Annotated in this window: 64 protein-coding genes and 2 pseudogenes (1 of these 66 running past the window's edge); 47 read left to right on the top strand and 19 right to left on the bottom strand. The window is 49.4% G+C overall.

Going from position 1 to position 55,050, the window contains the following annotated elements:
• On the bottom strand, positions 1–300 hold the 5' portion of the coding sequence (locus QQZ12_RS06435) for a hypothetical protein (protein WP_102993134.1). It extends 66 nt beyond the left edge of the window; the window shows 300 of its 366 coding nt (coding positions 1–300); it begins with the start codon at positions 298–300; its stop codon lies beyond the left edge, outside the window.
• Between the two features lie 306 nt (positions 301–606).
• Here QQZ12_RS06435 and QQZ12_RS06430 point away from each other — a divergent pair, with 306 nt between their 5' ends.
• Positions 607–888 carry an Fpa/YlaN family protein gene (locus tag QQZ12_RS06430; RefSeq protein WP_022736846.1) on the top strand — a complete coding sequence of 94 codons (282 nt, stop codon included), beginning with the start codon at positions 607–609 and terminating at the stop codon, positions 886–888.
• A gap of 101 nt (positions 889–989) precedes the next feature.
• Here QQZ12_RS06430 and cax read toward each other — a convergent pair whose 3' ends face one another.
• A complete protein-coding gene (gene cax / locus QQZ12_RS06425; protein ID WP_102993133.1) occupies positions 990–2,051 on the bottom strand; it encodes a calcium/proton exchanger in 1,062 nt (353 codons plus the stop codon).
• A 227-nt stretch (positions 2,052–2,278) separates the two neighbouring features.
• Here cax and QQZ12_RS06420 point away from each other — a divergent pair, with 227 nt between their 5' ends.
• Together QQZ12_RS06420 and QQZ12_RS06415 are read left to right on the top strand one after the other, a co-directional pair.
• The gene (locus tag QQZ12_RS06420; protein ID WP_022736844.1) at positions 2,279–3,097 is read left to right on the top strand and encodes an NYN domain-containing protein; all 819 of its coding nucleotides are present in this window, start codon (positions 2,279–2,281) and stop codon (positions 3,095–3,097) included.
• A gap of 122 nt (positions 3,098–3,219) precedes the next feature.
• Positions 3,220–3,591, top strand: coding sequence for an Asp23/Gls24 family envelope stress response protein (locus QQZ12_RS06415; RefSeq protein ID WP_284724126.1), 372 nt, complete (start codon positions 3,220–3,222; stop codon positions 3,589–3,591).
• Between the two features lie 53 nt (positions 3,592–3,644).
• Here the strand turns inward: QQZ12_RS06415 and QQZ12_RS06410 are convergent, their stop codons facing one another.
• Positions 3,645–3,989: a YugN family protein gene (locus QQZ12_RS06410; protein WP_102993131.1), complete on the bottom strand. Its 345-nt coding sequence runs from the start codon at positions 3,987–3,989 to the stop codon at positions 3,645–3,647.
• A 185-nt stretch (positions 3,990–4,174) separates the two neighbouring features.
• Here QQZ12_RS06410 and QQZ12_RS06405 point away from each other — a divergent pair, with 185 nt between their 5' ends.
• From QQZ12_RS06405 to QQZ12_RS06370, 8 genes are all read left to right on the top strand, one after another.
• On the top strand, positions 4,175–5,338 hold the full coding sequence (locus QQZ12_RS06405) for a M20 metallopeptidase family protein (RefSeq protein ID WP_284724125.1): 1,164 nt from the start codon (positions 4,175–4,177) through the stop codon (positions 5,336–5,338).
• Between the two features lie 58 nt (positions 5,339–5,396).
• Positions 5,397–5,846, top strand: coding sequence for a CBS domain-containing protein (locus QQZ12_RS06400; protein ID WP_321195584.1), 450 nt, complete (start codon positions 5,397–5,399; stop codon positions 5,844–5,846).
• Between the two features lie 215 nt (positions 5,847–6,061).
• Positions 6,062–6,409 carry a cupin domain-containing protein gene (locus QQZ12_RS06395; protein ID WP_284724124.1) on the top strand — a complete coding sequence of 116 codons (348 nt, stop codon included), beginning with the start codon at positions 6,062–6,064 and terminating at the stop codon, positions 6,407–6,409.
• A 225-nt stretch (positions 6,410–6,634) separates the two neighbouring features.
• Positions 6,635–7,678, top strand: a complete 1,044-nt coding sequence (gene spoVAD / locus QQZ12_RS06390; protein ID WP_102993128.1) for a stage V sporulation protein AD — start codon at positions 6,635–6,637, stop codon at positions 7,676–7,678.
• Positions 7,662–8,312 (top strand): SGNH/GDSL hydrolase family protein, encoded by a 651-nt coding sequence (locus QQZ12_RS06385; protein ID WP_189318876.1) that lies wholly within the window; start codon positions 7,662–7,664, stop codon positions 8,310–8,312. Before spoVAD ends, QQZ12_RS06385 begins: the two co-directional genes overlap by 17 nt.
• 113 nt (positions 8,313–8,425) lie before the next feature.
• Complete coding sequence (locus QQZ12_RS06380; protein WP_189318875.1) at positions 8,426–9,283, top strand: SPFH domain-containing protein; 858 nt, start codon at positions 8,426–8,428, stop codon at positions 9,281–9,283.
• On the top strand, positions 9,280–9,465 hold the full coding sequence (locus tag QQZ12_RS06375; RefSeq protein WP_284724123.1) for a type II toxin-antitoxin system antitoxin: 186 nt from the start codon (positions 9,280–9,282) through the stop codon (positions 9,463–9,465). The genes QQZ12_RS06380 and QQZ12_RS06375 overlap by 4 nt, the downstream gene beginning before the upstream one ends.
• Positions 9,466–9,540: 75 nt before the next feature.
• Positions 9,541–10,587: a S8 family peptidase gene (locus tag QQZ12_RS06370; protein ID WP_102993126.1), complete on the top strand. Its 1,047-nt coding sequence runs from the start codon at positions 9,541–9,543 to the stop codon at positions 10,585–10,587.
• Here QQZ12_RS06370 and QQZ12_RS06365 read toward each other — a convergent pair.
• The gene (locus tag QQZ12_RS06365; RefSeq protein WP_284724164.1) at positions 10,584–11,900 is read right to left on the bottom strand and encodes a hemolysin family protein; all 1,317 of its coding nucleotides are present in this window, start codon (positions 11,898–11,900) and stop codon (positions 10,584–10,586) included. The two genes, QQZ12_RS06370 and QQZ12_RS06365, sit on opposite strands and share 4 nt — an antisense overlap.
• Positions 11,901–11,933: 33 nt before the next feature.
• Positions 11,934–13,292, bottom strand: a complete 1,359-nt coding sequence (gene mgtE / locus QQZ12_RS06360) for a magnesium transporter (protein WP_189318874.1) — start codon at positions 13,290–13,292, stop codon at positions 11,934–11,936.
• An 89-nt stretch (positions 13,293–13,381) separates the two neighbouring features.
• Between mgtE and QQZ12_RS06355 the strand changes: the two genes are divergently transcribed.
• Positions 13,382–13,744 (top strand): hypothetical protein, encoded by a 363-nt coding sequence (locus QQZ12_RS06355; protein WP_189318873.1) that lies wholly within the window; start codon positions 13,382–13,384, stop codon positions 13,742–13,744.
• 125 nt (positions 13,745–13,869) lie between these two features.
• Positions 13,870–14,007 carry a hypothetical protein gene (locus tag QQZ12_RS06350; protein ID WP_022736828.1) on the top strand — a complete coding sequence of 46 codons (138 nt, stop codon included), beginning with the start codon at positions 13,870–13,872 and terminating at the stop codon, positions 14,005–14,007.
• A 46-nt stretch (positions 14,008–14,053) separates the two neighbouring features.
• Here the strand turns inward: QQZ12_RS06350 and QQZ12_RS06345 are convergent, their stop codons facing one another.
• The gene (locus tag QQZ12_RS06345; protein ID WP_189318872.1) at positions 14,054–14,395 is read right to left on the bottom strand and encodes a protease complex subunit PrcB family protein; all 342 of its coding nucleotides are present in this window, start codon (positions 14,393–14,395) and stop codon (positions 14,054–14,056) included.
• A 238-nt stretch (positions 14,396–14,633) separates the two neighbouring features.
• On the opposite strand from QQZ12_RS06345, the gene QQZ12_RS06340 reads away from it, so the two are divergent.
• The 3 genes from QQZ12_RS06340 (at position 14,634) to QQZ12_RS06330 (ending at position 18,489) form a co-directional block, all read left to right on the top strand.
• Entirely contained in the window at positions 14,634–16,121 is a 1,488-nt protein-coding gene (locus tag QQZ12_RS06340; RefSeq protein ID WP_102993123.1) for a DEAD/DEAH box helicase family protein, read from the top strand.
• On the top strand, positions 16,105–17,967 hold the full coding sequence (locus QQZ12_RS06335; protein ID WP_102993122.1) for a helicase-associated domain-containing protein: 1,863 nt from the start codon (positions 16,105–16,107) through the stop codon (positions 17,965–17,967). Before QQZ12_RS06340 ends, QQZ12_RS06335 begins: the two co-directional genes overlap by 17 nt.
• Positions 17,968–18,066: 99 nt before the next feature.
• Positions 18,067–18,489, top strand: coding sequence for a YlbF/YmcA family competence regulator (locus QQZ12_RS06330; RefSeq protein ID WP_102993121.1), 423 nt, complete (start codon positions 18,067–18,069; stop codon positions 18,487–18,489).
• On the opposite strand, the gene QQZ12_RS06325 is transcribed toward QQZ12_RS06330, so the two are convergent.
• A complete protein-coding gene (locus QQZ12_RS06325) occupies positions 18,486–18,812 on the bottom strand; it encodes a hypothetical protein (protein ID WP_102993120.1) in 327 nt (108 codons plus the stop codon). The two genes, QQZ12_RS06330 and QQZ12_RS06325, sit on opposite strands and share 4 nt — an antisense overlap.
• 222 nt (positions 18,813–19,034) lie before the next feature.
• On the opposite strand from QQZ12_RS06325, the gene QQZ12_RS06320 reads away from it, so the two are divergent.
• The 6 genes from QQZ12_RS06320 to QQZ12_RS06295 all read left to right on the top strand — a co-directional run bounded on the left by QQZ12_RS06320 (position 19,035) and on the right by QQZ12_RS06295 (position 23,194).
• Positions 19,035–19,289, top strand: coding sequence for a YlbG family protein (locus QQZ12_RS06320; protein WP_022736822.1), 255 nt, complete (start codon positions 19,035–19,037; stop codon positions 19,287–19,289).
• A gap of 224 nt (positions 19,290–19,513) precedes the next feature.
• A complete protein-coding gene (locus QQZ12_RS06315) occupies positions 19,514–20,728 on the top strand; it encodes an MFS transporter (RefSeq protein ID WP_102993119.1) in 1,215 nt (404 codons plus the stop codon).
• A 235-nt stretch (positions 20,729–20,963) separates the two neighbouring features.
• Positions 20,964–21,482, top strand: coding sequence for a hypothetical protein (locus QQZ12_RS06310; protein WP_022736820.1), 519 nt, complete (start codon positions 20,964–20,966; stop codon positions 21,480–21,482).
• Between the two features lie 56 nt (positions 21,483–21,538).
• Complete coding sequence (locus tag QQZ12_RS06305; RefSeq protein WP_102993118.1) at positions 21,539–21,898, top strand: YkvA family protein; 360 nt, start codon at positions 21,539–21,541, stop codon at positions 21,896–21,898.
• A 212-nt stretch (positions 21,899–22,110) separates the two neighbouring features.
• Entirely contained in the window at positions 22,111–22,911 is an 801-nt protein-coding gene (gene minD, locus QQZ12_RS06300; RefSeq protein ID WP_022736818.1) for a septum site-determining protein MinD, read from the top strand.
• A gap of 22 nt (positions 22,912–22,933) precedes the next feature.
• Positions 22,934–23,194, top strand: a complete 261-nt coding sequence (locus QQZ12_RS06295; protein ID WP_054095945.1) for a cell division topological specificity factor MinE — start codon at positions 22,934–22,936, stop codon at positions 23,192–23,194.
• A gap of 53 nt (positions 23,195–23,247) precedes the next feature.
• Here the strand turns inward: QQZ12_RS06295 and QQZ12_RS06290 are convergent, their stop codons facing one another.
• Positions 23,248–24,096: a hypothetical protein gene (locus QQZ12_RS06290; RefSeq protein WP_102993117.1), complete on the bottom strand. Its 849-nt coding sequence runs from the start codon at positions 24,094–24,096 to the stop codon at positions 23,248–23,250.
• Positions 24,097–24,397: 301 nt separating this feature from the next.
• Here QQZ12_RS06290 and QQZ12_RS06285 point away from each other — a divergent pair, with 301 nt between their 5' ends.
• The gene (locus QQZ12_RS06285; RefSeq protein ID WP_102993116.1) at positions 24,398–24,820 is read left to right on the top strand and encodes a hypothetical protein; all 423 of its coding nucleotides are present in this window, start codon (positions 24,398–24,400) and stop codon (positions 24,818–24,820) included.
• A gap of 37 nt (positions 24,821–24,857) precedes the next feature.
• Here QQZ12_RS06285 and QQZ12_RS06280 read toward each other — a convergent pair whose 3' ends face one another.
• Positions 24,858–25,076: a hypothetical protein gene (locus QQZ12_RS06280; RefSeq protein ID WP_022736814.1), complete on the bottom strand. Its 219-nt coding sequence runs from the start codon at positions 25,074–25,076 to the stop codon at positions 24,858–24,860.
• 425 nt (positions 25,077–25,501) lie between these two features.
• On the opposite strand from QQZ12_RS06280, the gene QQZ12_RS06275 reads away from it, so the two are divergent.
• Positions 25,502–25,669: a hypothetical protein gene (locus QQZ12_RS06275; RefSeq protein WP_022736812.1), complete on the top strand. Its 168-nt coding sequence runs from the start codon at positions 25,502–25,504 to the stop codon at positions 25,667–25,669.
• 278 nt (positions 25,670–25,947) lie between these two features.
• Positions 25,948–29,532, top strand: a complete 3,585-nt coding sequence (locus QQZ12_RS06270) for a bifunctional 2',3'-cyclic-nucleotide 2'-phosphodiesterase/3'-nucleotidase (RefSeq protein ID WP_284724122.1) — start codon at positions 25,948–25,950, stop codon at positions 29,530–29,532.
• A gap of 75 nt (positions 29,533–29,607) precedes the next feature.
• Here the strand turns inward: QQZ12_RS06270 and QQZ12_RS06265 are convergent, their stop codons facing one another.
• Positions 29,608–30,273 (bottom strand): SOS response-associated peptidase, encoded by a 666-nt coding sequence (locus tag QQZ12_RS06265; protein WP_284724121.1) that lies wholly within the window; start codon positions 30,271–30,273, stop codon positions 29,608–29,610.
• A gap of 190 nt (positions 30,274–30,463) precedes the next feature.
• Here QQZ12_RS06265 and QQZ12_RS06260 point away from each other — a divergent pair, with 190 nt between their 5' ends.
• A complete protein-coding gene (locus tag QQZ12_RS06260) occupies positions 30,464–30,793 on the top strand; it encodes a hypothetical protein (protein WP_284724120.1) in 330 nt (109 codons plus the stop codon).
• A 143-nt stretch (positions 30,794–30,936) separates the two neighbouring features.
• Here QQZ12_RS06260 and QQZ12_RS06255 read toward each other — a convergent pair.
• Together QQZ12_RS06255 and QQZ12_RS06250 are read right to left on the bottom strand one after the other, a co-directional pair.
• Positions 30,937–31,287 (bottom strand): annotated as a pseudogene (locus QQZ12_RS06255) (manganese catalase family protein); the annotation flags it as partial.
• A gap of 27 nt (positions 31,288–31,314) precedes the next feature.
• Positions 31,315–32,292 carry a 3'-5' exoribonuclease YhaM family protein gene (locus tag QQZ12_RS06250; RefSeq protein ID WP_284724119.1) on the bottom strand — a complete coding sequence of 326 codons (978 nt, stop codon included), beginning with the start codon at positions 32,290–32,292 and terminating at the stop codon, positions 31,315–31,317.
• A gap of 296 nt (positions 32,293–32,588) precedes the next feature.
• On the opposite strand from QQZ12_RS06250, the gene QQZ12_RS06245 reads away from it, so the two are divergent.
• The gene (locus QQZ12_RS06245; RefSeq protein ID WP_284724118.1) at positions 32,589–32,876 is read left to right on the top strand and encodes a hypothetical protein; all 288 of its coding nucleotides are present in this window, start codon (positions 32,589–32,591) and stop codon (positions 32,874–32,876) included.
• Positions 32,877–32,972: 96 nt separating this feature from the next.
• Here the strand turns inward: QQZ12_RS06245 and QQZ12_RS06240 are convergent, their stop codons facing one another.
• Positions 32,973–34,526, bottom strand: a complete 1,554-nt coding sequence (locus tag QQZ12_RS06240; protein ID WP_284724117.1) for a recombinase family protein — start codon at positions 34,524–34,526, stop codon at positions 32,973–32,975.
• Between the two features lie 273 nt (positions 34,527–34,799).
• Between QQZ12_RS06240 and QQZ12_RS06235 the strand changes: the two genes are divergently transcribed.
• Positions 34,800–34,943 carry a hypothetical protein gene (locus tag QQZ12_RS06235; protein ID WP_189318871.1) on the top strand — a complete coding sequence of 48 codons (144 nt, stop codon included), beginning with the start codon at positions 34,800–34,802 and terminating at the stop codon, positions 34,941–34,943.
• 34 nt (positions 34,944–34,977) lie between these two features.
• Here the strand turns inward: QQZ12_RS06235 and QQZ12_RS06230 are convergent, their stop codons facing one another.
• The gene (locus QQZ12_RS06230) at positions 34,978–35,925 is read right to left on the bottom strand and encodes an alpha/beta hydrolase (RefSeq protein ID WP_284724116.1); all 948 of its coding nucleotides are present in this window, start codon (positions 35,923–35,925) and stop codon (positions 34,978–34,980) included.
• Between the two features lie 216 nt (positions 35,926–36,141).
• On the opposite strand from QQZ12_RS06230, the gene QQZ12_RS06225 reads away from it, so the two are divergent.
• From QQZ12_RS06225 to QQZ12_RS06210, 4 genes are all read left to right on the top strand, one after another.
• Positions 36,142–36,567, top strand: a complete 426-nt coding sequence (locus QQZ12_RS06225; RefSeq protein ID WP_022736803.1) for an RrF2 family transcriptional regulator — start codon at positions 36,142–36,144, stop codon at positions 36,565–36,567.
• A 535-nt stretch (positions 36,568–37,102) separates the two neighbouring features.
• Positions 37,103–37,687, top strand: coding sequence for a hypothetical protein (locus QQZ12_RS06220; protein WP_284724115.1), 585 nt, complete (start codon positions 37,103–37,105; stop codon positions 37,685–37,687).
• Positions 37,688–37,702: 15 nt separating this feature from the next.
• Complete coding sequence (locus QQZ12_RS06215) at positions 37,703–38,581, top strand: nucleotidyl transferase AbiEii/AbiGii toxin family protein (protein ID WP_284724114.1); 879 nt, start codon at positions 37,703–37,705, stop codon at positions 38,579–38,581.
• A 30-nt stretch (positions 38,582–38,611) separates the two neighbouring features.
• Positions 38,612–39,226, top strand: a complete 615-nt coding sequence (locus tag QQZ12_RS06210; protein ID WP_284724113.1) for a CHAT domain-containing protein — start codon at positions 38,612–38,614, stop codon at positions 39,224–39,226.
• Between the two features lie 188 nt (positions 39,227–39,414).
• On the opposite strand, the pseudogene cotJC reads toward QQZ12_RS06210, so the two are convergent.
• The 3 genes and pseudogenes from cotJC to QQZ12_RS06195 all read right to left on the bottom strand — a co-directional run.
• A pseudogene (gene cotJC, locus QQZ12_RS06205) lies at positions 39,415–39,645 on the bottom strand (spore coat protein CotJC); the annotation flags it as partial.
• A 12-nt stretch (positions 39,646–39,657) separates the two neighbouring features.
• Complete coding sequence (locus QQZ12_RS06200; protein ID WP_102993105.1) at positions 39,658–39,912, bottom strand: spore coat protein CotJB; 255 nt, start codon at positions 39,910–39,912, stop codon at positions 39,658–39,660.
• A complete protein-coding gene (locus QQZ12_RS06195; protein ID WP_022736797.1) occupies positions 39,912–40,169 on the bottom strand; it encodes a spore coat associated protein CotJA in 258 nt (85 codons plus the stop codon). Before QQZ12_RS06195 ends, QQZ12_RS06200 begins: the two co-directional genes overlap by 1 nt.
• 218 nt (positions 40,170–40,387) lie before the next feature.
• Between QQZ12_RS06195 and QQZ12_RS06190 the strand changes: the two genes are divergently transcribed.
• The 10 genes from QQZ12_RS06190 (at position 40,388) to QQZ12_RS06145 (ending at position 48,792) form a co-directional block, all read left to right on the top strand.
• Positions 40,388–40,552: a hypothetical protein gene (locus QQZ12_RS06190; RefSeq protein ID WP_189318870.1), complete on the top strand. Its 165-nt coding sequence runs from the start codon at positions 40,388–40,390 to the stop codon at positions 40,550–40,552.
• On the top strand, positions 40,552–41,493 hold the full coding sequence (gene deoR, locus QQZ12_RS06185) for a DNA-binding transcriptional repressor DeoR (protein WP_154986835.1): 942 nt from the start codon (positions 40,552–40,554) through the stop codon (positions 41,491–41,493). Before QQZ12_RS06190 ends, deoR begins: the two co-directional genes overlap by 1 nt.
• A gap of 310 nt (positions 41,494–41,803) precedes the next feature.
• Positions 41,804–42,469, top strand: coding sequence for a deoxyribose-phosphate aldolase (gene deoC, locus QQZ12_RS06180; protein ID WP_284724112.1), 666 nt, complete (start codon positions 41,804–41,806; stop codon positions 42,467–42,469).
• Positions 42,470–42,498: 29 nt separating this feature from the next.
• The gene (locus tag QQZ12_RS06175) at positions 42,499–42,894 is read left to right on the top strand and encodes a cytidine deaminase (protein WP_181352792.1); all 396 of its coding nucleotides are present in this window, start codon (positions 42,499–42,501) and stop codon (positions 42,892–42,894) included.
• 78 nt (positions 42,895–42,972) lie between these two features.
• A complete protein-coding gene (locus QQZ12_RS06170; RefSeq protein ID WP_284724111.1) occupies positions 42,973–44,151 on the top strand; it encodes a NupC/NupG family nucleoside CNT transporter in 1,179 nt (392 codons plus the stop codon).
• Between the two features lie 189 nt (positions 44,152–44,340).
• Entirely contained in the window at positions 44,341–45,642 is a 1,302-nt protein-coding gene (locus QQZ12_RS06165; protein WP_102993100.1) for a pyrimidine-nucleoside phosphorylase, read from the top strand.
• 177 nt (positions 45,643–45,819) lie between these two features.
• Complete coding sequence (locus QQZ12_RS06160; protein WP_022736790.1) at positions 45,820–46,035, top strand: alpha/beta-type small acid-soluble spore protein; 216 nt, start codon at positions 45,820–45,822, stop codon at positions 46,033–46,035.
• Positions 46,036–46,171: 136 nt separating this feature from the next.
• Positions 46,172–47,737: an acetate--CoA ligase gene (locus QQZ12_RS06155; RefSeq protein WP_102993099.1), complete on the top strand. Its 1,566-nt coding sequence runs from the start codon at positions 46,172–46,174 to the stop codon at positions 47,735–47,737.
• Between the two features lie 65 nt (positions 47,738–47,802).
• Positions 47,803–48,339, top strand: a complete 537-nt coding sequence (locus QQZ12_RS06150) for a hypothetical protein (RefSeq protein ID WP_102993098.1) — start codon at positions 47,803–47,805, stop codon at positions 48,337–48,339.
• A gap of 126 nt (positions 48,340–48,465) precedes the next feature.
• Positions 48,466–48,792, top strand: a complete 327-nt coding sequence (locus QQZ12_RS06145; protein ID WP_102993097.1) for a hypothetical protein — start codon at positions 48,466–48,468, stop codon at positions 48,790–48,792.
• Here QQZ12_RS06145 and QQZ12_RS06140 read toward each other — a convergent pair whose 3' ends face one another.
• The gene (locus QQZ12_RS06140; protein ID WP_123827469.1) at positions 48,793–49,167 is read right to left on the bottom strand and encodes a hypothetical protein; all 375 of its coding nucleotides are present in this window, start codon (positions 49,165–49,167) and stop codon (positions 48,793–48,795) included.
• A 77-nt stretch (positions 49,168–49,244) separates the two neighbouring features.
• Between QQZ12_RS06140 and QQZ12_RS06135 the strand changes: the two genes are divergently transcribed.
• The 3 genes from QQZ12_RS06135 to QQZ12_RS06125 all read left to right on the top strand — a co-directional run bounded on the left by QQZ12_RS06135 (position 49,245) and on the right by QQZ12_RS06125 (position 53,156).
• Positions 49,245–50,372, top strand: coding sequence for a S8 family peptidase (locus QQZ12_RS06135; RefSeq protein WP_284724110.1), 1,128 nt, complete (start codon positions 49,245–49,247; stop codon positions 50,370–50,372).
• A 187-nt stretch (positions 50,373–50,559) separates the two neighbouring features.
• Positions 50,560–52,545, top strand: a complete 1,986-nt coding sequence (locus QQZ12_RS06130) for a peptidoglycan D,D-transpeptidase FtsI family protein (RefSeq protein ID WP_284724109.1) — start codon at positions 50,560–50,562, stop codon at positions 52,543–52,545.
• 11 nt (positions 52,546–52,556) lie between these two features.
• Positions 52,557–53,156, top strand: coding sequence for a DUF502 domain-containing protein (locus QQZ12_RS06125; protein WP_022736783.1), 600 nt, complete (start codon positions 52,557–52,559; stop codon positions 53,154–53,156).
• Positions 53,157–53,199: 43 nt separating this feature from the next.
• Here the strand turns inward: QQZ12_RS06125 and QQZ12_RS06120 are convergent, their stop codons facing one another.
• Positions 53,200–53,490: a gamma-type small acid-soluble spore protein gene (locus QQZ12_RS06120; protein WP_102993092.1), complete on the bottom strand. Its 291-nt coding sequence runs from the start codon at positions 53,488–53,490 to the stop codon at positions 53,200–53,202.
• 82 nt (positions 53,491–53,572) lie between these two features.
• On the opposite strand from QQZ12_RS06120, the gene asd reads away from it, so the two are divergent.
• Both asd and QQZ12_RS06110 read left to right on the top strand, forming a co-directional pair.
• Positions 53,573–54,451, top strand: a complete 879-nt coding sequence (gene asd, locus QQZ12_RS06115) for an archaetidylserine decarboxylase (RefSeq protein WP_102993091.1) — start codon at positions 53,573–53,575, stop codon at positions 54,449–54,451.
• On the top strand, positions 54,433–55,047 hold the full coding sequence (locus QQZ12_RS06110; protein WP_106341546.1) for a rhomboid family intramembrane serine protease: 615 nt from the start codon (positions 54,433–54,435) through the stop codon (positions 55,045–55,047). Before asd ends, QQZ12_RS06110 begins: the two co-directional genes overlap by 19 nt.
• The last annotated feature ends 3 nt before the right edge of the window (positions 55,048–55,050 follow it).

Raw genomic sequence — 55,050 nt, 5'->3', positions numbered from 1 at the left:
GAGCAAGGCCGGCCCTCCCTCGCGAATCGGGCGACCGTCCTTGGCAAAACAGAGGATGGCGGTGCGCGCCTGATCTAGCGTCAGGGTGACCGCCTCTTTTTGTTCACGGTGGCAGATGACTTTGGTCACTGACGCATCCGGTTCAGCCTTGTCCAGATAGGGACCCAATTCCATTGCTAATCCTTCCGTCCCTGCAATGCGGTCTTCCAGTGGAAAGCGGCGGTCATCCAAGATCCAAATGGAGGGGTCAAGATTGATGCGAAATGCGACATTGCCGGTGATAAGGATGATCGGACTCATGATATGCGATGCTCCTTTGAAAAATCACGTAATTTGTCGGTAAGGTTGAAGCTGTTTCTACTTTAACTCACGATAACAGCTTCAGTTACCTCATTATAGCAGATGTCCACCGACTCACGCGTCAGAAAGGAGATGCGCGAGCGGCGGGTGAAATTATTGGAAAAGTGGTTGGTGCTTGCGGCGTGCGGTTTCTCGCATGTTCTGTTTTTTTTGCAAAGAAATGTTGATCATGATACACTGTGTTTAGTGTAAAGTATGGGCCGTTACTTATAGACCGATCAGAACGGTCGCTGGGGGGGGGTTACTTTGACCACGCCAACACAGACCGATTTAAATCTAAAAGCCTTACAACTCTTGCAAGAGGATGCGGAAAAAATCGCTCAGCTGATTTCGGTGCAATTGCAAAACCTGATGTTACCGAAATGTCCTCTTTATGAAGAAGTGTTAGACACACAGATGTTCGGTTTGTCACGCGAAATCGACTTTGCCGTTCGAGCTGGGCTCATCACTCGCGACCAAGGTCAACAGATTATTCATGATCTGGAACGGAAGTTAGCAGATTTATATTCCAAAATTCTCCCGTCTTGATGGGAGTGTGAACGTATGACTCCAATCGCGGAGTCTTTTTTTGTGCTAAAACAAATCGGTCAGAAAAAAACGGACTTCCCTGTTGGAAGTCCGTTTGCTCATTACACCACGAAAAAAACGGTGCCCAAAATCGTATATACGATCAACAGCAGAACCCCTTCATACCAGTTGGTCGATCCATCGCGAGAGATGGAGCTGGCGATAAAGGCGGACACGGCGATGGCCGCGATTTCGTATGTGCTGAAAATGATGTTCATGGGATTGCCGAACAGCCAGCTGATAAACACCAACATGGGTGCCACGAACAAGGAGATTTGCAAGCTACTACCAATAGCGATCTCCACAGCCGCCCCGATGCGGTTTTTCAGGGCCAAGAAGATAGCCGCGCTGTGTTCGGCGGCGTTGCCGATGATGGCGATCAAAAAGGCGCCGACAAACAATTCAGACCAGCCCAGCGCTTGGGCTACGGCTTCTACGCTATGTACGAGCCATTCACTCTGCAAGGCAACAAATGCGGTGGACACGACGAGTAGCAAGATGGAGACTCCTTTGCTCCATTCCGGCTCTTCCCCCTCGACATGATCCGGCATGCCGTCAATTTTTTCACCCAACTCTTCTTTATGGGTAACCAGAGAGAAATACAGCCACAAGAAGTAACCCAGGATGAGGGCACCGGAAATGATTAAGCTCACATTGTTGATCTTGGCCGAGGGCAATTGTTGCAGAAACACCGCGGGCACAAACAGGGCGATGACGGAAAGCATCATCAAAGATGCGTTGTGGCCGGCCAGTATGGGATTGAATTGCTGCGTTTTGAATTTCAAACCGCCGGCAAACAAGCTAAGTCCAAGCACCAAGAGCAAGTTCCCGATGATGGACCCGGTTACGCTCGCTTTCACCATGTCAAAGAATCCTTCTTTGACCAGGAAGATGGCGATAATCAGTTCTGCGGCATTGCCGAATGTCGCATTGAGCAGGCCGCCCAACCGCTCACCAGCGTAGTGGGCCACGTTTTCGGTCGCTTTTCCAAGCATGGCTGCCCAGAATAAAAGGGACAAACAGGCTGTCGCGAATTGCAATGGTTGGTTGTGAACGGTAAAATGAACAACGGTACTGATGAGAGTGGATAAGATCAAAATTGGATAAAACCATTTTTTGTTCAAGGTATTCACCCCTTTAGTATATTGGTTGATCGACCTATTTGTTCGTCCCTCGACAAGAATAGAGAATGAATGATAAATACTACACCCAATCTAGCATACGAATTAGCGGAAAAATGTCAAATTCGATCAAAGAACGTTTGAGACGATTTTGGGCTGTTTTGGCAGGAAAACACTCGGAAAGATCGAAATAGTTCAACATGCTTGATTGATGGGAAAGGGGGGGGACGATGAGCGCAAAGGTTAAGGATACGGCGATATTTATTGATTTGGAAAATGTCTATTACGGTTTAAAAAAATATCATATGGATCCCGATCATCCCGATGAAACGCACAACCTTTTCCTGAGATTGCAGGAGTATTACGGCCGGGAAGCGATCCGGATGGTTGAAGCGTATGCCGACTTTGAACAACTGGAGATATCGATGATGAGCTTGCAGAAAAAGCGCGTTCATGTGCATCAGGTATACGGAAACGGGCGGGACGGCAAAGAGCGCAAAAACGCGGCGGACATCCAGCTATGTTTGGATGCGATGGAAGTGCTTCACCAAATCCCGGAAATCCACACGTTTGTCATTGTCAGTGCGGATCAGGACATGATTCCGCTACTCGATCGGCTGTGGTCCAAAGGGAAGCGGGTGGAACTTTTTTGTTTATATGACGAAAGTTTGTCCAGATCAGCGCAATTACATGAGTTTTGTGATAATACCCACAATTTATTCGAATTTTTGAATATTCGGGAATTCCAGACGCTATCCCGGGTGGATCGGCTGATTCACAATGCTGTGGTTCAAATCTATGAATGGTACCACGATCCGAACAACATTGGCAAAAGTTACGGAAGCACGTGGATCAAGAATGATTTCATGAGGAAGTTTCATGTGACTGATTTGGAAGCCAACGAGCTGTTCACCAAGTTGCTCAAGGGCAAGTACATTGTCCCAGTGGAGATCGAAATGGATGATAAAACGTATTATGGCTATAAAGTGAATTTGTCACACCCGCAAGTGCAGTTGATGGTCAAAATCGCTGGTTACAAAGTGAGTTGACAAGCAAAAAAGCAGGCGGGGCTTTTTTTCCCGTACAGCAGGAAAGCAGGCCGCGGCAAGCTATTTCATGTTACACTACAGGTGGGGATGCTTTGGAGCGCTTCACGAAAAGGAGGCTTCACATGGTTGAATCCAATGGAGGTTCCATACGGATCACCGATGGCGTGGTTGCGGTTATCGCCGGACTTGCGGCCGCGCAAACACAGGGGATCAGCAGCATGTCCAGTGGCATGACGGAAGGGATTAAAAAACGCGTCAGCGGCAAAGGGAACATGCGCGGGGTGCAGGTGGTTGTCCAGGACACCCAAGCCTCTATCGACCTGCGGGTGATCGTGCAATACGGATGCAGGATCAACGAGGTTTGCCACCGACTGCAACGCGATGTCAAGCAGGCCGTCGAGAACATGACGGGGCTGGAAGTGACACGGGTCAACGTGCGGGTGGATGGGGTGGATTGGACAAGGGAAAAGCGGGGTTCGCAAACGGAGAAGTGAGAAGAGGGGGAATGGGTTCCGCCCTCTTTTTGTGCGTCTGAACGGAAGGTAGGTCACGCCGTAAGCGCTTTTTCCAATTCAGCCAATTTTACGTCCACTTCTTCTTTCAACGCGGCCGGGACCTCTGCGTTGTGATCCAGACCGTGTGGGAAAAAGTGGCGAACAAACGAAGGATGATCCAACTCTACCAACGCTTTGGGGTTTTCCAACATGTAGTTGTTGACGACTGTTCCCCGCAGGCGCAAGTAATAGTCCACGCCGTCCACTGTGTATTTTATTTCATAGGTCACTTTTTCAAAATCCCAGGTCCAGCGGATAAATTGAAGTTGTTTCATCAATTTTTCCAGTTCACGAAACTCTTTTCGAATACCTTTGGTTTTGATCTCTTGAAATATCATGGGAAATGTGCGCCTCCTTTGACTGGCACCATAGTAAGTCCTTATTAATGATAGTATGAACTTCCAGATCGCGCAACTGCAACACGCGTGACAGAAGTCCGACAACTGGCGAAAAGAAGCGTGGGATAAGCGTATTGGCGAGAGGTAGAACCAACCATTTCCATGGAGAAGGAAGGGACGGGAAAATGGAAGGATTAAAAAAGCGGGTGGCTGACCTGTTCCCGCAAATGGTTGAGTGGCGTAGGGATTTTCACCAGCATCCCGAGCTTTCGTTTCAGGAACAACAGACGCAGCGCAAGTTGATCGACTTCATGGAGTCGTGTGGACTGGAAGTAAAAACGGGTTGGGGCGGTTATGGGGTGACCGGATTGTTGCAGGGTGCCGCGCCTGGTCCCACCATCGCGCTTAGAGCCGATATGGATGCGTTGCCCATCCAGGACGAGAAAACGGCCTCTTATCGCTCGCAAGTGACTGGGGTGATGCATGCCTGTGGGCATGACGGGCACATGACGATGCTGATGGGAGCGGCCCGCTTGTTGACCGAAATGCGGGATAGATTGGCGGGGAATGTATTGTTTTTGTTCCAGCATGCCGAGGAGCTGTTGCCGGGCGGTGCTAGGCAAATGATCGAAGCGGGGGTGTTGGAGGGAGTGGATGCCATTTTCGGCATTCACTTGTGGACGCCGCACCCCGTCGGAACGATCAGCCTTTGTAGCGGCGAGCTCATGGCGGCGGCTGATTCGTTTGAAGTGGAAATCATCGGCAAGGGCGGGCATGGCGGCTTGCCGCATGAAGCGACGGATGCGGTAGTAATCGCCGCGCACGTGATCACCCATTTACAAACCATCATTTCGCGGCAAGTAGACCCATTGGATTCGGGGGTCATCTCCGTCGGGGCGATTGAAGGTGGGAACGCGTTTAATGTCATCGCCGAGCGGTGCCGGATGAAGGGGACGGTGCGCAGTTTCAACAAAGGCGTCCGCGAAGCACTGGCCAAGCGCGTGGAAGAAGTGGTTCGACATACCTGCCACATGTTTGGAGCCGATTATCGGTTTCAGTATGGTTGGGGATATCCCCCGCTCATCAATCATGAAAAAGAGACGCAGCAGTTGATTGAAGTCGCTCGCCAGGTGGGAACAGTTCAAGAGATGAAGCCGATCATGGGCGGGGAAGATTTCGCCTATTACTTGGAACAGATTCCTGGAGCGTTCTGTTTTGTGGGAGCAGGAAACCCCGACAAAGGGATCACCGCCCCGCATCACCATCCCCGGTTTGATATTGATGAAGAAGCCTTGAAAGTGGGCACGGAGCTGTTTGTCCGCTTGATCGCGGAGCGCCTCGGGCGTTAAAAGATGCCAAGTATGGCTAAAGAGAATCGGGCAATGATAAAGGGCAGGGAGGGGATCCATGATGCACAAATTGCGCGATATCATGTCCACCAATGTGACGGCGGTCAATCCGCAAGAAAACGTCTACAGTGTTGCTAGCAAGATGAGGGAACAGAACATCGGCATGGTTCCTGTCGTGGAAAACGGCCGGTTGCTGGGCATTGTGACTGACAGAGACTTGGTGACACGCGGAATCGCCAACAAAATGCCCAACTCTCGTTCGGTCAGAGACATCATGTCCACCCACATTGTCAGCGGCACACCGGATATGACAGTGGATGAGGCGTCCCGGATCATGGCGGAAGCACAAGTGCGTCGTCTTCCGGTTGTTGAAAACAATCAGGTGGTCGGCGTCGTTTCTCTGGGTGACCTGGCCGTCAACCAACCCTACCAGGATGAAGCGAGCCAGGCTCTCAGCGAGATTTCGGAGACGCATAACCCGCATGCATCAAATGATCTCCAATCATGATAGCAGGCTACCGGCTCCGGCTGGTGGCCTTTTTTCGTTTTTAGTGACATAAATGGTTTGAACAGTGCAGAAAAGGGTTATTAGATTGGGTAAAGATGGAACGTTGCGGTTCGCAAGCGCGAACCAGCAGGAAGACGCTTGTGAACGGCGGCCAACCCAGCTTGATGGTTGTAAAGAACTAGAGGAGCAAAAAAGGAAAGTTGGGGGTTTTTCAAGTGAACAGAATCTACTTAATCCGGCGCAATGAACGCGATTATATTCAAGTTGGCTCTGGCGTTTCAATGTCGTACTTGCGCAAAGAGGCGGACGAATACAGCTTGGTGCTAAAAATGGAGCCGGGGAGCCGTTTCCCCATGCATGGACATCACGGGGGCGAACAAATCTACGTGGTCAATGGACGGGTGAAAATCGGCCAGTTTGAATTGAATGAAGGCGATTATTTTTTCACCCCGTTCAATCACACCCAAACGCTGGAAACAGAGGAAGGATGCAATCTGCTGGTGTGTTCAGCCAAAAAAGTGGATAGCGCGCACCATTTTTCACAAGCGGAAACAACCGCATAAAAACAAAGGGACACTCTAGACAGGGTGTCCTTTTTTTGTGCATAAAGACAAATGGAAAACTGCACGATAAAAAAGAGGACGAGGGAATGGGAAACGATGGCCTCAAAGGAAATGCGTTCTTAGCCAGCGCGTTTGCGATAAAGGTGATGGGGACGGGGATCGCCTTGATCTTTTGAATGACCCGCATGACATTCGACTTGATTACCAAATAAGGGGAAGAGAACCATGGCGAGTAACAAAATCGGGCAATGCACTTGGAAATTCGCAAATCATGTTCATGTCTTGTCCAGTGCGGCCACGGTGGGCCCTATGGAAGGGGAAGGGAAGCTCAAAGATAGTTACGACCGGATTTACCCCGATTTGTACGCGGGGCAGGACACGTGGGAAAAAGCGGAGCGCACCATGATGGAAGATGCGGTGACCATCGCCATACATAAAGCCGGGCTTACAGAGCGAGAAATCGATGTGTTCTTGGCTGGGGATTTGTTGAATCAAAACATCTCCTCCTCCTTTACGGCCAAGACGAACCAAATACCGTTTATGGGAGTGTACGGCGCCTGCTCTACTTCTATGTTGTCCCTGACATTAGCGGCGGCATTGGTGGATGCAGGTTTTGCTAAGTATGCGGTAGCGGCGGTCAGCAGCCACAATTGCACCGCCGAGAAACAATATCGATATCCCACAGAATACGGGGGGCAAAAGCCTGATACGGCGCAGTGGACAGTGACGGGTGCGGGAGCTTGTGTGGTGGGCTTGGTTCACCAAGGCCCGCGGATCACCCATGCCACGATCGGCAGTGTGCAGGATATGGGGATTAAAGATCCGTTTGATATGGGATCGGCCATGGCCCCTGCGGCGGCGGACACGATCCAAAAGCATTTTCAGGACACGGGACGCTCACCCAAAGATTATGACCTGATCGTCACTGGAGATCTAGCCTCCGTCGGTTTGCCCATCGCCCGCGAACTGCTGGAGAAAGCCGGCTATGTTATGGGGGAGCGTTTCCAAGATTGCGGATTGATGATCTATACCTCGGAACAGGACACTTTTGCCGGCGGAAGCGGGTGTGCCAGCAGCGCGGTTGTCACTTATGGGCATTTGCTACATGAAATGTGTGTCGGCAAATACCAGCGGATACTGGTGGTGGCCACAGGCGCGCTCTTAAGTCCAATCTCTTACCAGCAGGGGGAATCGATCCCATGCATTGCCCATGCGGTGGTGTTCGAGAATGAAAAGGGGGGAGAACAAACAGATGCGGGAAGGTATTAAGCCTGTTTCTTACTTGGCATTGGGAGATTCATTAACGGAAGGAATTGGGGCGGAAAGCCCAACTAAGAGTTTCGTGTCCCAATTCTTCCAGCATATCAAGCATTCAGATCGGTGCCATATGCGAAATTGGGGTGTATCGGGAATGACGTCGGAGGAATTGTTGAGTTTGGTTAACAGCCCCGGCATGCACAAGCTATTTCCTAAAATGACCCATATTTCGGTAACCACCGGCGGGTGTGACTTTATCGAGCTATATGAGCGCGGTCATTTCGGGTTACGAGATTTGTTGAATACATCGAGGCAAATCATCCATCGCGTGAAATCCATCTTATCCATCATCGCCATGAATAACCCGGCATCGAGAATTAGCTTGATGGGATTTTATCTGCCTCCTCCCGCCTATGAATGGGGATTTCAAACCAGCGCGGCGATTGTGCAGATGATGAACCGCTCCTATGCCAAAATTTGTGAGGAAGTGGGTTGTCAATTTTTCAACCCCTACGATGTCTTCTTGCATCGGCACGATTATTTTTTCGATGAAGTGCATCCCAATCAAGTAGGACATGACGAATTAGCCAAATTGGCTATCCAATCAGTGGCTGGGGAATCCGGAACGGTCCACGCCCCGGTGTGAAACAAAAAGCATCCTTGCCAAAAATCAATTTGGGGGGATGTCTTTTTGTTATCAATGTGATATCATATGAATATAACAATATTAAATTTCTGAAAAAAAGGAGTTGTTGACGCGTGAATAATATCAGAGAAAAAAAAGCGTTCCAAATGAACGGATTTCTCTTTCTGCTCATTGAATTAATTTTATTGGGGGCAGGCCTCATTTTGATCTTTGGGATGGAAAATTTGGCCCTGGGCATTACCTGCATCGCAGTGGTGCTCATTTGCGCCAACGGGTTTGGTTTAATCCAGCCGAATGAAGCCCATGTGTTAACGTTTTTCGGCCGTTATGTGGGGACGATTCGAAATGATGGGTTTTACTGGACTAATCCGCTGGTGGGCCGCAAAAAGCTTTCTCTGCGGGTGCGCAATTTCCACAGCGACAAGATTAAAGTGAACGATGCGGATGGGAATCCGATTGTCATCGGCGCCGTGATCGTGTGGCGTGTAGTGGATACGGCCAAAGCTGTGTTTGATGTGGAGAACTTCAGCGTGTTTGTCGATGTGCAGAGTGAAACGGCGATTCGGACGCTGGCTAGCCGGTATCCTTATGACAGTCATGAAGAAGGCAATCCATCATTGCGGGGGGCGCCGGAAGACGTAGTAGAAACATTGCGCGAGGAATTGCAAGAACGCTTGGAAATTGCTGGTGTGGAAGTGTTGGAAGCTCGAATCAGCCACTTGGCGTATGCGCCAGAGATCGCTCAGGCGATGTTGCGGCGCCAGCAAGCGCAAGCGGTAGTCGCCGCCCGCAAGCAAATTGTCGAAGGGGCGATGGGTATGGTTAAGATGGCTTTGCAAGAGTTGGAACAGCAAGGAGTAGTGGAGTTGGACGAAGAGAGAAAAGCGGCAATGGTCAATAACCTGTTGGTGGCTTTGGTTTCTGAAGGAGAAACGACTCCGGTGATCAACACCGGTTCGCTGTATTCATGAGTGCAAGCAAAAAACGCTTTCTCCTTCGGATCGATCAGCAACTCTATGGCTCACTTGAGAAATGGGCAGCCGATGAATTCCGTAGTGTCAACGGGCAAATTGAGTTTTTGCTGAAGGAAGCAGTGCGTAAAGCAGGTAGGGCGCCTAAAAAGCGGACGGAAAATGGGCAGGATGAAAACTGAAAATCAACGGTTCTTTGGAGTAGAATCCAAGCAAAATCACCCCTTTATTCATAACTAGGATAAAGGGGTGATATTATGTTAGCGAATTATTGGCAGAGAGTGGACCTCGCCGATTTGACGGCTGAGCCAGCGGAAGACGCGATGGAAACGGTCAGCTGCCAAGAGAGGCTGAACGCTTCCTCCTCCAAAAAAACGCGACGCCCCCGGCCCTTGGTGGCGCAAACGAGCCTGACCCTGCCATATTTCAAGGTAGAACGGGTGTTGGCGAAAGCGCGGATATCCAACCAACGGCGTGCGGCATCCCGCCAGATCTCCCCTTGGAACATCACCCGTGTCATCGGAAATGGACGCCCCAATCAGGGGGAAGGGGTGCGGGTGGCGATATTGGATACCGGGATCGACTTGTTGCACCCCGATTTGGCGGGCAATATCAAAGGGGGGATCAATATTGTCGAACCCAATCGCTATCCGCAGGATGACAATGGGCATGGCACGCATATCGCTGGGGTGATCGGCGCGCTGAACAATCAATTTGGTGTGGTGGGCATCGCGCCAAAGGTATCCCTGTATGCGGTGAAAGTGTTGGATCGCAACGGAAGCGGCACGATTAACAATCTGATCAAGGGGATTGAATGGGCGATTGACAATGGCATGCACATTCTCAATATCAGCATCAGCGGTGGCATGATCATTCCGCCCGCATTGACGCAAGTAATTCAAGCGGCGACCAACCGCGACATTTTAGTCGTAGCTGCCGCTGGCAACGCAGGCAACCCATCTGGCAGCGGGGACACGGTCGAGATTCCTGCCCGCATCCCGCCTGTGATCTCGGTTGCGGCGTTGACGAGAGCCAATCGGAGAGCCTCTTATTCAGCCACGGGCAAGGTGGATATCGCCGCGCCGGGTTCGCAGATTTTAAGCACGTACGCCAACCAACGGTATGCCGTACTGAGTGGCACTTCCATGGCAGCAGCTCATGTGACTGGTGTACTGGCGGTGTATCGGGCGGCGTATCCGCGCGTGCCAGCGACGGCGCTCAAAAATTTGCTGTATGCCCGAGCGATCGATTTGCCTCCGCGCGGCGTGGACCCTTATACCGGCAGAGGATTGGCACAAATCTAGTCTTCCGGCGACGCGGTTGGTTCGGCTGCGGGCGGTAGGGGTTTGACCAAGATGCGGGTCACGCGCCTGCCTTCCATTTCCTGCACGGAAAAGCGGTGTCCGTGGGCTTCAATCGCGGAGCCGGTCTTGGGTATTTCCTGCAACTGGGAAAAAAACCATCCGCCGATTGTATCATTGTCCTCATCTTCGATGGCGATGTGAAAATGTTCATTTACTTCTTCGATCAACAGTTGGGCGGAAATCGACGTTTCGTCCCCTTTTTGTTGAAAAAAGGGCCGTTCGTTGTCAAATTCGTCTTGAATCTCCCCGACAATCTCCTCAACAATATCTTCAATCGTGATCAGACCCGCCGTTCCGCCGAATTCATCAATGATGATGGCGAGTTCAGTGTGATGTTTTTGCAGGGTGCGCAAGACATCTTTGATTTCCATCCCTTCTGGGACGTAAACGGGTGGACGCGCTACCTCAGTTAACACCGGCACCTTCTGGTTGACGATATCGTTGTACACATCGCGAATGTGAATAATACCCAGGATGTCGTCTTTGTCTTTGTGACACAGGGGATAACGGGTGAAGGGGCTTTTCTGGATGATGTCCAGGTTTTCTTCCAAAGAGCGATCTCGATACAGGCAAACCATGTTCACACGGGGAACCATCACTTCCCTGGCGATTCGGTTGGTGAAATCAAAAATATTGTCAAACAAGGACAGCTCGGTTTGGTCGATTATTCCGCTTTTATGGCTTTGCTCCACTAACATCCGAATTTCTTCTTCTGTGTGAGCTTGTTGCTGATCGGGCACCAATTCTACGCCAATCCATTTCAATATAAGGTTGGCCGCACCGTTTAAGAGCCAGATGGTCGGTTTGAAAATGACGAAAAACCAGTGCAACGGCTTGGCCGTCCACAAGGCAGTGGCTTCTGCCCGGCGAATCGCCAATGACTTCGGTGCCATCTCCCCAAGGACGATATGTAGGAAAGTGATGATGGAAAAGGCGAGCACAAAGGAAACCACATGGATGAGCGGTTTGGACATTCCCAGCCATGCAAGCGCGGGAGTGAGCAAACGGGCCAAGTAAGGCTCACCAATCCAACCCAAGCCGAGTGAAGCCAATGTGATTCCCAATTGGGTTGCGGATAGATAGGCATCCAGATTAGCCAATATTTTTTGCGCCGTTTTCGCACGGTGATGCCCTTCTTCGCTCAATTGTGCGATCCGGGTGTATCTCACTTTGACAATGGCAAACTCGGATGCCACAAAAAATCCGTTTAGCAAAACCAAAAATAGGATCATCGCCATTTGAGACAAAAACATTAGAATATCGGTAGCCAAGGAAGATTCACCCCCTTACGGATGTGTAAGTTGATCGATGAATAGCGTGGCCAAGCCAAAGTAGATCAACAGAGACAAGATATCGTTTAACGTGGTGATCACTGGCCCGGAAGCAGCCGTGGGATCAATGTTCATACGGTTGAGCAACAACGGGATCAACGTCCCGATTAAGGTGCCCAATAACAGGGTGGCAAACATCGCACCGCCGATGACCAGGCCCAGACGAGGTTGATGAAAGGCTAATGCAACCAAAAGAACGAACAGAAAACTGCAAACCATGCTTACGAGCAACCCCGCTAACCCTTCTTGCTTTAACATTTTTGCCACGAACGAAACACCAGTCCGTTCGTGAGGGAGTCGTTGGATTATCAAGGCCAAAGATTGCGTGGCGGCATTGCCGGTCATGCCCGCTACCATCGGCATGAAAGCGGTAAGCGCTGGTACCGCGGCGATTGTCGGCTGAAATAGATTGATTAAATTGGCGGTTGCCAAGCCGATGGCCAACAACAGCATCAGCCATGGAATTCGTTTTTGCGCCGAACGCCAAGAGGAGACGGCTTGTTCATCCAAGCCGGAAGTTAATCCCGACAGGTGCTGGATATCCTCCTCCGCTTCTTGAATCAGCACGTCGATGATGTCGTCGACCGTCACGATGCCGAGCAACCGCCGGGCCGGGTCAATTACTGGTAGAGCCAAGAAATGATAGCGGCTCATAATGCGGGCCACTTCTTCTTGATCCATGTTCACCGGAACAGATATCACCCGTTCCACCATGATTTCTTCAATGGACTGGTCTGGCTCAGCTAAAATCAATTCCCTCAGCGATAAAACCCCCACCAGCGTTCCATCTGCTTGCTGGACATAAAGATAATAAATCGTTTCCGACTCCTCTGCTTTGCGGCGCAACAAGCTGACTGCATCTTGTACACTCGCTTTGGGATGGATGCTGACGAATTCGTCTGTCATCAACCCGCCCGCACTGTCCTCCGGATAATCGAGCAAAGCGCGAACCTTGGCCGCTTCACGGTGTTCCATTTGCGTGAGCAAGTTTGTTCGCTCTGCGCTTTCCATGCTTCCCAACAGATCAACCACGTCATCCCGCGACATCAGTGCCAAAACGTCGGCGATTTGGTGTTTTCCAAGGCTGTTGATGATGTGGCGTTGCGTATGGAGATCGCATTCTTCCAACAGCGTGGCTACTTCTTCGGTTTCCAATAAGTACAAGAAACGGCGCCGTTCAAATTCGTTGAGGCGGAGAAAGAACTGTTCAAGGTCGTAGGGTTGCATTTCCTCCACCAGCAGACGGAAAGCGGCTTTGTCTTTGCGCCGCAGATGGTTGAGCAGGCGTTCCGATTCCTGGGCTCCCTTGTTCATTGACCTGCGCTCCTTCTCCGTTTGACATAAGACAAGCTTGATTCGGCATAGGGTGAACTGAGGAATGATTGGATAAAGGAGGATTTTTAATGCATAATCAAGCTGTTTCCCCCTATTTCCGGCCTTATTATGAGGGAGCGCATGTGCATGGCACGCCGCCTCATCATCACTACCATTATTCACCCATGCCGATGACGTCGGGGTGTTGCGGTGGCCCGATGACCCATGTCGTCCCGCACCCGGTATCGCCAATGGTTCCCATGTGGCCATGGGGAATGCCATATGCGCCGAATCCGGTTTATCAACCGACTACTCCTATGATGCCACCAGGACAGGGAAGTTATAGGCCGCCGGGTTACTACTCTCCGGTGTGGGAATCTCCTGAATCTCCGGAATCTCCTTGGATTCGAGCCTACCGCAAGCAAGAGCAAAATCAGAAGGGGAAAGAATAGCGAAAATAATAGGAACGGTTATAGGTCGTCTTGCTTGCTGAGTAATTTGGAAAAAGATGCCTCGGTAAACGGCTTATGAGAGGGGAAACTACCGATAAAACTTTAAACGAGGAGGAGAACGCTACATGAGAATCCCCGATCTGACACCGCTTACCGAGCCGGAGATATATCAACCTCCGTTGCCGGAAATCATGACTCCCCAAGAGCCCGAACCGCTCCGCCGCGAAGAACCTCACGCGCCAGAGCGGGTGAAGGAGGACTGAACACAAAAGGAACGGCCCTCGTGATGAGGGCCGTTCCTTTTGTGTGTCAGGATTTGCTCAGTCTGACTTCTACTTCGGCCGATCCGATGTTTTCATGCAATTTGACTACTGCTTGCGGATAGCTGAAGGCTTGGGTAACCATCATGCCTTCTTTGGGCGGGATCTCTGTCGCGTTCACAATGATACGCGACCCTTGTTTGATGATACGATCCACCCGCACATTATAGCCGCCGGTCGGGCGCTCGCCGATGCTGACAATCACATGGTCACCAGAAACCACCTTGGCTGAGGCTTCTTGGGCGCGCCATTGTTCTCCTTCCCGTTTCACTTTCTCAGGGATTTGGTCTGGTTTCAACTGGGTGAAAGGCAACGATTTTTCTTTATCCATAGGTGATCCTCCTGAAGGTGGGGCATGGTTCGTGCAGCCAATGACAAACATCATGATAAGCAAGGGGAACCAAAACCAACGAAAAAAGGTTTTCAAGGGTATTCCTCCTTATATGCCAAGAGATTTATATATTATAAGACGGTTTTCCTGCATGGGATGTTGCGTAGTTCTCATGTCCACCCACCGCACATGGGTTTTAATGGAAACGGGCAAGCTATGAACGAGTGGAGGGAAGTAGATGAACCAAGAACAGCGACCATTTATCATCCATAGCGATGGAACGATCTTTGTGGAAAGGCGGCACCCGGACATCGTTCACCTGTGCCGCGAATTGCGGGCGCTGGCTTATCAGGTGAAAGAGACGGAGCAACTTCTCATGTTTCGACTGAGCATCGATCCGGCCAGGGTGCGCCATGCTGTAGAGGAACGGACAGCGGAAGCTTGGATTCATTGGCTCCGTCAACACAGCAAATTGCCTGTGCCATCGCAAATTGCGCAGCGGATCAAAGAGGGGTTCGCGTCAGCTCCATCGCAACCGTTGCCGGAGCCGAAGGAATTTCTCGATATAAACCTAGAGAGTTCGTCGCGCTTTGCCGAATTGCGCGATTATCAGCGACAGGCGGTGGAGTCTTACCTTGGATTGGCCCGTCAGGCGGGGGGGGGGATTATCCTGTTGCCTTGCGGTGCGGGCAAAACGGTGGTCGGCTTGGGAGTGATGGCCAAACTGCAAACGGAAACCCTGATTCTGGCCCCTAATGCAACTTCAGTCAAACAGTGGGAGCGGGAATTGCTGAACAAAACGACTTTGCGCGCGACTGAGGTGGGAACATATACCGCAGACCGGAAACAGATTCGCCCGGTCACCGTGACAACCTACCAGATGTTGACTCATCGTGACACGCAAGAAGACACTTATCCGCATTTACAGGCTTTGTGTCAACGAAATTGGGGGTTGGTGATATACGATGAAGTGCACATGTTACCCGCGCCCGTGTTTCGCCTGACTGCTGAATTACATGCGGCGCGCCGGTTGGGATTGACAGCAACACTGATTCGTGAAGATGGTAAGCAGAATGAAGTTTTTTCTTTGATCGGCCCTTTGGCCTACCAATGTTCGTGGAAAGACTTGGAGCGGCAAGGTTGGATTCGGGAGGCTGTATGCCGTGAGATGCGCATCCCCATGCCATCAGATGCCGAACGGGCTTACCGGATCGCAGATAAGAAACAACAGGTGCGGATCGCCGCCGAAAACCCAGCCAAACTGGAGGCCATCGCTCACTTGCTGGCGTTGCACGAAGGAGAGCAGATATTGATCATCGGCCATTACTTGCGGCAATTGGAAGAGATCGCTAGGAGGTTTGGCTTTCCGCTCATCACGGGGCGCATGCCGCAAGCGTTGCGGGAAGAATGGTATGAGAAGTTTCGTTCGCGGGAAATCCCCGTGCTGGTGGTGTCCAAAGTGGCAAATTTAGCGGTGGATCTTCCTTCTGCATCAGTCGGCATCCAAGTATCGGGCACGTATGGCTCTAGGCAGGAGGAAGCGCAACGGCTTGGTCGTGTTCTCCGAAGCTCGTCCCCTGGGGGCAAAGCCTATTTTTATCAACTTGTGACAGAGAATACGGTAGAGGAGGAATATGCATGGCGACGGCAGTGTTTTTTGGCGGAACAAGGATATCGCTATGAATTGGTTGAGTTGGAGGGATGGATGAATGGCACAGGAGCTTAGCCATTGTCTGAATCAGTTGTCAGATAGTGCGGTGGCCCAGATCGGTTCGCAATACGGGTGCCAAACGCGCAACGAGCTGTGCCGCGCGCTGCTCCAGGTGTCTCATTTTACTCAGGCGTGGGAGCAGTTGGACCAGGTGGAGCGGCAGGTGTTTCTCTCGTTTCTGTTTGCCGCACGTGCGGGCGCTGTTCCTGAAAGGGAAGGAGAAGTATGGGCACGGGAGCGACGCCTCTCCCACTCGGCATGGCAGAGAGCGGTGGCAGGTTTAAGACGCCGGGGCTGGATTTATGCCTTTCGGGACAAACATCGGCAACGCATCTATATGTGCCCTTTGGAAATCAGGCAATTGCTGAGTCGCGTTCTGTTTAAAAAGGATGTGGAGACATGGCATGGGCAAGGGGATGTGTCGGTTGAGGGAGAGCCCAGCTATGGATTGGGACAGGCGCTGTTTCATTTGTTAGCCCGATTGGAGCAGGAACCTTGGCGCCTTACGCGTACAGGAGGAATTCATAAGACAGATGCGCAAAAAATGGATGTGGAGCTGGGATTGGCTTCAGAAGCCCTGCGCCACACACCTTGGTGGGGAACGGAGATGCCGCCCTGGGTGGCCTTTTTGCTCGATCTGGGTCGGCAGCTTGGGTTGATCGCGGAGGACGGGCAGACCCTCACCGTTGACGCCAGTTGTTGGCGACAATGGACGGACCAAGATTGGGAAAAATGGATGAACGGATTGTATTGGGCTGCACGAGAGTTGCTCTCGCGGCGGATTCCTGGCTTGGAGGCCGACTTTCTCCTAATGGAAGAGGTGGAGCCGCGCCAGTGGTTGCCATTGTCGCAATGGAAGGCGATAAAGCGGTGCTGGTACAGGGAAAAAGGGCGCAAGGCGCGGGAGTGCGAAGAACGGTTGGACGTGTTTGTCGCCGTGATGGCGGCCGCGGGATGGCTGGAGACGGGTTTGACGAAATCGGGGGAACGGTGTGTACGGCTGACGGAGTTGCCGCCATGGCAACAAGCCCCGCTTCCGGAGATGCCAATTTATATCCAACCGGATATGGAACTGATCGTGCCCGGCCATTTTCCACTGTCCCAGCGTAGGCAGTTGGAGCAATTGGCCGATTTTATGGGAGGCGAACAAGTGCTGTTTTACCTGATCACAGAAGACTCTTTGCACAGGGCGCGACGGCGGGGCATGACCACCGAGCAGCAACTTGATTTTCTGACAGCCTGGAGCGGCCAACCGGTTCCGGAAGGAGTGGCGAGAAAAATTCGGGACGAAGCCAAGCGATCCTCGCTTGTTTTTTGCGAAGTGTTGGTCCAGTATGCATTACCCCTGTCTCTGCCGCATGAACGAATTACCCCGCATTTGTCCGCATGGCAAGCGGTGCTGATGGAGGACGGGCGGCTACTTGTTCCACAAACGAAAAAAGAAGTGGTGGATCGTTGGCTGACTGAGGCCGGATTGGAAGTGGTTGAGCGGAAGCGGGAGAGTAGGGAGGCCGCCGAAAACGCCGCGCGTGTGACAGGGGGGCACGATCGCATGCATGATTGGCAAATGGAGGAGGATCTGCCTGATCCTGATGCCGTTTCCCATGGGCTCGAACATCTACCTAAGCTCTGGTGGAGCGGGATGCGCGCCTACCGGTTGCCGATGAAGCGGGAATTATTGCAACACGGGATTCATAGTGGCTTGCGAGTCAAAGTGGAGTGTGGCGGAGAAAGACAAGTGTTATACCCGCTTCGCGTCGAGGAGCGTTCCGGAGATTGGTGGCTGTCAGCGGAGCGTAGCGGGCGTGAAGTGCAGTTGCCGTTGGCACGGCTGGAGAAACTCCAGCTCATCGACGAATGAGAGCGGGCGCAGAGGATGGGCGGTGCCATACGCTACCAGCTGGTTATAGATGCGAACGGGGCGCTGTTAAGGTAGAATGGGGAGAGGGAGGAAAGTGAAATGGAAACGTTAGATATGGCAGAAATACTCCTTGGCGCATACAAATTGGCCGATAAGATAAATGACTCAGAAGAAGTGGAAAGATATTTGGAGTGCAAACGGCGGTTGCAAGAAGATCCGGAAGCGCAACAGATCATTAAAGATTTTCAGCGGGTGAAAGAACGGTATGAGGAAGCGAAGCGGTTTGGCATTTTTCATCCGAATTACCATGAAGCGAAGGAAGAAGCCCTGCGCTTCCAAGAGAAGTTACAAGCCCATCCCACCATTCAAGCCTTTCTGAAGGCTGAGGAAGAGTTGGACACGCTGTTGCACGATGTGTCGACGTTGATCGCCCAAGCGGTGTCGGATACGATCAAGGTGCCTTCTAACCATCGCGATCCAGTCGTCAAAGCGGGACGCCGACCATGCGGCGGAGGGGCTTAAAGGTTTCGGTATAGGATGCAGTGGGGGCATTGGTTTCCGCAACAAAAGCTTTTCTCATTGGGAACGGACAGCTGAAACCGGTAGATCAGTCCCCGCCGCTCTGAATGGCGTACAAACGAAAAGGCCGCTTGCCAAGCTGTTCCTTCAGTGAAGCGGGCTGCTTCTTTTTCTATGAACGATTCCACTTGTTTTTGGTCAGATTGGCCTTCCACTTGAATATAGAAAAAAGAGGCCCCAGCAAATGTCTTGTGCTCCAGCCGTTCAAACGGCAGGGAATCCAAGTGCATCAAATGATCGACAAACAGGTCCACAGGGTGAATCATCGGCTCTCACTCCACAGATGGGATATGCATTCATTTTAACAAAGTAGTGTGCGGATGGAACAGCGCTGGAGCCAATCGGAAAACTGTGTAATGGTTTCCGTTGAATCTGGCCGGTTCCAATGGTACCATGAGATTAGACAGATTTGTTACAAATCGCACCGTGTATTGACAAGATGGCAGCGCCCTCCGGACATATGGTATTGGCAAAGGAGATAATCACATATGGATATTGTGGAACGGTTAGGTCTGGCTGTGTGGGTCAAAGACATCAAGGCAGCCCGTTCGTTGGGACGCATGGGAAATATCCATTACATTTCTAAACGGTTGAAATACGTTTACCTGTATGTGGACGGCAAAACCGCTGATCAGGTGATTCACCGGATTGAGCGTTTGCCCTATGTGCAACGAGTTGAAAGATCGCAACGCACGAATATATCGTTTGATTTTGCTAAAAACAAGAGAACACAACAAGCATGAGTTCGTTCCTGCCACGATAGCGTGGCAGGTTTTTTGTGTTTGAAACGGGATGTCGGTCGCATGGACATCTTTTTTCGCGGTGCAAGGATGCAACAAAGTGCCATCTGTCTATGTTCCTGAGCCGACACACGGCATGACGGCCTTTTATCACGTGCAGGGAAAACGGACCCGGTTTGATGTTTCTGTACACGAAATTTAAAATGAACGTAAGGAGAGGATAACGAATGGAGCAGTGGAAAAGAAATTTATATATCTTGATGTTTTCCCAGTTTCTCGTGTTGGGGGCCATGTCCATGGTCATCCCGTTTCTGCCGTTGTATTTGAAAGAGATGGGCACCAAACCGTCCGACATCAACTTTTGGGCCGGGATCATTTTCGGCGCCAATTTTCTGTCGGCGTTTATCGTGGCACCCATCTGGGGTCGCCTAGCTGACCGGCATGGCAGGAAAATCATGATTTTGCGGTCGGGTTTTGGCATGGCTATCGTCATCTTTTTGACCGGCTTAGCCACATCGCCGTGGCAATTGTTGATCCTCCGTTTGTTGAACGGTACCATCTCCGGGTTTATTCCCGCTTCGATTTCCCTTGTCGCTACCAACACCCCGAAAGAACGGGCTGGTTACGCTTTAGGGATGTTGTCGTCGGGAGCTGTGGCTGGGTCGATCATGGGACCGTTTGTCGGGGGAATGTTGGCTGAGGTCATCGGATACAGCGAAATCTTTTTCTGGACCTCCGCTTGCCTGCTGACGGCCAGCTTCATCGTGTTGTTTGCGGTGAAAGAGGAATTTGTCCCAGTCAAACAGGAAAAGCGGGTGAGCTTTTGGTCGGAAGGGTCTATGATTTTGCACCAGCGCCCGTTGGTGATTATGTTTACCGTGGCCATCTTATTGCAGTTTGCGACGTTGGGCCCGGGGCCCCAAATGTCGTTGTTTGTGACGGAACTGGGCGTTCCGGGAGGGTATGTCGCTTTTTTTGCGGGGTTAGTCATTTCTATTACCAGTTTTTCAAACATGATTTTTGCCCCGATTCTGGGCAAATTGGGAGACCGATACGGTTCGGAGAAAGTTTTGTTCGGTTGTTTGATTGCCGCCGCGTTGTTTTTTATTCCGCATGTGTTTGTCCATTCTGTCTGGCAACTGCTGATTTGCCGATTTTTATTGGGGCTTTGCTTAGGGGGATTGATGCCTTCGGTAAGCACGCTGATTCGAAAGTTTGCGCCAGCCGGTAAGGAGAGCACGGTCTTCGGCTATCTGACGAGTGCCAACTGCATCGGAAATATGCTGGGGCCAGCCACGTATGGGGTGTTGTCTGGTCTCATCGGGATTCGCGGCATTTTCTTGATTACGTCAGTGATCCTCTTGGTGGCAGCCTTATGGTTAAAAGCAGGATTGAAAGGCGCTGGCAAGGAGTCGATGGCGACGATGAAAAGCTCAGCTTGACGATCTGCGAACTAATTTTGGATAAAACGGTGAAATCTCGTCCAATCGGATAGAAATGTCGAAAGAAGGGGTATATGATGAACGGAACCGCGTTTCTCCGGTGCGCTCCCGGGGAGATGAGAGGACGCGGCGTTTTTTGCGTGGCAGGGAACGATTCTGATCGAAATCATTCTTGTGCAAGGAAGAACGACTGGTTAATATTAATACCAGCAAGGTGCACTTAAGGAGCGATAGGATGAGTTTTTTACAAGAATTGAAACAGAAGCTGGAAAAAGGGGTAGAAACGGCGGGTCAAATGTCTCAACAGATGTTGGAAATCAGCCGTTTGACATTGCGGATAAAAGGAAAAAAAGATGATATCGATCGGCTCATCGCCAATTTGGGCCGGGAAGTTTATCAAACGTGGGAACAAAATCAGGATCTGTCTGAGTCGGAAGCGATCAATCAGCTCTTAAAAACGGTGCGTGATCAATATGAACAGTTGCATGCCTTGCAACAGGAATTGGAAGTGTTGAAGCGGTCTAACCAACAGGCCGATCACGCGGAAGAAGTCACTCCGACGCTGGTAGAGGAGAGAGCAGATGATCTGGCCACCGTTGAAGCGCTCCCACAAGCGGAGGAGCACCAAGACGCGCCAGCCTCTATCGATATGGGTGGAACCCGCGTGGCTGTGTTATATCTTTGTCCTTTCTGCGCGCATCAGGTTGAGAGCGAAGCGACCAGTTGTTCGCATTGTCACAAGCGGTTTTATTGAGCTGAAGCCGCATTCGCCGTTTCATCCGCACGATCACGCTGGAGGAGGGTCTCTCGTTGGCTGAACATCCAGATCGACAACGCATTTGGAATAAGCTGATGGCATTTAAAAGTCGGGCCATGACCAAAGAAGGCTCGCAAACCATTGTTAATGAGTTTAACCACAAAGTGGAACGAGTCGGCGGGATCGATGCCATCATCGACAAATTGAAGATCATGTATCAATATTTTCGGGATCCAGAAGTACACGCAGCCAAAAAAGGGTTGATCGGGGCGGCGCTTCTGTACTTCATCATACCGACCGATGTTGTTCTGGACGTGTTGCCGGCGGTGGGGTATGTGGACGATATGACGGCCGTCCTCCTTGTTTGGCGCTTATTGTCGAGTGAACTGGAAACATATAAACGCACCCGCTGACAACCGGTCGCTCGGTTGCGGCGTGAAAGTCCGATGGGTAAGGAGTCGGCAAGCGAACCTGCAAGGGTTTGGGGCTGATTTCTTACTTTTTTTATTGTTGCGGGTTTGCTACAATAATGTTGAATCTTGTAGAAAAACGCGGGAAACAGCCAATGTGAAAAACGAGTGGCGCTTCAGATACATAAGAGGGTTAGGAAAGGGGTAATCGCGGAATGAACCACAGGTCAATGGCTATCACCGTGACAAGTGGCAAGGGCGGAGTGGGGAAGTCGACGACAGTTGCCTCGCTTGGTCTAGGCCTTGCCCAGCTTGGCTACAAAGTGTGCCTGGTGGATACCGATATCGGACTCCGCAAGTTGGATTTAATGCTGGGATTGGAAAACCGGATTGTGTATGACCTGGTTGACGTCATCGAAGGTGTGTGCCAATTGCGTCAGTCACTGGTCCGACACAAAGAGTTTCCGGAGCTGGCCCTATTGCCGGCAGCCCAGACGAGATACAAAGAAGAGGTCTCACCCGATCAACTAACGGCAGTCGTAGATGAACTGCGTAAGGAATTCGACTACATCTTGATTGATTCTCCTGCCGGAATCGAGGGTGGGTTTCGTAATGCCATAGCCCCTGCAGATCGTGCCATCCTCGTAGTGAACCCCGAGATCCCGTCGGTACGTGATTCAGACCGAGTAATCGGATTGTTGGAAGCGGCCAATGTCAAACATATTGATTTGGTGGTCAACCGGGTTCAACCCGGCATGGTGCGAGATGGGGACATGTTGAGTGTTGAGCGCGTGCAAAGCCATCTGGCGATCAGCCTGCTCGGGGTGGTGCCGGAAGACAAACGGATCATCCGTTCGTCCAATACGGGGGAACCGGTGATCTTGGATGCCAAATCCATGGCCGGCAAAGCTTTTTCCAATATCGCACGCAGAATTGCTGGTGAAGATGTGCCTTTTTTGGAATTGGAGGAAACCAACCTGATCACAAAAATCAAACGTCTATTCAGTATTGCTTGAGTAGGCCATTGGGGTGAGCATTGTGGCTTTTTTAAACATGTTCGGTCGCGATAAAGACGAGCCGACCGCAGTGACGGCTGATGACCGGTTGTCACTGGTGCTAAGCTTTCAACGTTCAGATATTGATGAGAAAAAAATCAAGATGTTTCGCACGCGCCTAATCGAGTTGTGCGATGAGTTCGGGTATGATGTGGTGGGGCATGTCGAAGTGATTCCACAGGCAAAAGAGAGAACCACCATCATCAACGCAAGCATCCCAGTCAGATTGAAAGAGCCGATTTAAAAGAGCACGGACCGTAATTGGTTCGTGCTTTTTTGTTGAATTCGTTTACTATTTCACAAAAACTTATGATTGCGTAACCGCCGCTCCAAGAACTCCAGAATGTAAACAGGAAAGGCTTTGTCTTCAGCAAGGGTGAAAATGGCGATGGAAACGCGGGTGCTGCCGTATGTACGCATCAGATCGATCATTTTGTTCCGCGATTCGGGATTGAGGTGTCCATAACGTTCCGTGAAGGCTTTGATTACCATTTCTTCCTCATTGGTCAAAGAGGTTGCTTGATCTTTGTTGTTAAACGCAATGGGTTTGAATAGGGATTTGTTGTATGTATGAAGGTGGTCGATAGCGGTGGCTAGCTGTTGCTCTGCAGTCGACGAGAAATGGTCAAAGCCCGATTGATTGCGTGCGCTGTATTCATCAAGTGAAGGAATCGAGGCATGTTGCGGTTCCCAATCATGCATTTTCCGCCGGCGTCGCGGTCGTCTTTCGGGGAGATGCGTAAATTTGTCGGGATGCTTCCGTCTGAGCGTATAAATGCGTTGATAGATGGCACCCTGGGTTCGGGAGAGCTGGCTTTCCAGTTCGGCAATGGCTTGGGACAACGGTTTTCCTTCCTCCAAGAATTGATTCACGGTCTTGATCACGAGCTCCTCTTCCTCTTCACTCCAGCTGTTCAAACGGTTTCCATCTCCTTGGTCATCATAAGAGTGGAAGCGGTCGGGATATTCCGATCTCAGCTTTCGAACATGGGACATGATGCCTGCATAGCCTCGTTTTAATTGTTGTGACAATTCCTTTAAAATCTCACGCTCCCGTTTTCCTTCTTTTAATCCTTGATTCATCGTATCAATGATAATTTGATTTTCCTCGTCAGTATATTTACCTTTTTTTGTATCAAAAATCATTGGGTTCGCCCCCTTTTGTCGATAATTATCGTCGAAATCTTTACTTATAAATATAACAGAAAAGACATAATCTTTTCTAGCACCCATTGTAAAAACTTTTTATACTCTGGTATTTTACAGTAAAACTGGAGGCGTCGCATATTATTTGGTAAGAAAATTTAAGTAAATGAACATGAAATTATATACATAGAAGATGTTTGAATGGACAGGTATATAATGGCGGACTTTTGACCATAACCCATATTAGGCGCTATAAATTGGTTTTTTTTGGTTTTGTTCACTGCGGAAAGGGGAGATTTCCATGAAACCGTTGTCAGTGAATGAGATGAGCGCATATTTGCGTTCGCGGCCTGTCCAGTCTGAACAGGAAGAAATGTATCCCCATCGGTTGTGGGAACCAACAAAAAGGGCGGCCCTTGTTATTTTATGGGGTTTATTGATTTATCCACAACTGGACCCGGATTTGCGCCAACAAAAGAGAACTTATTCCATCCATGTCAGCCAGCTGATCAACTTGTTTGGCGACGCGCTTGGGCCTGATGGCCAGGACGCGTGGCCGGCCACGTTACGACTGTTAGCGCGCCATGATTATATCCGCATCAAAGGAGAGACGATCACGCCGGGCACGGGCTTGTTTGTGGCTGTCGATGCGGCAAAAATGTATAAGATGTTCCGGTCTTCTGTCCTGTCGCGGGACATATTTCAGAGGCGGTTTGGTACATGACAAGCACCCCTACTTTCATTGTTGAAGGTAGGGGTGTTTAGTCGTGTTTGAGGGATTCGATGAAGAGTCTCAGGGTTTTGCGCTGCTCGGGTGATAATTCGAGGGCGATCTGAATAAGATGTTGAATATCTTCAGGGAGGTGATGGACGAATTGTTGCTGTTGTCCCAACTGATTAATCAGCTGCTCCAATAGATTACGCGATTCATTAATATGTTTGTAGGTTTGAATTAACAATTTTTCTGTCGGTTGAGTCATACGATTCATCCTACTCTTTTTCAGAATGAAGGAGTTCATCAATTTCCTTTTTGATTCGGATAAGCTCCTCATGGCTCAATTTGTGAAGATCGCGAATCATCATTTCCAGTTTCATTGTGCGAAATTCTTCCAGAAAAGAAGGCATATATTGTGGGTTTACGGACACGAGCCAATAACTCCTTTCATATAAACGCTAGTTTGCCAGATTACTATTTTAACAGAGATTCGACGTGGGTCAATGTGAATATAGTGGGTTTTTTCCAGTTTTTTGTCGTGCTTTCGCCCTGTATTCAGTTTTTTCTCTCATTTAGGCGAAATTGTTTGAGAATGTGTCAAAAAATGTGGTTTAGCTTGTTTGCAATTGGGGTAAGTAAGCTTTAGTTCTGAAAAACTATCATTAAAAAGAATGAATCGAGGTGCTTGCGATGGTTGAACAATTGAAAGCACTGGAGGAGCGTCTCTTTTCCGTGAAGCAGGAGTACCTTCTGGCGAAAGAGCGCCATGAATTTTTGGCGCAATACGACTTATATGAAGAGTTGAAACAGTTGAAACAAAAACGGCGGGAACTGAAAACAAAATTGGGATTAATGTAATAGATAGACAACGCAAAAGGTTGGCTTTCCGAGTGGAAGCCAACCTTTTGTCATGTGCGGAACCAGCGGTTTTTTAAGTTTGAGAACGACCGAGCGCGGTCAAGCGCAAATGGGCAAAGCACCATTCGTAGTAAAAAGGGAATTTTAAGAAAATATTTTTTGTTTATGTATTAATTTATATTCATATTAATTGGTGTCGTTTATTTGCTATACTATTTATTGCGAGTTTTTAATATAGCATGTCAAAGTCTGCAAATTGTTAAAAGGGTGAATGATGGATGAAAATGCGAATGTCCAGCCATGCCAGAAAGGTTTTATCTGCTTCAATCGCCTTGAGCCTCATTGCGGCACCTTTGTTTTCAAATAAAGCTGAGGCTGCCAAATCGCCCAAATTTGACCAACACCATCTGCTGAAGTTGCGCATCATGGAAACAACTGATGTGCATACCAATCTCTTGAACTACGACTATTACAAAAACGCAGATTATGAGAAAGTGGGTTTGGCCAAAACGGCGACGCTGGTGAAAGAAGCGCGCAAAGAAGTGAAAAATACCGTACTCGTCGACAATGGGGATTTGATCCAAGGAACGCCGCTCGGAACGTACAAAGCGAAAATCAAGCCTTTGAAAAAAGGAGAAGTGCATCCCGTCTTCAAGGCCATGAACCTCATGGGTTATGATATCGCGACATTGGGCAACCATGAGTTCAACTACGGACTGGATTTCCTTGAGGAAGCTTATAACGACGCCAAATTTCCTTATGTGAACGCCAATGTTTATGTGGATGATCACGACAAGAATCCCAAGAATGACAAGAACCGGTTTAAGCCGTATCAAATCATAAAAAAGAAAGTGGTCGATGTGCGGGGCAAAACCCACATGCTGAAAATCGGCTTTATCGGCTTTGTTCCGCCACAAATCAATGAATGGGACAAAACGAACCTGGAAGGGAAAGTCATCGCCAAAGATGTGGTGCAAACAGCTCGAAAATTTGTGCCCGAAATGAGGAAAAAAGGCGCCGATTTGGTCGTGGCCATGACCCATTCTGGCTTCAGCGGCAACAAGAACAACACGGAAGATGTGATTTACTCTTTGAGCGAAGTGCCAGGCATCGACGCCATCACGTTCTCTCACACGCACAAGGTATTTCCAGCGAAAAGTGAGGCCGCTCTTGATGAATTGTTCCTCGGCCCCGACAAGAAGCCGTTACCTGGCGTCAACAACCAACGAGGCACCATTAATGGGGTTCCGGCGGTGCAAGCTGGCTACGGCGGAGGCTCTCTGGGCATCATCGACCTTGTCTTGACGAAGGAAAAAGGAAAATGGCGGGTGGTCACTTCCCAGTCATCGACACGCGAGACATGGAAAGATATCAAGGACCCAGCCACCGGAAAAAACAAAACCGTCAGCACGGTTCAGCCTGATCGAGCTGTGGTCAAAGCCATCAAAACGGATCACGAAGCAACCGTCGCTTACGTGAATACCCCCATCGGCAAAACCACCGGCGACATTCACAGTTACTTTTCGCTGGTTCAGGACGACCCTTCGATCCAAGTGGTGACCAACGCGCAGAAGTGGTATGTGGAGAAAATGATCGCCACGTCGAAACCCGAATATAAAGATTTGCCCATTTTGTCTGTCGGCGCGCCATTCAAAGCCGGGCGCAACGGACCAGATGAATATACCGAGATTAAAAAAGGTGATCTTACGATTCGTAGCGCCGGGGATTTGTATTTGTACGACAACACATTGAAAGCGATCAAAGTCACCGGTTCCACGGTGAAAGAGTGGCTGGAAATGTCAGCAGGCAAATTTAATCAGATCATTCCCGGCAAGGCCGAAGAGCAGCCGCTGTTAAATCCGTCGTTTGCAGTGTACAACTTTGACGTGATCGACGGCGTGCGTTATCAGATTGATGTCACGCAACCTGCGAAGTATGACACGAATGGCAACCTGATCAACGCCAAAGCGAACCGCATTGTCAATTTGACTTATAACGGTCAACCAGTCAATCCTGAACAGGAATTTATCGTGGTTACCAACAATTACCGCGCCAATGGAGGCGGCAACTTCCCTGGCGTCAAGGAAAGCGAATGGGTGTTGGACTCCACGGAAGAAAACCGCCAAGTTCTCATGGACTATATCGCTGAGCAAAAAGAGATCAATCCCACGGCCGACGGCAACTGGTCGATTGCCCCGATCGCCGGTGAAGCGCATGTTACTTTCACCACATCGCCACGTGCGGAAGCTTATCTTGAAGAGGGAAGCAATATCAAGCCGACGAACCGAACCGATGACAAAGGGTTTGCCATTTTCTCCATCGATTTGGGACAAGCGCCGCAACCGGAAGACAAAGTGAAAGTACAGTTGCTAGGCTTAAATGATTTGCATGGCCAACTTGACACTGACACCAAAGTGAAGCTGGACGGGCAAGAGGTTCTAGCTGGTAGCATGGAATACACGGCGGCAGCCATGAAACAGCGTGAAGCTGAAAACAAGAACACCCTGTTGGTTCACGCTGGCGACATGATCGGCGGTAGCCCACTTATCTCGGCATTGTATCAAGATGAGCCGACGGTAGAAGTGATGGAAGCGATGGGTTTTGACGTGGGCACACTGGGGAATCACGAGTTTGATGAAGGAATTGCTGAGTTGCGCCGGATGATTAAAGGTGGCGAACATCCCAAAGGGACGAAAGGCTACGATGGCATGAACTTCCCGATTGTTGCCGCCAATGCGTATGATACATCGACAGGGGAGTTGATCACTGAACCATACACGATCAAAGAAGTGGGTGGCCAAAAAATCGGTTTCATCGGCGTGGTGACCCAGGAGACGCCACACATAATCGTCAAAAAAGGGAATGAAACCCTGGAGATCCGCAGTGAGGTAGAAGCCATCAACAAATATGTAGGCGAATTGAAAAAACAGGGGATTAAAGCGATTGTCGTGCTTGCACACAACCCCGCGGTGCAAGGTGGCAAAGCTGACGCTTTTGACGCATCAGAGATCGCTGAGCAAGTGGATGATGAAGTTGATGTTATTTTTGCTGCCCACAACCATGTGCGCGTTAACCAAATGGTGGATAACAAGCTCATCGTGCAAGCGTATTCTTACGGTTCCGCATTTTCAGATGTGGATTTGGAAATTGACGCCGCGACGGGAGAAATCGTCAGCAAGAAAGCCGAAATCGTCACCGTATACCAAAAAGATTACACACCGGACGCCACTGTGGCCTCCATCATTAAAAAGTATGAAGATCTGATCGCTCCGATCAAAGCGGAAGTGGTTGGTGTCTCCGCAACGGATCTGCCCAAAGGCTATCCGAGCACGGCGGCGATTGGTGATCTCGGGTTGGGCAATTTGATCGCAGACGGCATGAAAGCGGCAATGGACGCTGATTTTGCCCTGATGAATGGCGGCGGTGTTCGGTCTCCGATAGATGCCGGGGATGTCACTTTTGGCGAGCTGTTTGCGGTTCAACCGTTTGGCAATGTGTTGAATAAAGTCAAGTTGAGTGGAGCAGATCTGGAAGAGATTTTAAACAATCAGATTAGTGACAGCGGTCTCGATTTTCATATCGCAGGTTTCAGATACACTTGGGATGCCAATACCAAACGGGTAGTGGACATCATCTTGCCGGATGGTAGCCGGATTGACAAAACCAAAGAGTACACGGTAGTGGTCAATAACTACATGTACGGCAATGAGAAATACGGCATTGCGGCTCGCGCCACCGATATGGAAGTGGGTCCGGAAGACTTGGAGGCAACAGTAGCATTCGTCAAAACGCTTCCCAAACCGTTTACGTATAAGCCGGAAGGGCGCATCCAGAAAGTGGGGAGTACCCCGCTGACCCAATAAGGCGACACCAGGGTACATGCATGGAAAAAGACAAGGCGTTAACGTCGCCTTGTCTTTTTTATGTCAAAAGAAGCCTCAATGGGCGAGCGGCAACAAGATGGAGGGGTCATCGTTTTTTGGCGAATTGACGCGTGTGGATACGGGGAAAGCATCCATTTCATCCGCAGGGTAGGGTTGCAACAAGGATTTCAGAAGTGCCAAGTCCTCCATATCAGGGTGCAACCAAGTTTCATAATCTTCGGGTCGAAGGATGGCCGGCATGCGGTCGTGCACTTCGTTGGCGATGGCATTGGGCGCGGTGGTGATAATGGTACAAGAAACGAGGGTTTGGTCTTCATGGCTCCAATAATCCCACAGCCCGGCAAAGGCAAACGGCTTGCCGTCAGCCATTTGAAAGCGGTACGGTTGCTTTTCGTTCCCGGTTTTCTTCCATTCATAAAAGCCATCAGCCAAGATCAAGCAACGGCGTTTTTTCAGCAGACCTTTGAATGTCGGCTTCTCGTCAAGGGTTTCGGCTCTGGCGTTAATCATTTTGTAGCCAATCTTCACATCTTTAGCCCAACCAGGAACGAGCCCCCAGCGCATGTGTCGCCCCACCCGGGCTCCCTCTTCCAGCACCACCGACAGAATGGGTTGGGTGGGAGCGATATTGTAGCGGGGACTCACCTCATCGATCAACATCATCTCAAATTGCTTTTCCAATTGGTCAAGTTCAGCGGACAAGGAAAAACGGCCGCACATAGGATCACCTCCTTTCCATTGTAGCCCGGACACTAGCAGATCAAACAGCAGTAAATGAACCCAAGGGCCACGCCTTTCCAGTCAATACAGGTACAAAGCGCCCCTAGCTATTATTCGTGTTTTGCGTATTGGTTGATACATTTGATGAATAAAGAATTTTTATAATCATCAGCCGAGAAGGAGGGCGTATATGAACATAAAATATGTTATTTCCCTGCTCGCCACCATAGTGACAGAATGGTTATGTAGTTTCTTATGTGCCAAGATGCTTGATGTCGCACTGGTGGAGGTTGCTTGTTTTGTAAGATTAATGTTTCTCATCCTTTTTATTTATTTCAACACCAAGGGGGGCGTTCTGAGCAAGTGGATGGATGCGGAGATTCAAGCGACGACGGGGTTGAAAACGGAGAACGCCGCTATCCGGATTCGATTCACCCCTGTTTTGGCAGGGCTTGTCCTCTATTTCATCATGACCATGGTGTGGACGCTGGTCGCGTTTGGTCCAAATCTCATTGCGTAACTGGAAGGCCGTTTTGGACAGAAAAAGCCGTGCTTATCCGTTAGCCAAAATGAAAAAAAGCCTGGAGACGTCTGCGCTCACCGCCCTGTGACCGCAGGCAGTTCCAGGCTTTTCCCGTTTCACCGCAACCCACACAGGTTAGCCTAAAAAAACTTCTTCTGATCCCGATACTCCTTGAGCAACTCCACTGCTTCTCGGAAGCGTTGCGAGTGAACCACTTCCCGTTCGCGCAGGAATTTCAGCGCATCATTGATGTCCGGGTCATCAGAAATGTCGATCAGCCATTGGTAGGTGGCGCGTGCTTTCTCCTCAGCGGCAATGTCTTCATACAAATCGGCGATGGGATCACCCTTGGCTTGGATATAGGTGGCAGTGAATGGTACTCCCGCCGCATTGCGATAGAAGAGAGCAGAGTCGTGATCGACAAAATGTTCGCCCAGTCCGGCTTCCTTAAGTTGCTCTGGGGTGGCGTCTTTGGTTAATTTATACATCATTGCATCATGGAGACGGAAAATGATTATTTAGTTGAAATAATCTTCTGTTTCATTGAGCAGTGAATGTTTTAACATGTCATTCTCAAGGGATTTCGTCCGTTTCACCCATTCCCCAGGCTGGAGCGATTGCATTTCACTAAACATGCAGAACATCATCGCATCTAGCTTGTCAATCATATGCAGAACCACCGCTTCTGGAATTTTCGGCGTCACCGGTGATCCCCATTCCAACTTTCCATGGTGGGACAAAACCATGTGCTGGAGCAACTTGAACGCTTCCGTTTTTACCACGCCTTGCTGTTGCCCGAAGCGTTGCAACAGTGTGGCGGAAAAATGGATATGCCCGTGCAGTTTTCCTTCCAGCGTATAATCCCCGCCATCACGGAGATGGGTCAATTCGCCGATTTTTCCTAGATCATGATACAAGACACCGGCCAGGAGGAGATCCCGATTTAAGAAAGGATATTGCTGTTGCACTTTATTGGCGCATTCCATCATGGAGACAATGTGATGTAGCAGCCCGTGAAGCGTAGCGTGATGATTTGTTTTCGCGGCAGGGTAGGAATATAAGCGCTCAGAGATCTCACGATCAGAAAGAACGGCTTCAGCGAGCGCTCGCAATATGGGGTGCTCCATGGTGCTAACCATGCCATGCAAACGTTGCTTGAGGCGGTCGGCCGATTGTTTGGGACGCGGTAATAATTGGTCAACCCAGGTGGCTTTGTCTTCGTCCCGCCATTCAAGGTGATCAACGCGGATTTGTATTTGTTTTTGATATTCGCTGGCTTCCCCTGTGATGTGAATAACATCGCCTTGCTGAATCTCGCGCTCATACGTTTTTATTTTTTCCTGCCAATCCCAAATCCGCCCGGGAAAGCTTTCTCCAGATTGAGCAAACATGACTAGCTCTACATACTTTCGTTGCTCAGAATTTTTATAAGTACGCACTTGCACTGCTTTCACAAAGAAGGGTTGATTGACGGAATCACCGTGTTTGAATGTCAATGAGTATCACCTTTCTATGGTTGATGTAGAATTCTTATGTTAATTCGGCTAAACAAACAGATGTTCCTCTTTCTAGGTGAAAAGTACAGGGGCATATTGTATATTGAAATATGGTATGAAACGAAAAAGGAAGAAACATAAATGAAGGATGAATTGCGTCATTTGATTGGCTGTGGAAAATATAGTGAAGCATATGAATTAAAAAAGATGTAGATCGAGATGAACTTCTCGATTGGACGCTTGAGCTAGCATATAACACGGAGAGTATAGAATATTATGCATTTGTGAGTAGTTTAATGGTTAAGCATGAGGAAGCAACCTTCCATTGCATCGCTTCGCATCTCATGTGTTTACCTCTTTGCTCTATTGATGGAGCATACAATGTAGGATTTTATCATGCAAAAAGAGCTGTAGAACTTTCTCCAGAAGATGCCTCATTTAAAGAACATCTATTGTTTTATCATGCTATACCCGATAAGTTGCTGAGTGATGAAGAGGCTGAGAAAATAGCTAAATCTATTTTAGAGATGGAGCCTGATAATCAAACAGCTAAAGAACATTTAAGGTTGATCCGTAGGGACTGATACAATCGATAAAGAGTTAAATGAAGGGATTCTTATAACTAAAAGAATCCCTTTTTTATCATTGGATCAACAATGAGAAGGTTGATAGGGTGAATATCATTGCTGTGAATTTAGGCGCGGATACAACTGTAGCTCGAATTCATCATTTTTCTGATGTTTCTCTTTGAGATAAACGCATTTGTCTAGAATCAGCTTGAGCAATTGATTTTGTTGGTAAGTTTCCGCGGCGGGGTAGACATCCAGTACGTGTTCGATTTCGCTGACCTTAGATTGGAGGCATGCCGATGCACTTTGCTCCTGCCTTATGTCCGCTTCGACCCGTTTTAGCGCGGCCTCTGCTGCTTGCAGGCGGTTGGTAATGCTTTGTGACCGTTTCAGAAACGTGGTTTCGTCATAAATGCCTCTTTCCAATAAGTCATGGAGTTTTTCTTGCTGTGTTTGCAAGTGGGCGATTTCTTGGCGCAGGTTTTTTTCGAGCAACAAGTAAGTTTCCACTTTTTTTCCCTTTTCCGCGTCCGCGATCTCTGAAGGTTCGATAGTCATTTTGTAATGGGTTAGCCATTGGCGAAGCTGATTCAATATATGTTCTTCGACCAAGTCCAGGCGACTGCTTTTATTCGTACAACCGGCTCCATTTCGATCGCAGGTTAGATATTGGTGCCGATTTTTGGTTCTCCCGTATTTCATCACCATAGCTGACCCGCACTTACCGCAAATGATAAGTCCGGCCAAAGGGTTTTTCAAGGCTGTGCCGAGTTTCCAATGGGGATGAATTTTGTTTTTGCGGATGGCCTCGGCTCTAAAAAAGACGTCTTCAGGGATGAGCGGGGGGTGTTTGCCGTCAACAATGATGGCTTCCTCTTCATTTCTCCGTGTTGCGGTCACGTTTTTGCCGGGTTCTTTGGATTTTTTTCGTTCAATGTGCCTCCAGCGGACTTTGCCGATATAGACTGGATTTCGCAAGATTTGCAGGACGACATTATTCGTCCAATCCTTTCCGTTTGCCGAGGGCACACCCATGTCGTTCAATTTTTTGGCGATCTTGAGTGAGCCCAACCCGTCGTGGATATACCAGTCAAAGATCATCCTCACAATAGTCGCTTGTTCCTCATTAATCGTTAAGGTATGGTCTTTGCCTACTTTTGTTTTATTGTAACCATAGGGCGCGCGAGACCCGATGTAATTGCCATCCTTGACGGAACGTATACGCCCTTGGTGCAGGCGCCGCTTGATGATTTTGAACTCTTTTCGGGCCATGAACGCTTCAAACTCCGAATACTCTTCATCAAATTCATCATCTAAGTTGTATGTTTTTCTTGGGGTGATAATGGCCGTTTTTGCCTGTTTAAATGTTTCCAATATGATACCTTGATCTTGCATATTGCCCCGCCCCAAGCGGTCAATGTCCATGACCAAGACGGCATCGTAGTGACCGGATTTTACTTCTTGCAAAAGAGCTACCATCTCGGGGCGGTGTTGTATGCTTTCTCCTGAAGCGATTTCCTCCCTGACTTTGACCACATGGAGATTTCTTTCTCGAGCCACATCGAATAGCACTTTCCGGTGTTTGGCCAGTGTTTCCCCTTCTCCGCGCTCCTCTGCTTCTTGGTCGGCACGGGACTTCCTCAGATAGATGCACACCCGCTCCATCCGCTTCACTCCTTGCCTTTCTCTGGTGAATTTCCTACGACTGACGAGTTAACCGTTTTATTTATCCTGTTAGATGCTTCCTATGACATTTCTATTCTGTGTTTGGACACTTTATTGCTAAGGCGTGTCTGTCATCATATACGCTATGCGACCATTTGCTTGATGGCATGGGACAAGTTGCAGAGAAATAAATTGAAATAAGCGCTTTTGCCAAGGGGGAAAGCCATTCTATCTGCCAGAAGCGCAAATGTAATTGTGGGGGAGTGATGCGCGATGATCGAGAAGCACATTGGCAAGACCAAGATCGTGATAATTCCGCCCAACATTTCTGATGAAGAGAATGATCAACGCTGGAGTGACGTAAGAAGCTTGGTGGTTTCCATTTTGCAATCAAACCTGAAAAAAGAAGCTAGTTAGGATGTGTCTGATGAAATATGTTTTGCTGTTTTTATCATTCGGAAGCTGGAGCAGGATGCAACGCTCTTTTTAACGCGTTCATATATTCGATTCCGGCCCGTTTGCTGACCTCTGCTTCCGGTGCAAATACTTCAAAGCCGTGGAAACAACCCGGATATAAATGGAACTCTACATCGACACCAGCTTCAACGAGTCGGGAAACATATTCGATGGTTTCATCACGGAAGGGGTCCAATTGTCCCACACAGGTATAAGTCGGCGGGAGCCCTTCGAAATTATCGGCATGGATCGGTGCGGCATAGGGAGAAACTTCACCAGAAGCATGTTCGCCCAAATACATTTTCCAAGTGGCGATATTGTGGTCGCGGTTCCAGACGGCTTTGGGCGATGTGATTTCCCGGCTGGAAGGAGTGATGTTGCGGTTGTCAATCATGGGATACAGCGGCATTTGGAAACAAATCGCAGGGCCCCCTTTATCACGGGCCATCAGTGTAACAGCGGCAGTCAATCCGCCTCCCGCGCTCCCTCCGCCAACGGCGATGCGTTTCTTATCTATGTTCAATTCCGTTGCAGAGTCTGCCATCCATTTCAAAGCGGTATAACAATCCTCAATCGCCGCAGGATAAGGATGTGCCGGAGCGAGACGATAATCGACGGACACAACGACACAATTGACTTCCAAAACGGTAATTTCGCAGTTGATATCATCTCGATCCGGATGCCCGAGAACATAGCCACCGCCGTGAATGTACAATAACGCAGGCAAGGGGGTGGCTGGCCGGTTTGCTGGTTCGTATACCTTCACCATTATCTCGCCAGCCGGTTCGGCGATCATGCGTGTTGTCGTAATGACATGGGGGGACTTTTCATATTCAGGAATAGGGGCGTTACGCATCTTATGGAGGTCCTTAGGCAACTTCATTTGCGGGAGAAGTGCTAAAACGGGTCTCAGTTCGGGCAAGACTCTGCTTTCGAAATCCATATTAATCATCCTCCATGGCCGCTAAATTTTAATTGTGACTTATTAAGTCACAATTAAATTATCAATCACCGGGGGAAAGTTGTCAAGACTTTTTCCTGATGTGATATAGTGAATGTAATTAGGGCTTGTCTAAGTCAAGCAAATGTTGCTCTTGCCACTCGGCGTAATTACTAGGCACGCCCTAAACGATCATCAACTGACATAGAGGTGGATAAGTTGCAGTTACTTATTCAATCTGGTGATCTGGGCCCGAGCTGGTTTCATGTGTCCCTTCGCGCGCTGGTCCTGCTCTCCAAATCAGATTCGCTTATGAAAAGCCACGTCATTGCGGAAGCCTTGGGAGTGGATACTACATACATCAGGAAAATCTTGGCGTCGTTGTCCAAGGCCCAATTGGTGACGACAGTCAGCGGGCGGTACGGTGGATACGCTTTGTCCAAGAAAGCTTCAGATATCACTGTGGGAGACGTGTACCGTGCTCCTGGCAAGGGACAAACTACCCCCTATTGGTCGGTTCCGAAAACCGGTACTGAAAAAATGATTTCCATGATTCTCGCAAAAGCGGAGGAGCAATTTCAATCTGTGTTAAACAGCTATACGATTGAGGATGTCGCCCAGCAAGCGCACCTGTTTGGGCCATGATGGGATTCGTTTATTATGGTTTATAGATATTTCCCATGTGGAAAATACCCATAAAGGATAGATGAATGGCGAGCGGAGGTGGAAAGCGGGTGTGGAGCGTAGCGACAATGAATGGATGATTGCCCGCGCCGCCGTTCGCCAATAAAGTGGATTCCAAAATGGTGAGGAGAAGGTGTTTTTTGAAAGGGATATTTCACTTGAAAAATTTATTAGCACTTGTTTTATTTTTCTTCTCTTAATATGTTCTGTTTAACTTTTTGAAATTTTTAATAAATATATTCAACCTTAGTATGCAAGCTAGTAATGTCGCCTCTTTAATCGGCATACCTATCCTATTCTTTATTTCTCTATCTCTAGCTTTATTTGTTAGAGATCGGCTAGGTCATTAGCTTTTTATTTGCAGAAGAAGACGGCATGATATCAGAATTCATTTCAATATATGAAAAAGAATGCTAAAATGAAATAATAAACGAACATTCAGTGAGTTATGCACAATATCACTCACTGAATGACAGAAAGGCTTAGGAGTGGGAGAATGGAATTTGAATTTCACATCACCGTGAATGATTTAACACTTGCTGACATGGACGCCTTTGTGGAGTTATGCAAATCAGAACAGGTGAAACCGCTCATGATTGTCCTGGATAAAGGAAATTACATCAATCAACCGATGTGCACGGGTGTTATCAAACGCGCTGATTTCCATGAAGCGAAAAAAGAAATTGACCGCATCGCAAACGTGTTTCAAGAACATGGATTTACCGTCATGAGAACGAAAGTGGAGACGTCTCCCAATGAAGAAACGTATTTTCACCAACCGCTGACCAAACACACCAAGCCTTATTTTGAGTGGCATGGCAAGGTGGAGGTGGAGGATGTTGCGATGGTGAAGCGTTTATGTGAGGGGCTGGGGGGACACATTTCCCGGAACTCTTTAAATGCCAATGGCAAAGTGAGGTTTATCACTATCAGAGAATATAAAAGTAAAGAAACATTTTATGATAGAGTACAGAAGATCCATGCCATTTTGCAAGCGAATGAGATTTCGTTATTAAAAGAGCAATATGAATTATGCATCTATGACAGCAGAGAAGAGTTAGATAGTGGATGGCTTTCATAAAATGGGGGAATAGCTGTGATTAAACGAGAAGATATAAAAAAGATGGATTATGATGATAGAGAACTCGTTGTGTTAGAGGCGCTGTTGCGGAGAATTGCGCTGGTGGACGAGCCATTTGTGTTGAAAGGCAGCCTGTTGACGAGGCAATACCTGGAGAATCCGGACATTCGATATGTAGAAGATATCGACTTTTTGTATATGGGAAAAATCAAAGATACCAACCATGCGAATGAAACATTTACCAACTGGATGATTCAAGTGACGGAAATGGATTTGGATGACGGAATCAAGTTCACCAGCTTTCGGGAGAATGCGTTTTGGAGATACATAGATTATGCCATGGCTGATGACTTTCCGACGATCAATACCGATCTCACTTATGTGTTCACCGATGAGCCGGATGAGTATCATGAGTTGTACCTGGATATCTCGTTTAATTTAGAGATGGACTTAGAGCCCGTTCCGTTGGAGTATCGTCCCGTCTTCGGTGACTCTTTTATTGTTCCGTATTCTGTGCCGCTCTCTATCCAGGTCGCTTGGAAGTTGCATCAAACCATTGTAAGGCCGCGGTTCAAAGATCTTTATGATTTGAAATATTTGTTATCCCATCCATCCTATGACGACCAGGCGTTGCAAGTCACATTGCAAACGCTCGTCAACGAATGCAGTATGGATGACTCCACCACCAAAGCAGACATAAAAAAAGTCCTAGTGGATGATTTAAGCGGCTTGTACCCTTCGCTATCCAAGGATTATTTCTTGAGCAAATATGCCGCGGGTGAGAACCAAGAAGATTATTTCAAGGCATTTGTGGCTGAGTTGCGGAAAATCATGGACCTTGCCGGCATTAACCAGAAGGCGTTTGAGCAGTTGCCCGAACCGACATGTAAATAATGTGTCTGACGGCTTAAAGGAGAGCATGCTATGTGGAACCCTGTGGATACCCGCTTTTACGCCAAAAAGCTTCCCGTGGCCATCGCCGCCATCGATGATAGTTCGGAAGCCAATTTTATCCGCACATTGCTTGAACAGCTGAACATCGTCACGCTTTTGCATACGATTGGTACGCCGAACGACTTTTTGCAAGTGATCAGTCAGGAAGAAGAGGCGCCTCCGTTTCTGGTCATCAGTGCTCACGGTGATCAAGGGGGATTGATTTTTGGCGAATATATCGATGAGATTGACGTGTCCAGCCTACAGGACGGGGTCATGACCCCTTCGACCATCGCTGAGGCGATTCGCCTGCCAGGTACGGTGGTGATCAATACGGCTTGTTCGGCTGGCGTGAAAGAAGCTGGCGTAGCGTTTATGAAAGGGGAAATTCAGGCGTACATCGCGGCGGACGAGGATGTGACCGGGGAAACGACCGCACTGTTCCTTATGCATTTTTTCCATCAGTTAGTAAAGGGTCGCTCGGTAGAAGATGCGTGGGAACATGCCGCAGCATATGATGAGGAGAGTCGCTTATACCGGTTGTACCTACGAGAAGGGATTTACAAAGTAGCGGATGATGGGAAAAAGATACGCATTGAAGAGTAATTGGTTATTGTAGGTGTGTTTATTCACTGCATATAAAGCCAATGCCAACAAGTGATATCCATCGCATATGGGATATACCAAAAAAGCTAGAGGGTAAAACCTCTAGCTTTTTTATAACCACATATGGCAAGGGTCAGCGAGCGCATGCTTCGCTTTTTCGGGTGAAATCCCCATGATGCGACAATTGATTTGTAAACCATGGTGGCGATCATTTCCAAATGGGCAAACTCCTCCGTGCCGATGTCGGTGAGGAGGCCTTTGACTTTGGCGGGTAGGGTGTACCGTTGGTTCAGGTAACGCAAGGCCGCGGCGAGTTCACCGTCGGCTCCGCCGTATTGTTCGATAAGGTATTTGGCCAAGGTGGGGTTGCATTTGCCCACTCTGACCGGGTATTGTAGTTTTTTTTCATAAATCCACATCGCTTCACACCTCTATAGTTCCCAGGGCCAAGGACTTTCATCCCAGCCGCACGGGTATTGGTTGAGACTGTGACCGAAATTGGTCAGGGGGCCATATTGCTGCTCGTAGGCGGCGGCGAGTTTGGCCCTCTCTTGCGCATACCAATTGAACTGTTGCAAGGCGTTCATGTCGCCTGGGTGGGTGTCAAGATAAAGATTGAGCTCAACTAAGACGAAATCGATTTCTTGCAACTGTTTTAGCTGTTCAAATTGTTGTTTGCGGTCCATCACTGATCACCTTTATGGCGTTTGGATTTTTTGCGGTAAGGACTGTAGAAAATCGGCCACAACGTGCCCCGTTTTAAGGCTTCGTTGGGGGGGAATTGCGGCAGGTCGGGTGGCTGAAAGCCGAGAAATAGGTTGGGCGGCACAACATATGTTTTTTTGCACAGGGGCGGGCAAGGGTCAAACGGGCTGACATAGGGATACCATGTTCGCTCTTGGTTGACAAAAGGATTGGGGTGGTGCCTGTGTGAACGTTCCAAGTGGATCATCCTTTCGCAGTTGCAGAATTCGATGAAGTCTTGGTTTCACTATATGACTGGGCGGTGAGAATATGCTTGTTCAACAGAAAATATCAGGGAGACGTGATGGTTTTTTGTTTCCAGGACAAATGGATTTCCTTGAGAGTGGATGACGAACGGGTGCGGTATTCACTAGCTGTTAACGCACAGCGGCGCGGCTTCATCAATGGATGGCAATCGTGGTAAACTGTGATTGGCAAGCGACAGCAAGCTGGGGTGCGTGGCCGATTTGCCGGTTGCATGTTTACCGCTCACCGTTTTGGGTGGTTTTTACGTATAGCCAGCGCACCGGACTGTGGGGAACAGGACAGAGACAGATCAAGTCGCAGGAGGGGATGAGCTGATGGATCGTGAAAAACAACAGCTAAGCATCGAGGCTGCGAGACTCTATTATTTGTCTGATTACAGCCAGCAGGAAATTGCGGCTAGACTGGGGGTCTCCCGCCCGACGGTTTCCCGGTTGCTTCAGTATGCGAAAAGCCGGGGTTATGTGCGTATCGATATTGTTGATCCGCTGGAGGATCTGGCCTCCCTGGGAAAAGACCTGAAGCAAAAGTACAAGTTGGACGAGGTGTTCATCAGCTATTCGCCGGTGAATGAGTACAAGGAGATCCAGAAGCACATCAGCCGCAAGGCGGCGGAGTATCTCCATGAAACGGTGCAAGACGGGGATATTATCGGGGTGACATGGGGAACGACGATGTACTCCGTCGCGCGTAATCTGCAACCGAAGCCGGTTAAAGGAGTAGAGGTTGTCCAATTAAAAGGGGGAGTTAGTCACTCCCACATCAATACGTATGCCGCGGAGACGGTTTATCTGTTTGCCGAGGCGTTTCACACCGTGGCCCGGTATCTTCCGTTGCCCGTCATTTTTGATAGCATTGAGTTAAAGCAATTGGTTGAAAAAGACCGGCACATCCAGCGGATTATCGAACTGGGCAGACAAGCCAACATCGCTGTGTTCACGGTCGGTACGGTCAAGGAGGATGCGCTGTTGTTCCGCCTCGATTATTTTAGTAAAGAGGAACAGGAATTGTTGCAGCAGATCGGTGCCGGAGATATCTGTTCGCGGTTTTTCGATGCAGAAGGGAATATCTGCATTGAGGAAATGGACAACCGCACGGTGGGAGTCAATCTCTCTGATTTGCGCAAGAAAGAAAAAGCGATTTTGGTGGCTGGTGGGCAAAATAAGTTCGAAGCGATTCACGCTGCCCTTATCGGTAGATACGCCAACATATTGGTGACAGACCAGTTCACGGCCAAAGCCTTGTTGGAGCATGGATAAAAACCTATATGGGATCACAAAACCTGCCGTAGACTAGCGGCAGGTTTTTTATGTGTGTGCCATATGTTTTTGTTTTACAGGTAAAGTGAACCAAATTTCATAAGGTGTTTCACATTTGTTCAAAACGTGCTATGATAGCCATGAACTTAAAAACAGCTAATAAAATCAGACAAAAATCAATTGGAATTAGAGCGTGCCGACTAAATATGACAGCGGCTTCAAAAGAGTTTCTACACATTTGCCAACGGATGGAACTGTTTTTTTGCCGCCTGCGCTTAGCCGGATGCGCTCATATAAAGGAGAGATTCAGATGAATTTAGCCGGCATGATTGACCACACCTTGTTGAAAGCGGATGCGACCCAAGCAGAAATTGCCAAATTGATCGATGAAGCTAAGAAATACCAATTTGCATCGGTCTGTGTTAATCCGGCTTGGGTGTCTTATGCTGCGGAACAGCTTGCGGACACATCGGTAAAAGTGTGCACAGTAATCGGGTTTCCTCTTGGAGCGACCACTTCGGAAACCAAAGCGTTTGAAGCCAAAGACGCAGTTGCCAAAGGGGCTGCCGAGGTGGACATGGTGATTAACATCGGCGCTTTGAAAGACGGGGATGACAACCGGGTGATGCAAGATATCAAAGCGGTGGTTGACGCTGTCTCGGGCAAAGCGTTGGTGAAAGTGATCATCGAGACGTGTCTTTTGACCGATGAGGAAAAAGTGCGCGCTTGTGAACTGGCAGCGAAAGCGGGCGCAGACTTCGTAAAAACGTCGACCGGATTTTCCACGGGTGGTGCGACGGTAGAAGATGTTGCGTTGATGCGCAAAACGGTTGGTGAGCAGTTGGGCGTAAAAGCTTCTGGTGGCGTGCGTAGCTTAGACGACATGAAGAAAATGATGGAGGCTGGCGCTACCCGGATCGGAACGAGCTCTGGTGCTAAGATTTTGGAAGGCGGTCAAGCCACTTCTTCTTATTAAACCTTCGTGCCAAGGAGGAACCGACCATGTTGAAACAGCAGCTGATCAAAGAGGCGATTGAGGCTCGCAAGCAGGCCTACACCCCATATTCACATTTTCCGGTGGGCGCCGCGGTGTTGGCTGGCGGCAAGATTTTTCGGGGATGCAATATCGAAAACGCTTCTTTTGGTTTGACCAATTGCGCGGAGCGCACAGCCTTGTTTAAAGCGATTTCAGATGGCGAGCGCATCATCGAAGCGATCGCCATCGTGGCCGACACTGATGGCCCGGTGTCTCCGTGTGGAGCTTGCCGGCAAGTGTTAGCCGAGTTTTGCGATAAAAACACCAAAATCTATTTAACTAACCTTCACGGCGACACCGAGGAATGGACCATATCTCAGCTGCTTCCGGGCGCCTTTCAGGCCGGAGACATGGAGAGGGATTAATCCGCTGAGCGGTTCCTTCTCTGAAGGAGTTGAAAGCGCTTCAGACTCGGTTGCCCAATCATAGGAGAGGATTTAGTCATGAAATATATCATTGCCATTTTGGGCGTGCTTGTTGTGTTCATCTTGACATACGCGGTAAGTAACAATAGAAAAGAGATCCGTTATAAGCCGCTCTTTATTATGATTGCTTTGCAGATGTTATTCGCATTTGCTTTGTTGAACACCGGCGCCGGCGAATTCCTCATCAGAGGGTTTGCGTCGGTATTTGAGAAGTTGTTGGCTTATGCGTCTGAAGGGGTTAATTTCGTATTCGGTGGCATGGCCAATGAAGGGCAAATGCCGTTTTTCTTGTCCGTTTTGTTGCCAATCGTATTCATTTCGGCACTGATTGGGATATTGCAGTATACTAAAATTTTGCCGTTTGTTATCAAGTATATCGGCTTGGTGTTAAGCAAAGTGAACGGAATGGGCAAACTGGAGTCATATAACGCAGTTGCTTCCGCGATTTTGGGGCAGTCTGAAGTGTTCATTTCCGTCAAAAAACAAATCGGGATGTTGCCGAAGCACCGCTTGTATACCATGTGCGCCTCTGCTATGTCGACGGTATCGATGTCGATTGTCGGCGCCTACATGCAAATCATCGATCCCAAGTATGTTGTCACGGCGCTCATTCTCAACCTGTTCGGCGGTTTTATCATCGCTTCTATCCTCAATCCGTATACAGTTGCCAAGGAAGAGGATATCCTCGAAGTACAGGATGAAGAAAGACAATCGTTTTTTGAAATGCTCGGAGAATATATTATGGACGGGTTCAAGGTGGCTTTCACCGTTGCGGCGATGTTGATCGGGTTTGTGGCGATCATTGCCATGATCAATGGGATCTTCATGGGCATCGTTGGGATTTCGTTCCAAGAATTGCTGGGTTATGTGTTTGCGCCGGTTGCGTTCCTGATGGGCGTGCCATGGCATGAAGCGGTGACTGCGGGGAGCATCATGGCGACGAAGCTGGTGTCCAATGAGTTTGTAGCGATGCTTGACCTTAGTAAACAGACGGCGCTATCTGCGCGGACGGTCGGCATTGTGTCCGTGTTCTTGGTTTCATTTGCCAATTTCTCGTCGATTGGCATTATTGCCGGCGCCGTAAAAGGGCTGCATGAAAAGCAAGGGAACGTGGTCGCCCGCTTCGGCCTGAAATTGCTGTACGGAGCGACGATGGTTAGTGTCTTGTCTGCGACGGTGGCCGGGTTGTTCCTGTGATTTTCGACTGAGGTAAGACGTCTGATTTGGTGATGGCTCATCACCTACGGGGGTGTGTCCGGCAAGCTTTAGGTTGTTTGTCCGGACATACCCCAGTTTCCGTGATTCGGCGACGAATCACCTGTGCCCTGGCGTGGCCGGATTGGCTTAAGGTGGATTAAACTGTCAAAAGTGAGGAGAGAAATAAAGATGAGAATGGTCGATTTGATTGAGAAAAAACGCGATGGCGGAGAGTTGACCACCGAAGAGATCAATTTCTTTATCCAGGGGTACACCCGAGGCGAAATACCTGATTATCAAGTTAGTGCCTTAGCTATGGCTATCTATTTTAGAGACATGACAGATCGGGAACGGGCCGATTTGACTATGGCTATGGTACAGTCGGGTGAAACCATCGATCTGTCGGCGATTGAAGGGGTCAAGGTGGACAAACATTCCACCGGCGGTGTAGGTGACACAACTACGCTGGTTTTGGCTCCGCTCGTTGCCGCGTTGGACATTCCAGTGGCGAAGATGTCTGGTCGGGGACTGGGTCATACTGGTGGCACGATCGACAAGTTGGAAGCAGTGGAAGGGTTCCATGTTGAGATTAGCAAGGAGCAATTCGTGGAGCTGGTGAACAAGCACAAAATCGCGGTGATTGGGCAAACCGGTGATTTGACTCCGGCAGACAAGAAGTTGTACGCCCTGCGTGATGTGACGGGCACGGTGAGTTCCATCCCCCTTATCGCCAGTTCAATCATGAGCAAAAAAATTGCGGCGGGTTCCGACGCCATTGTGCTTGATGTGAAGACGGGGGCCGGGGCGTTCATGAAGACGGTGGAGGATGCCAAAAAATTGGCTCAAGCGATGGTGCGGATCGGTAACAATGTGGGTCGCAAGACGATGGCTGTGATCTCCGACATGAGCCAACCGCTGGGCCGGGCTATCGGTAATGCGCTGGAAGTGAAGGAAGCGATTGATACGTTGCGGGGGAATGGGCCTAAGGATTTGGAAGAACTATGCCTAGCGCTCGGGCGGCAAATGGTATTTTTAGCTGGTAAAGCCGAATCGCTGGAGAAGGCAGAAAAGATGATCCGGGGTGTCATCCAAAACGGCAAGGCCTTAGAGAAATTCAAAGAGTTCCTTGCCAATCAGGGGGGCGACCCTTCCGTGGTGGATCATCCGGAAAAATTGCCACAAGCGGCTTATCAAATTGAAGTGCCGGCCAAAACAGACGGCGTAGTCGCGGAGATGATTGCGGATGAGATCGGTACAGCCGCAATGTGGCTTGGCGCGGGCCGGGCAACCAAAGAATCTGAAATCGATTTGGCGGTTGGCCTGGTAATGAACAAAAAAATCGGCGATCCAGTTAAGGCCGGAGAGTCCCTAGTGACCATCCATGCTAACCGGGAGAATGTGGATGATGTGATCGAGAAGCTTTATGCCAGCATCCGCATCGATAAGCAAGCGAAAGCGCCGGTATTGATTTATGACATTGTGACAGAATAACACGCGCTACAAAGGGCGACTAAATCATATGGATGAAAGGGTTGCGGATGACCGCAACCCCTTTTCTAATGCCTAAGAAACAAGCCTTTTCAGTCTAGTTTATCCATAATTTCCTAGCATGCATTCGGCGCAAACGACGCAATATAAGACCAACAAGACATAAGGAGGTGAAAACACATGGCACAACAAGGACGCAATCGTAGCTCCAACCAACTGCTGGTTGCTGGTGCAGCCCAAGCGATTGATCAAATGAAATTTGAGATCGCACAAGAATTTGGTGTAACCCTGGGTGCTGATACCACTTCCCGCGCTAACGGTTCGGTTGGGGGAGAAATCACCAAACGTCTGGTTTCTTTGGCTCAGCAACAACTGGGTGGCGGCACGAGCTTCTAATAATTGAATAACTGGTTCCCAGTAGCGACCCGCAAGGGTCGCTACTTATTGTGCATTAAAAAGGATTTAACACTCATTTGAAAGAATATTTCTATAGATACTTTTTCTTTGAGCTGATCTTTGGGGAGGGAATGGGATGACAACGCGTTATAATATTGCTCAGGATATCGACCGACATGCTACTGTAACTGGAAAGGTCGCGATTCATTGGCGAAATGAGGCGGGGGAAGAAAAACAAATTACATATGCCGAATTGAAGGAAAAATCCGATTCCTTAGCTCGGGGATTGGTAGCTTTGGGGCTCGCCAAAGGAGAGCGGGTGATGATCTTGCTGCCACGCGTGCCGGAAGCGTATGTTGCCTATCTGGCTTGCTTAAAAGCGGGATTAGTGCTGTTGCCGGGGTCAGAAATGTTGCGAGCTGGTGACATCGCCTACCGCATCCGGCATGCTGAGGCCAAAGCGGTGATCGCTGACGCAACCTTGACGGCAGGCGTAGATGCGGCCTTGCGCGAAATTGGAAGCGCTGCCATCCGTATCGTCCGCGGCCAAGCGCAGGGAGGATGGTTGGCGCTGGATGAATGCACAGGAGATGCCAGCATTGCCTTGCCGGAAACAACAGCGGATGACCCCGCGTTTATCTCATACACTTCAGGTACTACAGGGGGACCCAAAGGAGTAGTTCACCATCACAGCTGGGCAGTTGCCCACCAACAGACGGCTACACAAGCGTGGCTTGGCATTCAAAATGGGGACAAAGTATGGGCCACGGCGGGACCGGGTTGGGCCAAATGGATTTGGAGCCCGTTTGTTTCCACGCTGGGGGCAGGTGCGACGGCATTTGTTTACCAAGGTTCGTTTCATCCGGAAACATATCTTCGCTTGCTAGAAGAACAAAAAATCAATGTCTTGTGCTGTACGCCGACGGAATACCGTTTGATGGCCAAGTGCGAGAAGCTCTTGGAGTATCGTCTCCCGGCTCTGCGTAGCGCGGTCAGCGCCGGAGAACCGCTGAACAGGGAAGTGATCGATACTTTTCTCAACGCGTTTGGAGTGCAAGTGCGTGATGGCTATGGGCAGACCGAGAACACCCTCTTGATTGCCAACTTGACTGGAATGCCAGTGAAACTGGGTTCGATGGGCAAACCGACTCCCGGCAATCGGATTGCGGTGGTTGATGACGAGGGACAAGAAGTGAAGCAAGGGGAGGTAGGTCATATCGCTGTCCACCGCTCTTCTCCCGCCCTATTTAAAGGATATTATCAAGATCCGGAGCGGACCCAAGCGGCGTTTCGCGGGGATTGGTATCTCACCGGAGACCGAGCCAGAGTGGATGAAGAGGGTTACTTTTGGTTTGAGGGGAGGGCTGATGACATGATTATCAGCTCAGGTTATACAATCGGCCCCTTTGAAGTGGAGGACGCCCTCGTCAAACATCCGGCGGTGAAAGAATGTGCGGTGGTGGCCAGCCCTGACTCCATCAGGGGAACCATTGTCAAAGCATTTGTCGTGTTAAAGGAGAGCGTCATACCTACAGCGGAACTCATTCCCGAATTGCAAGACCATGTCAAGGCGTTGACTGCTCCGTATAAGTATCCGCGCGAGGTGGAATTCGTCACTTCTCTACCGAAAACGGCCAGTGGGAAGATTCGGCGAGTGGAATTGCGGGAATTGGAAAGAAAACGAAAAGGAACGGCTTCTTGAAAAGCGTTTTTTCTCTTCGATATAATAGATGCGATGTGCATGGTTGATCAAAGGAGCTAATGTTGATGAAATCATTTACTCATGGGATGTTGTTCAACTTTCAAGAAGCGGCCAGGGAGATGTTTGCCCGGGACATCAATCGCAAAGTGAACGACTATCTGGCCGAATATCCCCAAAGTTTGTTTGGTACCATTGACTTGGACAGTGAATCGATCTATGTATACGGCCATCTACGCCAAGCTTCGTTTGATGAGGAGGCGGACCGTTGCGAGTTTGATTATGTAGCGGCCGAGGGGGAGCAGGGAGTGGAATCCTGCTCTTACGAAGAATTACTCATCACCCACGAGGCCGGTTTTGATATTATCGAAGAGGAAGATGGGTCTCCACTTTATTACGACGTGCTGTATGTGACGTTTATGGATGACGCGACCGGGAAAGAAACAACTTATTTCATCGCCGACGAAAAACGGGTGAACCAACCCTTGGCATATGTGGGCGAGTATTGGCGGCAAGTCTCAGAAGTGGGACGCGACATCGATTTTCAGATGTCTGGATGCGGCAAAGTCGATCTCGGCAAGAGTCCGTGCGGCGGTGGAAAGTAAATGGAAAGGCAGAAGCCAACAGGCTTCTGCCTTTTTTGTGGCCCATGGGTGTTTATCGTGCGAAAGTGCAGGCGAATTTCATATTACTAAGATAAACGCTGGCGGCTGGTTAGGGGGGAGTGCGGAATGCAGCATACGCAAGCGCTGAAAGCCTTTGCCGATTGGATGAATCAATTAGTGGGAAAGCCGTTCATGGATGAAAGTCAATTGGAGCAGTTCATGTTCAAAGGGATGGAGCGTTATCAGAAGCATGGAATACCCGGCTTTATTGAATATATAAGCCAAGTCGTCCATTTGCCCATATCGCAAGAAGCGATGATGGGGTTGATGAAACAAATGATGACACCAGAAGGCATGAGTGAGATATTGAGCCAATTGAACATGACGCCACCGGCACAGGTCAATGAGCTTATGTTGAAACGAAAACAGAAGCAACCCCGCCGAGACCGATAATCACCAATGACGCTTTCTCTGTTTAAACACCGTCTGCACGATGTCGCGCATCGCCGGTGAGTTGAATATGTCCATCAAGCTGTTGCCAGATTGGATCGGTTCCTGTGCGGCTTTGGAGTCGTCCGCTTTCGTTTTCTTTTGCGCCTGGATTTTGTTTAGTTTGGCCAAAGAAGTGAGGATTTCTTTCAAGGTTTCTTTGTCCTTGGCGGCAAGATGCAGGGATTGCAGCGCATGGGCAAGATCATCAAGGTGGTTGGTTGTCTTTGAGAGCCGGTTGGTCCATTTTTGGATTGTCGACCAATGGTCCACCGTGTTGTCGTCGCTGAGGGACAGTCGCAATGAATCGTCGGATCGGGGTGGTTTCGCTTTGCTCATTCGTTATCACCCGCTTTGTTTTTTGTATGTACCATATTCATGGTTTGGGCATTGAGTGCAGATGGGAGTGTGAGATCATGAATGATTCTGATTGGAGGCTCCCTTTCCCATGCAACCAAGCGTCAAGCAAGAAGCGGATACGCAAGATCTATTATTTACGAGATGGCATCCAGTTGGAGCGTTGTTTGAATAATCTGCGCCGTTTGGGTGTGCGGCCGATCCGCTATTTGTCCCATTTGGGCATGGTTATCGGGGAATATCAAGCTCCCGTAGTCCCCACAGAGTCGGTGCCTGACGTTGCTTACACGGAGCCGGATATTCGGCTGACAATCACGGAACCATATGTAGGCACCATGTTGTCAGTCAAGGAGCAAAATTTGCCGTGGGGCGTGCAGATGATTGAAGCGCCCAAAGTTTGGTCTATCAGCCAGGGGCGCGGGGTGAAAGTAGCGGTCATCGACACTGGGATTTCAGCGGATCATCCTGCGATAAAAGACAATTATCGGGGCGGGGTGAACATTTTGTCCCCTTATTTTGCCCCTCAGGATTACAATGGGCACGGCACCCATGTGGCGGGGATCATCGCTGGCAACGGGGCGGGCTTGGGCATCATCGGGACGGCGCCAAAAACGGAAGTATATGCGGTGAAAGCATTCAACCGCAAGGGTAGCGCCAATTTGTCCGATTTATTGAGCGCCATCAATTGGTGCATTGAAAACGGTATGCAAGTGATCAACATGAGTTTCGGCATGGAAAAATTGAGCGAATCGTTGCGTCAAGCGATTCAGATCGCCCACCGCCGAGGTATTGTGATGGTGGCGGCCACAGGGAACCGGGGCCTCCCGTCAAGCATTGATTTTCCAGCTCGTTACCCAGAGACGATCGCCGTGGCTTCTGTTTCGCGTGAAGGTGTCTTATCCCGCTTTAGCAATATGGGCAAAGGCGTGGATCTCGCCGCACCGGGGGAGAGGATTCCGTCGGCGTGGTTAAACGGGACCAAGCGGGAAATGAGTGGCACTTCCATGGCAGTGCCGCATGTATCTGGCACGATCGCCCTCTTGCTCCAACTAAACCCTTATCTAAATCCTGAGCAAATTCGTTACATTTTGTTGCAGTCAGCGCTGAAGACATCGCGGTTGGAACGGGTGAGTGTGTTGAATTCATACCAAGCGGTGGAGTTTTATCGCAGGTTTTGGAAACGTTAAAAAATGAAAGGGCGGGGCTTACTCTTGACGGGAGGAGCTCTGCCTGCTCTCCAACTCGCTTATTCGGACAAGCCCGTACACTCCACACAAAATTGTCGCTGGTGGGATGTGGGAATCCCCTCCCTCTTTTTCCTTGTGATGTGATACACTAATAACGAGTTGGAAATGCACTATAGGTTGCAAAGGATTGAGTGGTGGCATGTTTCAAGGCAGACGCAAAACTAGCTCAGCCGGGCTACTCTCCGGACGGTTACACGGATTGTGGCTCATTGTCATCCTGTTGTTCGTCGTGTTAATTCTACGCCTTAGTTCGATTCAGCTGGGGGCTGGAGCTGAATACAACCAGTTGGCGGTGGAAAATAATTTTAAGCAGGTGCCGCTGGTTGCATCGCGGGGGAAGATCTATGATCGGAACGGCAACATATTGGTTGAGAACCGTTCTCTGTTCACCGCGATTTACCTCGAACCGGACAGCGATAAAAAGAAAAAACTAGCAACGGCTAAGGAATTGGCCAATGTGTTAAAGATGCCGCTGAAAGATGTGCTGGAAGCGATGGATATCGGCTTGGATGCCAAGGGGAAACCCACCATGCGAAAACAGCCGCCTTACTTTCCTAAAAAACTGAAGGACCGCTTGTCCGATGAAGAGATCGTGAAGATTTCGGAAAATCCGGATCGGTTTCCGGGCGTCAACATCTTTTCCGAACCGTTGCGCCAATATCGGACGGACAGCATCGCCGTCCAAACGATCGGTTATGTGCGCCCGTACGCCGGGGCAAAAACCTCGATGAAGAAGTACAAAGCCGTGGCAGCGCAACCGAATCAAGCGGGTTACTTGGATTGGGAACAAGTGGGGATAGACGGCATCGAATACAGTTATCAAGATGAATTACGAGGAAAAAATGGTTACCGCTTAGTGAGGGTGAACTCGCAAGGGAAATTGGTTGAGGTATTGAAAGAAGTGTCCCCTAAACCGGGCAATGACCTGATAACAACCCTTGACCAGGATATGCAGTTAGAAGCGGAGGCGTTTGTGGAGCAACACCTGGCCCGCCTGCGCACGCAAGCGGGGAACAAACGTGCACCATATGCCCGCAACGCCTATGCGGTGGCAATGGAAGTAAAAACGGGGAAAATCAGGTCGATGGTCAGCTATCCTGATTACGACCCCAACATCTGGAACGGAAAAGTGGGAAGCGGGGATTATCGGAACCTTAGCTTTGTCATCAATAACGGCACGATCCGAGAGGCGCCTTACGATGCCCGGGGATCTGCCTCTCCGCAATCGGAAGTGAAGCGCCACCCATTTTCCGTCTTACCGTCAGGCTCCACCTTTAAACCCTTGACGGTGCTGATGGGCATGATGGAAGGAGTTATTAAACCGAACACCTATTGGCGCGATCCAGGCGCTTTTTATTACGCCAAAGCGACCCCACCGGTGCGTAACTCAGGTCGCCACAATTACGGCCTGCTTGATCCCGTCAAAGCGATTCAAAAATCGTCCAACACGTTTATGGCTTGGTTGGCAACCAAGTGGTACCGCAGAGACAAGTTGGAAGCCGTCGAGAAGTTTGAGCGGTTGGCCCATGCCTTCGGATTGGGTGTCAAGACCGGCGTTCCCTTGCCGCGCGAACAAGATGGTTTGGAAGACTACAAGATCATCGCTAAGCGGAATTCGGGTATGGGTGCCATGGCGCTGGCTTCGTTTGGGCAAGCGCAGCGGTATACGGCATTGCAGTTAGCGCAGTATATGCAAACGTTGGGAAACAAAGGAACGCGCTTACGTCCGCAATTGGTTGAAAAAGTGGTGAATCCCACCACCGGGAAGACGAAAGAAATCAAACCGGAAGTGATGCAACGCACCCCGATTAAAGAGAACTACTACCAAACGGTAGTTCGCGGCATGGTACAAGTGACCAAGCCGGGGGGGACCGCGGCGGAACTGTTCAACCATTTGCCGTTTGATGTAGCGGCCAAAACGGGAACATCAGAACAGGACATTCCAGGTCGCGGACGAGTGGAAAATTCGGTGTTCGTCGCTTTCGCCCCTGCGAATGATCCGCAAATCGCCGTGGCCGTGATTGTGCCCGAAGGGGGTTATGGTGCGGTGGCGGCAGGTCCCATCGCCGACCACTTGATTACTTCTTACTATGAGAAGTTCATGAAGAAATGAGGTGGTTGTTTTTGCGGCGAAATGGTTTGATCAAACGCCTCAGCATCTATTTCCTAAATGGGTTGCTTGTGTTTTTGCCGATTGCCCTCACCGTTTACCTCGTTCGTTACATTTACCAGCTTCTTAACAACTTAGGCATGAATTGGGCAGAAAAGGTGCTACCTTGGTCCTTTCCAGGGATGGGGTTGCTCTTTGTCATCGCTTTAATTTTGGTTATCGGTTTTTTGACCAAATTGTGGCTAACCAAAAAACTGTTTGATATGATTGAGGCGATATTAGATAAAATCCCCCTGGTCAGAGATTTGTACGGAACGCTCAAAGATACCATCCATTCGTTTATCGGTGAAAAGAAATCGTTTGACACCGTTGTGTTTGTTCACCTGGGCGGTTCGCGCAAACTCGGTTTTTTGACGGTGAAAGCGCCAGTATTTCGTACGGCGGACGGCAAAGAGTACGTGGGGGTTTATTTCCCGCAAAGCTATCAATTTTCAGGGGATTTACATTGGTATGAGCGGGAACAAGTGGAAGAATTGGATATGTCGGTGGATGACGCCTTGCGGCTCATCATTTCCGGCGGCGTCACACACAACCATAAATCCCATCTGCCATAACGGCGGATGGGATTTATGGATGAAGCATGTACCACAAGCTTGATTATTGTTGGTTGTTACGCTTTTTAGCCTCGGATTGTTGGTTTTGTTGGCGGACCTGTTGTACATTGGTTTCGCTAGCGAACTCCGTGTTGAAGCCGCCAGCGGTCGCACCAGACATGCGGCTAGCTTGAGCGGATTGTTGGTTTTGTTGGCGGACTTGTTGCGCGTTGGTTTCGCTGGCGAACTCAGTCGCAAAACCGCTGGAAGTACCTTGAGCGGATTGCTGGTTTTGTTGGCGAACTTGCTGTGCATTGGTTCTCGATTGTTGTGGAGTAAAGTTTTTGGTGTTCATCTTTTCACCTCCTTGTCGCTTATTATGGTGTCCGGTTGAGGTGAAGATATTACTGCCGAAATTTTCCTGTGAGGAGGATCATATGAAGCAAAGCATAACCAAAGCGTTTTGGCGGGGGTTGCCCAAAAAAGGGCTCTCGCGCCTGATGGGAAAGGTGGCGCGGCATCCGTTCAGTCGTCACCTGATTCCCTTGTATATACGTCATTTTGACATTGACCTGGCTCCTGTAAAGAAGCCACTTGACCAATTTGAGCATCTGCTCGACTTTTTTGTTCGCGAGCTTCATCCCGAAGCACGCCCGATCTGCGGTGGGAAAGCCCAAGTGGTGAGCCCAGTGGACGGCACTGTGTCGGAGGGTGGGACGATCACGGAGGGGCGGTTGATCCAAGCCAAGGGGGTTTCTTACTCATTGTCCCAATTGCTGGGTGGGAATGAAGCCGCGGTGAAACGCTTTGATGGCGGGCAATTTGTAACCATCTATTTAAGCCCGCGGGATTACCACCGCATTCACATGCCGATTGCCGGGAGAGTTGTCTCATCCACCTACATACCGGGTGAGTTGTATCCCGTCAATGAAATGGGCATCCGGCTGGTGCCGGGACTATTTGCAGTGAATGAGCGGGTCATCACTTATATTGAAGGAGAGAGTGGTCTCACGGCGCTCATTAAAGTGGGGGCCACCAATGTCGGTAGCATCAAAGTGACCTACGATCAAGCGATCGCCACCAATCCCAAACCGAGCCGACCTTTCGCGCACAAGGATTATGCTACTCCAGAACGCTTGGCCAAAGGAGCGGAGGTGGGGCGGTTTGAGTTCGGTTCCACTGTGATTCTTCTGTTTGAACCGGGACAAATCGAGTGGAGCATTCCTCTGGCCAAAGGAACGAGCGTGCGGATGGGGCAAGAGATCGCCCGATTGGTCAGATTGGAGGAGGAAGCTTCTTGTTCAGACACACATTGATTCCGGTTCGGCGTTTTCCACAGCTATTTCCTGTTGTGACAGGCATCATCTTGGTTCAAATTGTCGTCTTCCTCATGTATACTTTAAGCGGCAAAGGCTTTGGTCCGGCTACTTGGGTCCAATTTGGGGCATTTGTGCAATGGCGCATTCAGGATGGTGAGTATTGGCGGTTGGTCTCTTCCCTATTTTTGCACGTCCATCTACTTCAATTGTTGATGATGGGAGTTTCCTTGTATTTGTTTGCGCCCCAATTGGAATGGCTGTTCGGCAAGCTCTCATTTTTATTCATTTATTTGTGCGCGGGAATCGCTGGATATTGGGGCATTTATTTGACTGACGTCGACGGGGTGATTACCGGAGCCAATGAAGCGATTTATGGCCTGTTAGGCGTATATCTGTTTTTGGCGTTGCGGGGGATGATCCACCCCGTCATGGGCCGGATGGTTCTCGTTTTCGTGGTATTCAATTTAGCATTTGGTTGGAGTCTGCTGTTTGGGCATATTGTTGCCCTGACTACGGGCTTCGTCTTGGCGATGATTTTCATTCAGTTCAAAAGTATGCAGTCTGATCAAGATGAAGAGGATGATTGGCAGTAGGGG

The organism is Laceyella tengchongensis (assembly GCF_900182735.1).
GTDB lineage: Bacteria > Bacillota > Bacilli > Thermoactinomycetales > Thermoactinomycetaceae > Laceyella > Laceyella tengchongensis.
This window is presented reverse-complemented; position numbering and strand designations above follow the sequence as displayed.

What these genes read in the sequence shown, in the direction of transcription:
- QQZ12_RS06420 (WP_022736844.1), top strand. Translation starts at nt 2,279, where the DNA reads ATGAGCGCAAAGGTTAAGGATACGGCGATATTTATTGATTTGGAAAAT.
- QQZ12_RS06415 (WP_284724126.1), top strand. Translation starts at nt 3,220, where the DNA reads ATGGTTGAATCCAATGGAGGTTCCATACGGATCACCGATGGCGTGGTT.
- QQZ12_RS06410 (WP_102993131.1), bottom strand. Translation starts at nt 3,989, where the DNA reads ATGATATTTCAAGAGATCAAAACCAAAGGTATTCGAAAAGAGTTTCGT.
- QQZ12_RS06405 (WP_284724125.1), top strand. Translation starts at nt 4,175, where the DNA reads ATGGAAGGATTAAAAAAGCGGGTGGCTGACCTGTTCCCGCAAATGGTT.
- QQZ12_RS06400 (WP_321195584.1), top strand. Translation starts at nt 5,397, where the DNA reads ATGATGCACAAATTGCGCGATATCATGTCCACCAATGTGACGGCGGTC.
- spoVAD (WP_102993128.1), top strand. Translation starts at nt 6,635, where the DNA reads ATGGCGAGTAACAAAATCGGGCAATGCACTTGGAAATTCGCAAATCAT.
- QQZ12_RS06385 (WP_189318876.1), top strand. Translation starts at nt 7,662, where the DNA reads ATGCGGGAAGGTATTAAGCCTGTTTCTTACTTGGCATTGGGAGATTCA.
- QQZ12_RS06375 (WP_284724123.1), top strand. Translation starts at nt 9,280, where the DNA reads ATGAGTGCAAGCAAAAAACGCTTTCTCCTTCGGATCGATCAGCAACTC.
- QQZ12_RS06370 (WP_102993126.1), top strand. Translation starts at nt 9,541, where the DNA reads ATGTTAGCGAATTATTGGCAGAGAGTGGACCTCGCCGATTTGACGGCT.
- QQZ12_RS06365 (WP_284724164.1), bottom strand. Translation starts at nt 11,900, where the DNA reads ATGTTTTTGTCTCAAATGGCGATGATCCTATTTTTGGTTTTGCTAAAC.
- mgtE (WP_189318874.1), bottom strand. Translation starts at nt 13,292, where the DNA reads ATGAACAAGGGAGCCCAGGAATCGGAACGCCTGCTCAACCATCTGCGG.
- QQZ12_RS06355 (WP_189318873.1), top strand. Translation starts at nt 13,382, where the DNA reads ATGCATAATCAAGCTGTTTCCCCCTATTTCCGGCCTTATTATGAGGGA.
- QQZ12_RS06350 (WP_022736828.1), top strand. Translation starts at nt 13,870, where the DNA reads ATGAGAATCCCCGATCTGACACCGCTTACCGAGCCGGAGATATATCAA.
- QQZ12_RS06345 (WP_189318872.1), bottom strand. Translation starts at nt 14,395, where the DNA reads ATGGATAAAGAAAAATCGTTGCCTTTCACCCAGTTGAAACCAGACCAA.
- QQZ12_RS06340 (WP_102993123.1), top strand. Translation starts at nt 14,634, where the DNA reads ATGAACCAAGAACAGCGACCATTTATCATCCATAGCGATGGAACGATC.
- QQZ12_RS06335 (WP_102993122.1), top strand. Translation starts at nt 16,105, where the DNA reads ATGGCACAGGAGCTTAGCCATTGTCTGAATCAGTTGTCAGATAGTGCG.
- QQZ12_RS06330 (WP_102993121.1), top strand. Translation starts at nt 18,067, where the DNA reads ATGGAAACGTTAGATATGGCAGAAATACTCCTTGGCGCATACAAATTG.
- QQZ12_RS06325 (WP_102993120.1), bottom strand. Translation starts at nt 18,812, where the DNA reads ATGATTCACCCTGTGGACCTGTTTGTCGATCATTTGATGCACTTGGAT.
- QQZ12_RS06320 (WP_022736822.1), top strand. Translation starts at nt 19,035, where the DNA reads ATGGATATTGTGGAACGGTTAGGTCTGGCTGTGTGGGTCAAAGACATC.
- QQZ12_RS06315 (WP_102993119.1), top strand. Translation starts at nt 19,514, where the DNA reads ATGGAGCAGTGGAAAAGAAATTTATATATCTTGATGTTTTCCCAGTTT.
- QQZ12_RS06310 (WP_022736820.1), top strand. Translation starts at nt 20,964, where the DNA reads ATGAGTTTTTTACAAGAATTGAAACAGAAGCTGGAAAAAGGGGTAGAA.
- minD (WP_022736818.1), top strand. Translation starts at nt 22,111, where the DNA reads ATGAACCACAGGTCAATGGCTATCACCGTGACAAGTGGCAAGGGCGGA.
- QQZ12_RS06290 (WP_102993117.1), bottom strand. Translation starts at nt 24,096, where the DNA reads ATGATTTTTGATACAAAAAAAGGTAAATATACTGACGAGGAAAATCAA.
- QQZ12_RS06285 (WP_102993116.1), top strand. Translation starts at nt 24,398, where the DNA reads ATGAAACCGTTGTCAGTGAATGAGATGAGCGCATATTTGCGTTCGCGG.
- QQZ12_RS06280 (WP_022736814.1), bottom strand. Translation starts at nt 25,076, where the DNA reads ATGACTCAACCGACAGAAAAATTGTTAATTCAAACCTACAAACATATT.
- QQZ12_RS06275 (WP_022736812.1), top strand. Translation starts at nt 25,502, where the DNA reads ATGGTTGAACAATTGAAAGCACTGGAGGAGCGTCTCTTTTCCGTGAAG.
- QQZ12_RS06270 (WP_284724122.1), top strand. Translation starts at nt 25,948, where the DNA reads ATGAAAATGCGAATGTCCAGCCATGCCAGAAAGGTTTTATCTGCTTCA.
- QQZ12_RS06265 (WP_284724121.1), bottom strand. Translation starts at nt 30,273, where the DNA reads ATGTGCGGCCGTTTTTCCTTGTCCGCTGAACTTGACCAATTGGAAAAG.
- QQZ12_RS06260 (WP_284724120.1), top strand. Translation starts at nt 30,464, where the DNA reads ATGAACATAAAATATGTTATTTCCCTGCTCGCCACCATAGTGACAGAA.
- QQZ12_RS06245 (WP_284724118.1), top strand. Translation starts at nt 32,589, where the DNA reads ATGGTTAAGCATGAGGAAGCAACCTTCCATTGCATCGCTTCGCATCTC.
- QQZ12_RS06240 (WP_284724117.1), bottom strand. Translation starts at nt 34,526, where the DNA reads ATGGAGCGGGTGTGCATCTATCTGAGGAAGTCCCGTGCCGACCAAGAA.
- QQZ12_RS06235 (WP_189318871.1), top strand. Translation starts at nt 34,800, where the DNA reads ATGATCGAGAAGCACATTGGCAAGACCAAGATCGTGATAATTCCGCCC.
- QQZ12_RS06230 (WP_284724116.1), bottom strand. Translation starts at nt 35,925, where the DNA reads ATGGATTTCGAAAGCAGAGTCTTGCCCGAACTGAGACCCGTTTTAGCA.
- QQZ12_RS06220 (WP_284724115.1), top strand. Translation starts at nt 37,103, where the DNA reads ATGGAATTTGAATTTCACATCACCGTGAATGATTTAACACTTGCTGAC.
- QQZ12_RS06210 (WP_284724113.1), top strand. Translation starts at nt 38,612, where the DNA reads ATGTGGAACCCTGTGGATACCCGCTTTTACGCCAAAAAGCTTCCCGTG.
- QQZ12_RS06200 (WP_102993105.1), bottom strand. Translation starts at nt 39,912, where the DNA reads ATGGACCGCAAACAACAATTTGAACAGCTAAAACAGTTGCAAGAAATC.
- deoR (WP_154986835.1), top strand. Translation starts at nt 40,552, where the DNA reads ATGGATCGTGAAAAACAACAGCTAAGCATCGAGGCTGCGAGACTCTAT.
- deoC (WP_284724112.1), top strand. Translation starts at nt 41,804, where the DNA reads ATGAATTTAGCCGGCATGATTGACCACACCTTGTTGAAAGCGGATGCG.
- QQZ12_RS06170 (WP_284724111.1), top strand. Translation starts at nt 42,973, where the DNA reads ATGAAATATATCATTGCCATTTTGGGCGTGCTTGTTGTGTTCATCTTG.
- QQZ12_RS06165 (WP_102993100.1), top strand. Translation starts at nt 44,341, where the DNA reads ATGAGAATGGTCGATTTGATTGAGAAAAAACGCGATGGCGGAGAGTTG.
- QQZ12_RS06160 (WP_022736790.1), top strand. Translation starts at nt 45,820, where the DNA reads ATGGCACAACAAGGACGCAATCGTAGCTCCAACCAACTGCTGGTTGCT.
- QQZ12_RS06155 (WP_102993099.1), top strand. Translation starts at nt 46,172, where the DNA reads ATGACAACGCGTTATAATATTGCTCAGGATATCGACCGACATGCTACT.
- QQZ12_RS06150 (WP_102993098.1), top strand. Translation starts at nt 47,803, where the DNA reads ATGAAATCATTTACTCATGGGATGTTGTTCAACTTTCAAGAAGCGGCC.
- QQZ12_RS06145 (WP_102993097.1), top strand. Translation starts at nt 48,466, where the DNA reads ATGCAGCATACGCAAGCGCTGAAAGCCTTTGCCGATTGGATGAATCAA.
- QQZ12_RS06140 (WP_123827469.1), bottom strand. Translation starts at nt 49,167, where the DNA reads ATGAGCAAAGCGAAACCACCCCGATCCGACGATTCATTGCGACTGTCC.
- QQZ12_RS06135 (WP_284724110.1), top strand. Translation starts at nt 49,245, where the DNA reads ATGAATGATTCTGATTGGAGGCTCCCTTTCCCATGCAACCAAGCGTCA.
- QQZ12_RS06120 (WP_102993092.1), bottom strand. Translation starts at nt 53,490, where the DNA reads ATGAACACCAAAAACTTTACTCCACAACAATCGAGAACCAATGCACAG.
- asd (WP_102993091.1), top strand. Translation starts at nt 53,573, where the DNA reads ATGAAGCAAAGCATAACCAAAGCGTTTTGGCGGGGGTTGCCCAAAAAA.